Below are 57,671 nucleotides of genomic sequence, written 5' to 3' on the forward strand. Positions count from 1 at the left end.
AATGAGGGCAAGACGGACCTGCTGAACAGCATCACGGTTCAGTAAAGGCCGAAACTCGGAAAATAAATGCCGGAGTCCCAGACTCCGGCATTTTCTGTTGGGGCTTGTCGTTATAGGTTCCGGAACGGATAGGGGTATTCGGCCCCGAACGTCTTCTTGTATTCGAGGACGAAGGCTTGGTAACGGCTGCGGGCTTCCTCGTTGCGTTTCAGCCGGTTGAGCGACCGGACCAGGTAGGCTAAGGCCTGGTCGTTGAGCGGATCGATGCAGAATACGGCCTCGGCCAGTGCAAGCGTCGTTCCGTAGTCCTCCTCCGCAAAGCATTTCTCCATTTCGATTTGCAGGACGGGTTCCAACGTACGTTCCACCTCTTCCTTGAACGAGTCGAAAAGCGGCTGGTCGTCGTGTTTGAGGAATTTTCCGCGTGAAAGCAGTTGCACCAGTTCCCCGCGGTTCTCTCCGATCTGCTCTGCCGAGATAATCTCCATGCAGCGCGTATAGTCGCAGTAAAAAGCCGGTCCCTGTACGAGCCGGAAACAGCCCTTGCTGTAAACCAGTTCCACGTCGTCCAGTTCGCTGAGCGTCTTGCGCAGGTGGTTGATCGTCACGCCGCGCGAGTTTTTCACTTTGTCCTCCGGCTTGTCCGGCCACAGCAGCGTGCTGAGCCGTTGTGAAGAGATACCGTCTTCGAAGCTGTTTTGCAGCACGAGGCAGAAAATCTGTCGCTGCCGCGTGGTGAACAGGTAGGTTATATCGCGGTTATGGCGGTTGCGGACCATGAAATCGCCGAACAGGCAGATCGAATTGGGCCGGGCCGACATCTCTGCGGCTTCTGTTTCGTCCGGCGCTTCGCCCGGCGTTTTACCCGCGGACTTCCGGCGCCACACAATCCCCCCCCCGATTGCCGTCGCACCTAATACTATGATTAGCACCAGCATCCAGGATGTATCGCTCCTCCGGGGTTTGGCGTGGGCGGCCAGTTCTTCGGCCGAAATGGGCGGGAATGCCAGCCGATAGACTTTCATCCGCGACTGGATGTCGTCGTCAAACTCCTGTACGGTGGCGAACAGGTCGTCCTGTTGCGCGTCGTAGTAGAGGTTGGCGTTGGTCGTTATTTTGTCGGACCGGATCGGAATCGAGTCGCTCAGTATTTCGTAGCTGCCGTCCGCGATCGAGAAGCGGTAGAGGCGCAGGTAGGAATTCGAGACGCTTTCGGGGTAGCAGAGTGTGTAAAAACACGAATCGTTGAGGATCACCATGTTGCGTACGGGGACCGAATTGGTCTTCCGCCACGGTATTTCCCAGAGTTTCGAGATGCGGCCCGTCGTGAGGTCGAGGCGGTGCAGGTCGTAGAAATAGTAACGCCCGACGGACTGGTCGCCCGATTCGTTGCCCATGCCGCCGAAGATGTAAATCGAGTTGTTCTCCTTCAGGTAGCCCATCGAGGAGAAATAGCGCGGGAAGAGCGGGTCGCCGCTGAATTCGCCCAGCGGCTCCCAGTGTTTCGCCTGCAGGTCGTAGGTGTGGAACTCGCGGCTGTAACTCATGTTGCCGAACCCTCCGAAAATCGTGTAACGGCCCTGTTCGGGGTCGAAATAACACCCGTGGTGATGCAGCTGCGTCGGCATGTGTTCCCGGCACTCGGTGCTCCAGCGATAGGTGTCCAGGTCGAGGCAGGCCATGGCGGGACAGTCCGCGGGCGAGGTCTCGTCGTAAACCTCGTAGGCGTAGAGCTTGTTGTGTGCCGGGTCGATGAAGTTCATGCCGAGAACCAGTTTCAGCGGACAACGTTCGGCGAAACGGTGCATTTCGGTCTGCTCGGTGCGGACGTTGTATATGAATAGCGTGTCCCGATTGAAATAGTAAACCTCCTTGCGTAAGGGGTTGTAATTTGTCCCGGCGACGCTCTGCGATGCGAATGCTGCCCGGTAGCGCCAGTGATAGGCGTCGTTGATCAGCCATTCGGGATTCTGGACCCGGCCCTGCGGGCGCCCTTTGGTGTCGTAGACCGTATTTCCCTCGTTCTGGCTGAGTTCGAACGTGTAATTCTTGCTGTTGCCGACCGTGAGGTTCTGGATGGCGAACGAGGGAACGTCGATGATGTGGTCGCTCTTGCCGAAAATGATGATCGGGCTGTAAGTGTCCGGCAGGTTTGCCTGCGTCGCCGTAAAGGTGCGGTTGTGGATGGTCAGCGTGATCGAGTCGCCTTTGAGGTCGAAGGCGAGTTTCATGCGGAACCAATGGGCGTCGAGCAACTCCTCCCGGTCGATTTTCGCCGTTATCAGGTTGCATTTCCCCTCTTCGTTGAGTTTGAAGAAGTCGTCGCCCTGCCCGTCGTAGAACAGGTTGTAGATTTTGTCGCTCTTCTGGTTCTTGATGCGCAGGATGTAACCGATTTCGGTGACCGGATAGAGCCGGATGTCGAATTCGATGTCGAACCGGTCCGCGAACGACGGAACGCGTTCGTCGAAGACATTGTACGAGGTCCGCTTGTCGATCGGCAATTCGGCGCTGTTGAATTTCAGGCCCTGCGCGGACGCGGCATGAACCGCAGCCAGTGCAATGAGGAGGAGTGTATGGTAGTATCTGCCCATGATCCGTTTGGAGGTTCGGTCTTACAAAGATAATAATTTATTGGAAATATGAAATTTTTTTACCGGCCGGACGCTCCTTGATTCGGATTCGATTGCTAATTTCGCGCCTCGTTCGGCTCCCGGAAAAGCCTTTCCGGAGGGTTAAAAAATCGGGGATTAATGATTTTTTCTGCCGATTAACCGGATTTTAACCCTGTAATTAACCTATCGCACCTCAAATTTATCAAAAAAATACAGGCGGCGGGAGATTGAGGCCAAAGTCGAGCGAACGCCTTTCGATTTCTTAAAATTTTTATTAAAACTTACTAACAACTTAAAACTATGAGATTAAACAGACTATTGCGAACATTCGCGTTTACGGCGCTCCTCGGAGGGCTGGCTGTTTCGGTGAGCTCGTGTAAGGATGACGACACGAAGGGTGAGACGGAAAAGACGATCGGAGAGGTCTCGGGCGTTGTGACGGACGACGAGGGCAATGTGCTCGGCGGGGTCGAGGTGTCGATCGCCGATATCGTAGATTTGACGGAGACGAGTGTGACGGCTACGACTACTACCGAGGCCGACGGCCGCTATACCCTGACCGACGTGCTCGTGGGTTCGCACATGATTACCTGCAAGAAGGCGACTTACCAGACTACGAGCGTGACGCTCAAACCGCAGAAGTTCAACGCCGAGGCGATGGCTACGGTCAACATCGAGATGCGTTACGCCGCGGCGAAGATCACGGGTACGGTTCTCGACGCCCGCAACGACGGCGCTCCGCTGGCCGGGGTCAAGGTGACCATCAGCGAGACCCAGACGGGCATGACCGATGCGAACGGCAAGTACGAGATCGCCAACCTGCCGCTCGACGCCTACGAGCTGACCTTCTCGCTGAAGGATTACGCGACCGTTACCAAGAAGATGGGCCGCGACGCTTTCGAGAATAACACCGCCGTCCTCGACGTAGTCATGGGCAGCCCCGAGGTGCTCCGCGGCAAGACGGCATTCGACCTGCGTGATGCCGACAAGTGGTATTACAGCGAATACCGCGGCGGCGGAAACGATACGAGCTACCCGCACTGGGATTGGTCGACCGACTATATGGCCGCACTCGATTTCGTGGGTGCATGGCAGGAACAGAACGAAGGTACGACGCTCCAGATTCGCAACGACGGGGCCAACCAGAAGAATCCTGTTGACCTCGATGTCTTCGACTCCTATGTATATGGCAGCAAACTGATCACCGAGGACAACAAGGTGATGACCCTGCAGGTGCGCACGCACAATGCCGACTCCGAGAATCCCGCGGTCTTCGGCGTCCAGGTAATCGACCTTTCCGCCGCTGAGCCCGCAGCCGTGAAGATCGGCGGCAACGAAAGCTATGGTTCGGATTCGTACAAGTCCTTCGGCTTCGACCTGAGCGACTACGTCGGCAAGGAGGTCGTGATCGCCGTGGGTATCTACCGCGCCAAGACGGGCGACTACTGGAAGCAGCTGGTGCTGCGCCGTATCGCTTTCTCGACCGCGAAAATCGACGGCTGGAACTATATCACGGGTACGGCTGTCAACGACGACCTCAAGGATTGGAAGCTGACCATGGAGATGGTTCGTTCGACGATGCCGCACACCAAGAAGAAGTTCAGCGGCGTTACCGTCTGCGAAGGCGATAAGAACAAGGACAACCGCCAGGTTGCTTACCACTCGTGGCGCGACAACGCCCATATTGCCGCCGAATGGTCGTTCGTTCCCCGCGTCAAGGACCCGGAACCGTTTGCCGGCGAGGGTTATATCATCAAGACGCGCGGCGGCGGCACGGCGGTCAACACGATCGAGCCGGAAGCCTACCTCTATGCGAAGTTCTCGATTGCCGAGGGCAGCAACAACCTGACGCTGCGGATCCGCAACTTCGCCGGAGAAGCTACGTTCTTCAAGATCACCGCCATCAAAAACGACGGCACGGTAGAACACATCGTTCCGGCATCGAATACGGCCGCATCTTCCTCGGCAGCCCCCAACGGATGCTGGAAATTTGTCCACCAGAACGGCGGTCCCGGCAACCCGGATGCTTATGCCAAGTTCGTCTACGACCTTTCGAAGTTCAACGGCGAAGACGTGGTGCTGGTCCTCGGCGTCTACAAGGGCGAGGACAACGGCACTGAGAGCAAGGTCTGCATTTACGACGTTGAGATGAACTAATCTGAAAAAATCCTGCGCTTCTGCGGGTATCCTTCCTCCGGACAGGCCTTTGGGCCGCCATGGACGGGAGGATGCCCCGGGGAGCCGGGACCGATAACCCTGACTTATGAAAAAAATCATTTCTTTTGCGCTCAGTTCGCTGATGCTGACCACCGTTGCATGCAGCAAGACGAACGAGCCCGACAATACGGTCCGTATTCCGGAGACACCGTCCGAACAGTCCGTGCAGAACATGACACGGGCCATGGCGCTGGTCGACCGGGCGATAGAATGTTATTTCGAAGGCTCCGGCATGACCATGTCGCGCTACTACAATCCTTTCACGGGGACCAGTCCCGATGAAAAAGCCAGTGTCTGGATGTACGGTTCGTCGATCGAGGCCGTCAACGCCATCCTCCGCGGCCTGAAGACCCAGCAGCGCGAGGGTATTCCGGAACTCTACGACCAGCATTTCCAGCGTTACGTTGACCTGCTGGCCCAGCTCTACGAAAATGCCGATTACTACCTGGGAACCTATACCCTGACTTCGTTCACGCAGACCCGGAAATGGACCGTCTACGGCGTGAACCGCGGCAGCGACAAGGGTTCGGCGCAGGTCGACGGCATCCTGAACGTTTACGACGACCAGCAGTGGCTGATCCGCGAGTTCATCGAGGCGTATAAACTGACCGGCGACAAAACCTACCTCGAAAAGGCCGAGTACCTGACCGAGTATGTGCTCGACGGCTGGGACTGCACGCTCAACGTCGACGGCGACGAAAACGGCGGCATTCCCTGGGGCCCCGGTTACACGACCAAGCACTCGTGCAGCAACGGTCCGATGGTCAGCCCGCTGGTGTGGCTCTACGAGATTTACAAAGGCAAGGACGACCAGACCACACACCGCTTCATCGACATCGACAAGAAGCGCAAGAGCGAGACGGTCAAGAAGAGCCGCTACTACCTCGACTTCGCCAAGAAGGTCTATGACTGGCAGAAATCGACGCTGCTCCGCAGCGACGGCGTTTACCACGACATGCGCGGCGGATGCGTTCCCAACTGCGACGTGGCTTACGAATGGGTCGGCGGCGTGCGCTACCGTGCCAACACCCAGTTGACGCGCAGCGAAGGCGAAGCACTCTCCTACAACTGCGGTACGATGCTTTCGGGCGCTGCCGACCTCTACCGCGTAACCCGCCTGGGCGAGTACCTGGAGGATTTCCAGCAGCTTTCCGATGCCAGCTTCAACTACTTCGGCAAACTCAACCAGAACGTTCCGGGCTACTATACGTACAGCGTCCTGGGCTTCAACGACTGGTTCAACGGCGTGATGATGCGCGGCTGGGTCGACGGACACAAGTTCTACCCGTCGGTTTCGGCGCCCCTGGCGAGCTTCCAGGCCAATCTCGACTACGCCTGGTCGCACTTCCTGCGCAACGGCCTGCTGCCTACCAACCTGCTTGTAGGCTGGAACCAGGACCGCGGCAAGAACAATGTCGACGGACAGTTCATCTTTGCCTTTGCCGCAGAGTATGCCGGACTGGCCCGCTACGAATTAGAAAAGTAACCCAACTTAAAACCGAATGATTATGGAGAATATTTCACATCCGCGGCGGGGCTTCTTCGGCCTGCTGATGAGTCTCCTCCTTGTTTTTGCAACCTCCTCGGCGTGGGCGCAGAACGCAACGGTGACCGGAGTCGTGACCGACAGCAGCAATGAACCGGTCGTCGGCGCCACCGTCGTCGCCAAAAATACGAATATCGGTGCTGTGACCGACGGCGAAGGCCGCTATACGATCACCGTTCCGGCCAATGCGACGCTTTCGTTCTCGTTCGTGGGCCTCACGGGCAAGGAAGAGAAGGTCAACGGCCGTACGACGATCAACGTCGTGCTGAGCAGCGACCAAACGCTGATCAACGACGTTGTGGTCGTGGGTTACGGTGTCCAGAAACGCGGTTCGATTACGGGAGCCGTGGCTGCGGTCCGGGGTTCGGAGATGATCCACACCAAGAGCGAGAACCCGCAGAACATGCTCACGGGCCGCGTGGCCGGTGTTCGTGTCTGGCAGAAGAGCTCCGAGCCGGGAACTTATAACGCCAATTTCGACATCCGCGGCCTGGGAAGCCCGCTGGTGATCATCGACGGCATTCCCCGTTCGGTGGAGGATTTCCAGCGCATGAATCCCAGCGACATCGACGATGTTTCGGTGCTGAAGGATGCCGCAGCGGCCATCTACGGCCTGCGCGCCGCCAACGGCGTTGTGCTCGTCACCACCAAGAAAGGTCAGCAGGGCAAGGCGAAAGTGAGCTACAACGGCTCCTATACGTTCCAGGTCCCCTCGAAGATGCCCAAGCTGGCCGACGCTTTCGGGACCATGACGCTCTACAACGAAATGGCGATGAACAAGGTCAGCGGCGGCGCTCCCGTCTACTTGGAGAAGGATTTCGAGGACTACCGTACCGGCGCACGCCGCACGACCGACTGGAACAGCCTGATTTTTGCCGATTTCGCCCCGCAGACGCAGCACGATGTCAGCATTTCGGGCGGCAGCGAGAAGACGCAATATTTCGTCAGCCTGGGCTATTTCTACCAGGAAGGCTTCTTCCGCTCGGGCGACCTCAATTACGATAAATTCAACCTGCGCTCGAACCTGACGACCGAGATTTTCAAGGGACTGACTTTCGACCTGAAGATCAACGGCATGGCCGACGAGCGTAACAATCCCTATTCGACTTCGACGGACATCATCCGCAACTACTGGCGTCAGGGCGTGCTCTTCCCCGCCTATGCCGACCCCGAGAATACGATGCTCAACTACGAAGGTCTCGACCTCGACGAGAATACCGTTGCCAAGATGACCTCCGACGTTTCGGGCTACCGCAAATACAAGCAGAAATCCTTCCAGTCGTCGGCGTCGCTGACCTATGACCTCGGAACGCTGACGCACGCTTTGCAGGGTCTTTCGGTCAAGGGAATGCTCAGCTACGACTACCGCATGGACAACAACGAAATCTTCCAGCGGGAGTATTCGCTCTACGCCCCCGATCCCACTACGGGAAGCTACCTGCAAAAACTTTACAACAACAGTTCGCCCAACCGGCTCAAGCGCGAGTTCTACGACCGCCAGCAGACCCTGGGCCAGATCACGATCAACTACGACCGCACGTTCAACAGTGTTCACAAGGTTGGCGCGCTGGTCGGCTGGGAGGTCCAGAAGATCAAGGGCGACAACTTCTACGCCCAGCGCGAACTGGCCTTTGCGACGCCCTACCTGTTCAACGGTACGGATTCGAACAAGGACAGCGGCGCCAATTCCGGCAGCATCTACGAAAAGGCCTACGGCGCACTGATCGGCCGTCTCAACTATGCCTACGACGACCGCTACCTGCTCGAAGCGCAGTTCCGCTACGACGGTTCGTCGCAGTTCGCCAAGGGTCACCGCTGGGGCTTCTTCCCTTCGATTTCTGCCGGATGGCGCATCTCGGAGGAGCCGTTCTTCAAATCCTGTTCGGCCCTCTCGTTCATCAACCAGTTCAAACTGCGCGCGAGCTACGGCGAAATGGGTGACGATACGGGCGCCGAATACGACTGGGTGATGGGTTATACCTATCCGTCGACGAACAGCAACGGCGAAAACGGTTATTATAACCAGTACGCCCCGGGATATATCTTCGGCGGCAATGTGATCATGGGCGTCGACCCGAAAGCCATTCCGAACATCGGCATTTCGTGGTTTACGGCCCGTACGTTCAACGTCGGCGTCGACTTCGAGGCCTGGAACGGCCTGCTGGGCATTTCGTTCGATTACTTCGACCGCCACATGTCGGGCCTGTACGCTCGTCCCGAGGGCGATTTCCAGACGGTTATCGGCGCCACGGCCCCGCGTCTGAATGCCAACAGCAGCCGCAACATGGGTCTCGAACTCCAGATCACCCACCGCAACAAGGTCGGCGAATTTTCCTACGACCTCCGGGGTATCGCCACCATCACGCGTAACAAGTACCTCAAAGCGGTCCAGAACGGCGGCTACGGCAACTCCTACGACCGCTGGCGCCACGACAACCTGAACAACCGTTTCCAGGGCGTGCAGTTCGGCTACGAGTCGGCCGGGCGTTACCAGGACTGGAACGACATCTGGAACTATCCGATCTACAAGGATAACAACCTCCTGCCGGGCGATTATAAATACGTCGACTGGAACGGCGACGGCGAGATCAACTCGCTCGACGAGCATCCTTTCGCCTTCGACCAGACGCCGTGGCTCAACTTCAGCCTCAACTTCTCCTGCTCGTGGAAAGGCCTCGACCTGAGCATGCTTTTCCAGGGCTCGGCACTGGGCTCGATGCAATATCAGGAGCCGCTTTACGCCATCTGGGGCAAAGACGGCGGCGGTGCGCTGGAGCAGTTCCTCGACCGCTGGCATCCCGTCGACCCGACGGCCGACCCCTATGCGCCCTCTACGAAGTGGACCGGCGGCCACTACGCCTACACGGGCCATTCGCCGATCGCAAACTCGGAGTTCAACCGCGTGAGCACCGCTTACCTGCGCCTGAAGAGCCTCGAACTGGGTTACACCATCCCGCGGATCAGCAAATTCTCGTCGGTGAGCCTGCGTGTGTACGCCAACGCCTATAACCTCTTCACGATCACCGGGGTGAAATTCGTCGATCCCGAGCATCCCGACGACGAGCAGGGCCGCCTTTACCCGCTGAACAAGACCTACACGCTGGGACTCGCACTCTCGTTCTAACAGATCAAAACGTTGCGAATTACAAATCTGACACTTATGAAAAAGACACTGATAGCTTCTTTGTGCACACTGTTGCTGGCCGTCTCCTGCGTGGACCTGGACCTTGCGCCGAAGAATATTGTGACTGCCGACGACCTGCTGTCGAACGAGGCCGGTATGGAGATTTACCTGGCCCGCATGTACAGTCACATGCCTTTCGAGGATTTTAAGTACATGGCCCAGTGGGGTTATGAGTACAACGGCTGGCTGTCCGCCATGGGTATCGAAGGCACGGGCGAGGCCGTCAACCGCGACGGCATCTGTGCGGCGTTCACCGGCGAGCGCACGGCCTACTGGGGCGATGCGTTCAAACTGCTGCGCGACGCCAACTACCTGCTCGAAACGCTGCCTAAATACCGGGGATCGTTCGGCGAGGTGACCTACAACCACTACCTCGGCGAAGCCTACTACGTGCGCGCTACGGTATTCTACGCCATGGCCCGCCGTTTCGGCGGCGTGCCCCTGGTGACGCATGTGATCGACTACCCGGCTTCGGCCAGCGAACTCGAAGTTCCCCGTGCCTCCGAGGAGGAGACGTGGAACCAGGTGCTTTCGGACTACGACAATGCCATTGCACTGCTGATGCCCAAACTCGAAGCCTCTAAGACGGGTTATGCGAACCGCTATATCGCCTTGGCGTTCAAGTCGGAAGCGATGCTCTATGCCGGCAGCGTGGCCAAGTACAACGAGACCGTGACGGGCCGCCTGACGGGCCTGGGCCGCAAGACGGGCGTTCGTGTCATGGGCTTCGACTCGAAGACCTGGGAGGCCGCCTCGAAAAAGTACTTCACCGAAGCCTACAAGGCTGCCCGCGAGGTGATGGCCAACGGCGGTTATTCGCTCTACAAGAAGAAATGGTCGGCAACCAACCGCGAGGCGCAGTACCAGAACATGGTCGACATGTTCAGCGACCTTTCGAGCCCCGAGAACATCTATGTCAAGGAGTATGTCTATCCGACGCTGACCCACGGCTACGACGCTTACAGCTCGACGTTCTATTTCCGCGGTCCGCTGTCAGCCGGAACCTGCCCGACGCTCGATTTCATCGAACTCTTCGACGGCTTCGACCGCTACCGCGACGGTACGCTCAAAGTTACTGACGGTGTTTCGAATACCTCGGGCAACTACCTGATGTTCGACAAACCGATGGACCTGTTCGCCAATGCGGAACCGCGTCTGCGCGCCTACGTCATTTTCCCGGGCGACATGTTCAAGAACCGCGAGAACGAAACCCGCGCCGGCATCTATACGGGTTCGACGCCTGTTAAGCCGTTCTTCAGCGACTATTCGTACAGCGCCGCCGAAACGACTTACCAGAAACTGGACATCTATACCAGCGCCAAGACGCTCCGCATGAGTGCGAAGAGTACCGGCCAGGACTCGCTCGTCGTCAAGGGTGTCAAAATGTCGGTCGCCGGGGAGAACGGTCCGTTCTACGAGGACGGCGAGGCTAACCTGACGGGCTTCTATGGCCGCAAGTGGCTCAACCCCGATCCTTCGTTCGTCGCCAAGGAGGGCAACTCGGCCCAGCCGTTCATCCTGATGCGTTATGCCGAGGTGCTGCTCAACGCCGCCGAAGCCGCCGTCGAACTGGCGATGGCCGGCGTGGCTTCGCCCGACGGCGCCGACCTGACGAAGGTGGCTACCGATGCGGTGAACGACATCCGCGAGCGCGCCGGGGCCGAACTGCTCAAGACCAATATCGCACCGACCAGCACGGGCCGCGACATCGTCCGCAAGGAGCGCCGCAAGGAACTCGCGCTGGAGCACAAGATCAAATGGGACCTGCGCCGCTGGCGCGTATGGCACTACGAGGGCCGCGACGGATTCTGGGGCGAAACCCGCAACAAGGATCTTTACAGCAACAACTCGAACTACCGTTTCCGCGGTCTCTATCCGTTCTATTCGACCCAGGCCGACAAGTACTTCTTCGACGCCCATTTCCAGTGGGTCAGCCTGAAGACCTTCAACTATTCGGTTCTCGACTACTATTTTGCCATCCCGGGCGGCGAGGTTTCGAAGAGTCCCGTGATCGACCAGCAGCCGAACCGTTAACCTTAAGATACGCAGATTATGAAAAAGATAGCATTATACAGTTTATTGTGCGCTTCGCTCGCTTTCACTTCGTGCGAGATTTTCAAGGTCGACAACTACGACGAGCCCGCCGAAACGCTGCGCGGCGAAGTGGTCGACGTGGCCACGGGCAAACCCGTGCTGACCGACCAGGGCAGCGAGGGCATCCGCGTGCGCCTGCTGGAACTGAGCTGGGGTGAAAACGTCCAGCCCAATCCCGACTTTTTCTGCATGCCCGACGGAACGTTCCAGAACACGAAGGTCTTCAAGGGGGAATACAACGTCCGCGTCGACGGTCCGTTCATTCCGCTGGTCCGCGAGGACGAGCGCGGCGTGCCTCTGGCCGACGAGACGCAGACGCTGCAAATCAGCGGCGTGAAGAACGTCCGCTTCGAGGTCGAGCCTTTCCTCAACGTCGAGTTCGTGGACTATCCGATGGTCAGCGACGGTAAGATTTCGGCCAAGGTCCGCGTGACGCGCGGCGTTTCCGACGCGATCTTCCGCGAGAAGATCGAGCCGATGGGCGGCTGGAAGGACGAGTTCCTCAACGTGACCGACATCCAGTTGTTCGTCAGCTATTCGTCGAGCGTGGGTTACCGCGCCCGCGACGAACGCTGGTCGAGCAAACTCGAATACACGGGTTCCGCTTTCAACGAGTTCCTGGGCCAGCCCGTGGTCATCCGCTCGCAGGGTTATGTTCCCTCGGGCCGCAAGGTCTTCGTCCGTGCCGCCGCGCGCATCAACTACGACACGCCGGCCGGCAGCGGTACGCGCCGCTGGAATTACAGCGAACCGATGGAAGTGATTATTCCGTAAAACCTGTTGCATACGAGTTTAAGGTTTAAAGTTATCTTCGCTAAGAACCTGACTTTAAACCTTAAACTTTTTTTCACACCGACTGTTATAACGATCAGCCATGAAGAAATTTTGGATTTTTTGCCTGCTGGCCGCCGGCTTCGCTTATCCGGCCGGAGCGCGGCAGCCCGACGATGTAAAGACGACTTTCCAGTCCTCCCGCGAGTGGAGACCCACGATCGACAACCGTGCCGACGCCGTGATGGTCTACGGCGTGGGCGGCAACCCTTCGGACCGCTCGAAACGCATCTCGTTCGAAGACCGCGTCGCCTCGTGGCGCGAACGGGGTTATACGACCCATTTCATGACCGGAATCGCCTGGGGCGAATACCAGGACTATTTCACCGGCAAGTGGGACGGTGAGTGGCATCTCGACGAAGGTCAGGTGCAGCGCAGCGGCGATACGATCTGGCACGGACACCTCGTGCCCTATATCGTTCCGTCGGAGAACTACCTCCGTTACCTCAAGGAGCGGCATGTGAAACGTGTGATCGACGCGGGCATCGACGCCATCTTCATGGAGGAACCCGAGTTTTGGGCCCGGGCCGGTTACAGCGAGGCGTTCAAACGCGAATGGAAAGCCTTCTACGGTTTCGACTGGCGCCCGCAGCACGAGTCGCCTGAGAACACCTACCTGGCGAACAAACTCAAGTACCACCTCTACTACCGTGCTCTGAACGAGGTCTTCACCTACGCCAAGGAGTATGGCCGGAGCAAGGGCATGGACGTGAAATGCTATGTCCCGACCCACTCGCTGGTGAACTATTCGCAGTGGCAGATCGTCAGCCCCGAAGCGAGCCTCGCCTCGCTGCCCTCGGTCGACGGCTATATCGCACAGGTCTGGACCGGCACGTCGCGCGAACCGAACTACTTCGACGGCACGCTTCGTGAGCGCGTCTTCGAAACCGCCTACCTCGAATACGGCTCGATGGAGTCGATGACCGCCCCCACGGGCCGCAAGATGTTCTTCCTGACCGACCCGATCGAAGACCGGGCGCGCGACTGGGCCGACTATAAAAAGAATTACGAAGCTACCTTCACCGCGCAGTTGCTCTATCCCCAGATTGCCGATTACGAGGTGATGCCGTGGCCCGAACGCATCTACGAAGGGCTCTACAAAACCAGCCGCGACAGCGAAGTAAAAGCGCGTATACCGCGCCACTATTCGACGCAGATGCAGGTGATGATCAACGCTTTGAACTCGATGCCCGCCACCGATAACCGCCTGACCGGTTCCGCCGGAATCAGCGTCCTGATGGCCAATTCGCTGATGTTCCAGCGTTTTCCAACTCATGCCGGTTACGAAGATCCCCAGTTGGCCAACTTCTACGGTCTGACGCTTCCGCTGCTCAAGCGCGGCGTACCCGTGAAGACCGTGCATATCGAAAACCTGGGTTATCGGGAAGCGCTGGCCGCAACGAAGGTGCTGCTGATGACCTATTCGAACCTCAAACCCCTGTCGCCCGAGGCACACACCCAACTGGCCGAGTGGGTAAAGAAGGGCGGCGTGCTGGTCTATTGCGGCCGTGACGACGATCCGTTCCAGACGGTGAGCGAGTGGTGGAACAGCGGCGGCAACGCCTATGCCGCGCCCGCCGACCACCTCTTCGCGCAGATGGACATTCCCGCCGCCGCACCCCAGGGCGAGTATGCCTGCGGCAAAGGCACGGTCTGCATCCTGCGCGCCGATCCCAAGGAGTTCGTGCTCGCGAAGGGCGGCGACGAGCCGCTGATCAGGGCCGTCAAATCGCTCTACGAAGGACGAGCGAAGGGCGGGGAACTGACATTCAAAAATAATTTCTACCTCCAGCGCGGCGTCTACGACCTGGTGGCCGTGCTCGACGAGAGCGTCGGCGACGCGCCTTACACGCTGCGCGGTACGCTCGTCGACCTCTACGATCCGGAACTTCCCGTCTGCACGGAACGCACGATCCGTCCGGGCGAACAGGGTCTTTTCGTCAACGTCGGCCGTGTCGCGCAGAAGCGGCGTCCGCAGGTGTTGGCCGCAGCCTGCCGGGCCTACGACGAGAAAGTCACCGGGCACAGCTACGCCTTTGTGGCCAAAAGTCCTGCCGAGACCACCTGTGTGGCCCGCGTTCTGCTTCCGAAGCAGCCCCGGAGCGTGAAGGTCGGCGGCAGGGAGGTTTTTGCCCCCGCCGAATGGGACGCCGTGAGCCGGACCTACCGGCTGCGCTTCGAGAACGATCCGGACGGCGTGGCCGTCGAGATCGGCTGGTAAACCGAGAACTACTAATTTCTAACTTTCATACATGAAAAATCCCTTTTTATTCCTGATTCCCCTCGCTGCCGCCGCCTGTGCCGGGCAGGGAGCGACGACGGGCGAAGTTATCAAGAGCGAACTGCGGGCCCCGGCCTATCCGCTCGTTACGATCGACCCCTACACCAGCGCCTGGTCGATGACCGACAACCTCTACGACGGTTCGGTCAAACACTGGACCGGCAAGGACTTCCCGCTGATCGGTGCCTTGAAGGTCGACGGCGTAGCCTATCGTTTCATGGGCACTGAGGACCTCGAACTGCTGCCTGTCGTTCCGACCTCGGAGCAGGGCGAATGGGTTGGCCGCTGGACGACCGTGAAGCCCGCCGGCGACTGGAAGGCGCCCTCCTACGACGACGCTTCGTGGAAGAGCGACCGCGGGGCCTTCGGCACGAAGATCAACGAACCTACGGCCAAGACCGACTGGACGACCGAAAACATCTGGGTGCGCCGCACGGTGACGCTCGACGAGGATATGGCCGGGAAGCAAATCTTCCTGGAATTTTCCAACGACGACGATGCCGTCTTCTACGTGAACGGCGTCGAAGTACATAATACCGGTTCGACCTGCAACAAGAACGCGATGGTGAAACTCCCCGAAGCCGTCGTTGCGACGCTCCGCAAGGGCGAAAACCTGATCGCCGCCGAGTGCCGCAATCCGGTGGGCAACGGTTTGCTGGACTTCGGCCTGCTGACCCCGAAAGAGACGCAGACGGCGCTCGAAAAGACCGCCGTGCAGACCTCCGTCGACGTGCAGGCCACGCAGACGCACTATGCCTTCACGTGCGGGGATGTCAACCTGGAACTGACCTTCTCGGCGCCGTTGTTCCTCGACGACCTTGCGCTGATCAGCCGCCCGGTCAACTACCTGACCTACCGCGTCACCTCCGCCGACGGCAAGCCCCACGAACTGGAACTCTACGTCGAGGCGTCGCCCCGCTGGGCGCTCGACCAGCCTTACCAGGAGTCGCAGAGCGAATGCTTCGAGAAGGACGGACTCGTCTGCCTCAAGTCGGGCCGCAAGGAGCAGAACATCCTGGCCAAGCGCGGCGACCACGTGCGCATCGACTGGGGCTATTTCTACCTCGCGGCCGAAAAGGAGAACACCCGGGGCATGGTCGGCAACAGCGACCGCCTGCGTTCGGCCTTTATCGCCGGGACCACCGATCCTTCTGCCGTTTCGGGCGAGAACAGTTCGGCCCGCATGGCACTCGTGCGCGACCTGGGCGATGCCAGGGACGCTGCGGGTAAAATCATGATCGCCTACGACGATATCTGGTCGATTCAGTATTTCGGCGAAAACCTGCGGCCCTACTGGAACGCTGACGGCACGCGCACGATCTTCGACGAGCTGAACGCCGCCGACAAGGAATACGCTTCGCTGCTCAAACGGTGCTACGCATTCGACAAAGAACTGATGGAGGAGGCTGCTGCGGTCGGAGGCCGCCGTTACGCCGAACTCTGCGCGCTGGCTTACCGCCAGTCGATCGCCGCGCACAAGTTGGTCAAGGCCCCCAACGGCGACCTGCTCTGGCTCTCGAAGGAGAACGACAGCAACGGTTCGATCGGTACGGTCGACATCACCTATCCCTCTTCGCCGCTCTTCCTGTATTACAATACCGAGTTGGCCAAAGGATTGATGAACCATATTTACTATTACAGCGAGAGCGGCCGCTGGACCAAACCCTTCCCTTCACACGACGTGGGAACCTATCCGCAGGCAAACGGCCAGACCTATGGCGGCGATATGCCCGTCGAGGAGGCCGGCAACATGCTGGCACTGACTGCTGCCGTCTGCACGATGGAGGGCTCCGCTGCCTATGCCGAAAAGCATTGGGACGTGCTGACCACGTGGACCGACTATCTTGTCGAGAAGGGACTCGATCCCGAGAACCAGCTTTGCACCGACGATTTCGCGGGCCACTTCGCCCACAACGCCAATCTTTCGATTAAGGCGATCGTCGGCATCGCCTGCTACGGCCGCATGGCCGAGATGCTGGGCAGGCACGACGTTGCCGGGAAGTACACCGCCAAAGCGCGCGAACTGGCGAAGGAGTGGGTGAAAATGGCCGACGACGGCGACCACTACCGCCTGACGTTCGACAAGCCCGGTACGTGGAGCCAGAAATACAATCTCGTATGGGACAAGCTGCTGAAACTTAACGTTTTTCCCAAGGAGGTCGCTCCGAAGGAACTGGCCTACTACCTGACAAAGCAGAACCGCTACGGCCTGCCGCTGGACAATCGTGAGACCTATACCAAGGCCGACTGGATCGTCTGGACCGCGACGATGGCCGACGACAGGGCCACGTTCGAGCGTTTCATCGACCCGATGTACGACTTCATGAACCAGACCGTCGACCGCGTGCCGATGTCCGACTGGTTCTTCACCGACAAACCCAACCGCCGCGGTTTCATGGCGCGAGCCGTCGTCGGAGGTTACTGGATCAAGATGCTGGAACCGAAAATCAAAAAATAGATGAAACGCACCCTTGCATTCCTTTTGGGAATCGTCCTGTCGGCCGGCTGCTGCCCGAAGCCTGCCGCACCCGCCGCCGATCCGGTGGATTATGTTTCGACGCTGGTCGGTACGCAGTCGAAATACGAACTTTCGACCGGTAACACCTACCCGGCCATCGCGCGCCCGTGGGGTATGAACTTCTGGACGCCCCAGACCGGCCGGATGGGCAACGGCTGGACCTATACCTACACCGACGACAAAATCCGCGGGTTCAAGCAGACCCACCAGCCCTCGCCGTGGATCAACGACTACGGCCAGTTTGCCCTGATGCCCGTCACCTCGGGCCCGGTGTTCGACGAGGACGCCCGCGCCAGTTGGTTCTCGCATAAGGCCGAGGTGGCGAAGCCCTATTATTACAGCGCCTACCTCGCCGATCACGACGTGACGGTGGAGATCACGCCCACCGAGCGTGCCGCGATGTTCCGCCTGACCTATCCCGAGGCCGAACGCTCCTATCTGGTCGTCGACGCCTTCGATTCCGGTTCCGAGGTCCGTGTGCTGCCCGATATGCGGCATATCGTGGGCTATACGACCAAGAACTCGGGCGGTGTGCCTGCGAATTTCCGCAACTGGTTCGTCATCGAATCCGACACGCCGTTCCAGTATGTGGCCGCCGTTGCCGACGGCCTCCTTGCGGAAGGGACGGCCGAGGCTTCGGCCGACCACGCCGGGGCTGTCGTCGGGTTCCGCACCAGGCAGGGGCAGCAGGTGCAGTTGCGCGTCGCTTCGTCGTTCATCAGCGCGGAGCAGGCCGAACTGAACCTCCGCGAATTGGGCGGCGACTCGTTCGATGCCGTCGTTGCCGCAGGCCGCGACCGCTGGAACGAGGTTCTGGGCCGTATCGAGATCGAGGACGACAATGTCGACAACCTCCGCACGTTCTATTCGTGCCTTTACCGCTCGGTGCTCTTCCCGCGCGACCTCTCGGAGATCGACGCAGCGGGCAACCGCATGCATTACAGCCCCTTCGACGGTACGGTCCGCCCGGGCTACCTATTCACCGACACGGGTTTCTGGGATACGTTCCGTTCGTTGTTTCCGCTGCTGAACCTGGTTTATCCCGAGATGAACGCCCGGATGCAGGAGGGCCTCGTGAACACCTACCTCGAAAGCGGCTTCCTGCCCGAATGGGCCTCGCCGGGCCACCGCGGCTGCATGGTCGGCAACAATTCGGCTTCGGTCGTGGCCGACGCATGGATCAAGGGTGCGAACAAGTACGGCGATTACGATGTCGAAACGCTCTGGGAGGCTGTCAAGCACGGCGCCGAAAGCGTGCATCCGACGGTTTCGTCGACCGGGCGCCTCGGCTGGGAGTACTACAACAAGCTGGGTTACGTGCCTTACGATGTCGGCATCCGCGAGAATGCCGCCCGTACGCTCGAATACGCCTACGACGACTGGTGTATCTACACACTGGGCCGTGCGCTGGGCAAGCCCGAGTGTGAAATCGCCCCTTACAAGGAGCGCGCGATGAACTACCGCAATCTCTACGACGCCGGTTCGTCGCTCATGCGGGGCCGCAACGAGGACGGTACGTTCCAGTCGCCGTTCAGCCCCCTGAAGTGGGGTGACGCCTTCACCGAGGGCAACAGCCTCCACTACACGTGGTCGGTGTTCCACGACCCGGCGGGCCTCGTCGAACTGATGGGCGGTCCCGGGCGCTTCACCGCGAACCTGAACGAGGTCTTCACCATTCCGCCGCATTTCGACGACAGCTACTACGGCCGTCCGATCCACGAAATCCGCGAGATGCAGGTGATGAACATGGGCAACTACGCCCACGGCAACCAGCCCATCCAGCACATGATCTACCTCTACAACTGGGCCGACGAACCGTGGCGGGCGCAGTACTGGGTCCGCGAGGTGATGGATAAGCTCTATACGGCGGCTCCCGACGGCTATTGCGGCGACGAGGACAACGGCCAGACTTCGGCGTGGTATGTCTTCTCCTCGCTGGGATTCTATCCCGTGTGCCCCGGCTCGGACGAGTACATCCTGGGTTCGCCGCTCTTCAAAAAGGCGACCGTGCATCTTGCCAACGGTAAGACGCTGGAGATTACCGCCGGGAACAACTCCCGGACCGCGCGTTACGTCGAAGAGTTGAAAGTCGACGGTAAGACCAGTACGAAGAACTACCTGACGCACGAGACGCTCAGCAACGGTGCGAAGATCGACTTCCGCATGTCTGCGGAGCCCAACCGGAAGCGGGGTGTCGGTCCGCAGGACCGTCCCTATTCCTTCTCTGCGGAGCAGTAACGGGGAATTCCGAACAAAACAGGCGCACGATCTGCATCGTGCGCCTGTTTTGTCGTTGCCCGCTCCGGTGTCAACCTTCCTGGTACTGGCGTGCTTTCAGCGGATGGGCGATCTCCTGCCGTTCCCCGTTGCGCACGACCTGCGCCCTTCCGCCGCGAAACGGTTTGACGGCGGTGCAGTCCGGACAACTCAGACGTGTGCGGCCCGCCGTGTCGATGTAGTGCCACGTGCTGCCGAGCTGGACCGCTGCGAGTCCTTCGGTGAAGTCGAAGCCGCTGTCGTAAAGCGGTGCTATAACGACGCATTCCGGAGTCCGGTAACCCCAGCGCCCGCTCTCGACGAAGAGTTCGGGCTCCTCGTCCGATGCTGCCGCTGCGGGTTTTTCGCGGATTGCCTCGGCGAGCAGTCCCGCGAGACCGAAGAGCCGCAGGGAGGGGGCGCGCAGCAGTTGTGCGATGCGGTATTGAACGGCCATGCCGCGCTGTTCGAACAGCGCGAGCGTCTCCCGGTAGGCGGCGTCGGCGGCAATCCGCTGGGGACAGTACAGCAGTCCGTCGGTGCTTCCGTAGCGGTCCCAGAGCGTCGGGTCGGCAGCCAGTGCGTGCAATGCCGTCGAGATCAGCGCCGCGGGGTAGTCATCGATCCGTTCGTCGAAGTCCGCAGCAGTCCGTGCCGGGTGCTGGTAGGCAGCCGTGCCCAGTTCGGGGCTCGTCTCCCCGGCGAAGGCAGGCAGGTATGAGGCATCGAAGTCGATCGGATGAAGCGTTCCGTCGTCGCTGACGATGATGTTTTCGGGCTTCAGGTCGCCGTGGGCGCAGTCGTCGGTAACCAGTGCGAAGGCCAGCCTGTCGAACAGCCGGGCGAGGATTTGCAGGCATTCCCTGTCGCGGAGCGCAGCGGCCTGTGCAGCCGCCTCGTGCAGGGTGAGGCCCTCGATCCAGTCGCCGAGGACGACATCGACCCAGACCCCGGTTTGGGCCGAGGTGTGCAGGTAGAGCTCTTTTTCGAGCAGCCGATCGCCGTAAATCTCCTTCAGGTGGCGCATCGGGCGCAGGTAACAGCGCAGCGACCGGATGCGCCCGCCGAGGCGGATGCGGAAAACCGCCGCCGAATTACCGGCGCTGAAACCAGGACGGCCCCGTTCGTCGTGGCACACGTCGACTTCTCCCAGCGTGCGCGTCAGGCCGCGGGAGTCGAACAGGGTCAGGAGGTATTGGCGAAGGGTATACACCGTCTTGAACTGGGGAGTAAGCACCCTAATTTACGGATTATTTTTGGATTCGCCGCATTTTCCGGTTTCGGGAAGGCGGGCCCGGTCTAAAGAACAGGGCAAAAAAAAAGCCTCCGAAGAGGCCTTCTCGGTTAATGGCAGTTGCAGTGGCCGTCGTGGTCCTCGCAGCCGCAGTCTTCGTTGCAGCCGTCGCCGCAGTCGCCGCACGAGCATCCGCCCTGCAGGTCCTCGGGCGTCACGTCGCGCACCGAAACCACCTCCACCTCGAAGTTGAGCGTTTTGCCCGCCATCGGGTGGTTGAAGTCCATTTTCACGGTTGCGTCGCCTACCTCCTTGACGATACCCATCATGCGGTTGCCCTGGGCGTCGCTCATCGGAACCTGGCTGCCCTCGAAGAGGATGTCCTCGGCGAGTTTGCCGTCTACCATGAATATATCTTTCGGCAGGTCGACGATGGCGTCTGCAATCACTTCGCCGTAGCCGTCTTTGGCCTCAAGCGTAAACGCGACCGATTCGCCGATCTCCTTGCCCAGGATCGCCTCCTCGAATTTCGGAAGCAGCATGCCCGTTCCGAAGATGAATTCGAGCGGCTGGCCCGGACGCGACTGGTCTGCGATCTGTCCGTCGACGGTGAGCTTGTAGTCTACGCCGACCATTTTGTTCTGTTCTACTTTCATTGTATTTGATAATTAGGTGAATCTTGCTTTTACTGTGAGTTGACAAAGGTAGAAATTAAGTTTATATTTTGCAACGAGTTGCGTAAATGTCGTTTTTTTTCTATATTTGATAGAGCTAATCCATTGCTAAAATCATGCAGAAAAAAATATTCCTGACGGTTATTGCATTGTTTGCAGTGACGGCCGTTTTCTCTCAGGTCCGCTATCAGGGGCATTTGGCCGCCGGATACGGCATTCAGATCGGATGGGCGGACGCAAACCCGGTCAATGTGGAAACGACGCACGGCGTGCGGATAAATCCGCATCTGTTTACCGGAGCCGGCATCGGACTTGACTATCGGAGCTCGCTCGGAACATTGGATTACCATGTTTACGGCAATGTGCGGGGCTATTTGCTCGCCGAAGGGGCGACGCCTTTTCTCTCGGTCGATGCAGGCTACGGGTTTCTGGAAAATGACGAAGGGTTCTATGCTTCCCCGGCGTTGGGTATGAGCTGGCCCCTCGGGAATCGTTGTGCGCTGGCTTTTAATATCGGTTTCCAGATGCAGGATGTTGCAGAGCGGTTAGGGGGCCGAAGGTATGAGAAAAACGTGATTTTCAGGGCTGAATTTATGTTTTAACCCGGTGAAAAATAAAAAACGGATGAGTTTTCGCTCATCCGTTTTTTTGTCGGTCGGAAATCCGGGTCTACTCGCAGTTGCGGCAGCAGAGGTTGCGATCGCCGTAGCCCGCGTCGATTTTCGAAACGTAGGGGAAGAACTTCGCCTCGCCGACCCACGGGAGCGGGAAGGCCGCCTGTTCGCGCGAATAGGGGTGTTCCCAGTTCCCGGCCAGTTCCCGGGCGGTGTGGGGCGCATTCGCCACGACGTTGTCTTGCTGTCCGGCGGCCGCCTCGCATTCGCGCTTGATGCTTATCAATGCCTCGATGAAACGGTCCATCTCCTCCTTGGGCTCCGATTCCGTCGGCTCGACCATCAGCGTCTCGTGTACGGGGAACGAGAGCGTCGGGGCGTGGAATCCGTAGTCCATCAGCCGGTGGGCGATGTCGCCGCAGTCGATGTTGTAATCCTTTTTGAAAGAGGTCAGGTCGAGGATCATCTCGTGGCCTACGCGGCCCGTTTCGCCCGAATAGTAGGTGCGGTATTCCGGGGCCAGCGCCGCCGACATGTAGTTGGCGTTGACGATGGCCATCTCGGTCGCTTTACGCAGCCCTTCGGCTCCCAGCATCTTGATATAGCCGTAGGTGATCGGGAAGAGCAGCGCCGAACCCCACGGGGCCGAAGCGACGGCTGTGATTCCCTCGTCGCCGCCTGTGGCTACGACCGGATGCGACGGCAGGAACGCCCTCAGGTGCTCTGCGACGCAGATCGGGCCTACGCCCGGGCCGCCGCCGCCGTGGGGCATGGCGAAGGTCTTGTGGAGGTTCAGGTGGCAGACATCGGCCCCGATATAGCCGGGGTTCGTGAGGCCCACCTGTGCGTTCATGTTGGCGCCGTCCATGTAGACCTGTCCGCCCGCGTCGTGAACGGCGTCCACGATCTCGCGGATGCGGCTCTCGAATACGCCGTGCGTCGAGGGGTAGGTGACCATCAGGCCGCACAACTCCGAGGAGTACTCTTTGGCCTTGGCTTCGAGGTCCTCCACGTCGATGTTGCCGTTGGTGTCGCACGCTACGGTGACGATCTTCATGCCCGCCATGGCTGCCGATGCGGGGTTCGTGCCGTGGGCCGACGCCGGGATCAGCACTACGTTGCGGTAGCCCTGTCCGCGGCTCTGGTGGTAGGCGCGGATCACCATCAATCCGGCATATTCGCCCGCCGCGCCCGAATTGGGCTGGAGCGAGCAGGCCGCGAAGCCGGTGATCGTCGCCAAGTCCTGTTCCAGCCCGGCGATCAGGTCCATATAGCCCTTGGCCTGGTCGGCCGGGGCGAAGGGATGTATGTTCTGGAAGCCGGCCAGCGACAACGGCTGCATGAGCGCCGCGGCGTTGAGCTTCATGGTGCACGAACCTAAAGAGATCATTGAGTTGGCCAGCGATATGTCCCTCAGTTCGAGTTTCTTGATGTAGCGCATCAGGGCGCTTTCGGAGCGGTAGGCGCTGAAAACAGGCTCCTGCAGGTAGGGTGACTTACGGCGCAGGGCAGTTGGAACGTTGCTTTCGGTGACGGCCTTTACCGCCTTGGCTTTCTTGCCTTTGGCTGCGGCGAAAATGCCAGCTACGGCTTCGATCTCCGCAGGAGTGGTCACCTCGTCGAACGACATGCGCACGCGGCCTTCGGAGGGATAGTAGAAGTTGATGCCGTTTTCGAGCGCCAGCGATTGTACGACGGCGGCTTCGGCTTCGACTTCGAGCGTGTCGAAGAACTCCTTCGATGTTAATTTATAATCCATCGCCTCCAACGCACGGGCAACGGTGGCGGCGGCCAGGTGGGCGGTTTCGGCGGCGCGCTTCAGCCCTTCGGGGCCGTTGTAGACACAGTAGAAGCCCGTCATGGAGGCCATCAGGGCCGAGGCGGTACAGATGTTCGAGGTGGCTTTTTCGCGTTTGATGTGCTGTTCGCGCATCTGGAGCGCCATGCGCAGGGCCCGGTTGCCCAGCCGGTCGACCGAGACGCCGATGATGCGGCCCGGCATGTTGCGTTTGAACGCCTCGCGCGTGGTCAGGTAACCGGCGGCGGGACCTCCGAAGCCCATTGGATTTCCGAGGCGCTGTGCCGAACCGACGGCGATGTCGGCGCCCCATTCGCCGGGGGCTTTCATGAGGGCCAGCGACAGCAGGTCGGCGGCGACGGTCACCAGGGCGTCCTTGGCATGCGCCGCGGCCGTGAAATCCGAGTAGTCGCGCACGGAGCCGTCGGCGGCGGGGTATTGCACGATCGCGCCGAACTCCCTGCCTGTAAATTCGTACTGGTCGTATTCATCGATGATGAGTTCGATACCGAACGGTTCGCTGCGCGTGAGCAGCAGGTCGAGCGTCTGCGGGAAGATGTTGCGGTCGACGAAGAGCTGGTTGCGGCCCTCCTTGACGGCCTCGCGCGAGCGCAGCGAGAACATCATCGCCATCGCCTCGGCGGCGGCGGTTCCCTCGTCGAGCAGCGAGCAGTTGCCGATCTCCATGCCCGTGAGCGAGATCACGGCGGTCTGGAAGTTCAGCAGCGCTTCGAGGCGGCCCTGTGAAATTTCGGCCTGGTAAGGCGTATAGGAGGTGTACCATGCGGGATTCTCGAAGACGTTGCGCACGACGACGGCCGGGACGGCCGAAGGGTAGTAGCCCATGCCGATGAACGAGCGGTAGGGCTGGTTGCGGTCGGCCAGGTCGCGGATGTGCGCCGCGAATTCGTATTCGCTCATCCCCTCGGGCAGTGCGAGCGGCTTTTTGAGCCGGATGGACTGGGGAATGACCTGCGCGATGAGTTCGTCGGTCGATTTTACGCCGATCACATCGAGCATGGCTTTGAGGTCTTTTTCGTTGCAGACGCCGATGTGGCGTTCGGAAAACTTGTCGAACATATGATGAATTTAATAGTAGCAGTCTCTCGGAAACACGAGCATACAAAGGTAAATAATTGGCGCGGACGCGCAAAATATTCCGGGCTTAATATTGAAAACTGCTGCCGCCGATGAACTCGCGCAGGATCGAAGTGGGCGGGATTTCGTCGGGCGGGATGGGTGTGAAGTTGTCGAGGAACTTGAGCATGCGCCGCGCTTCATCGTATTCGGGAACCGTGTCGGGGACTTCGCGGAGGATTTTTTCGGCGAAGGGACGCAGCACCGAAATCTCGTACAGCAGCGACGAGTTGAGCATCACGTCGGCATTCTCCTGGTAGGGAAAGATGTGCTTCTCCTCGCCGCGGCGCACCGAGGCCCAGCGCGAGAGCGTGGAGAGGGCGTCGGCTCCGCGCTGGCGGTAGTCGCGCGTGAGGCGGCGGAGCAGGCGGTTGTCGGTGGTGGCGATGCGCGAGAGGTTGTCCATCGCCACGGACGTGAAGCACGAGATGTAGATGCGGAACTTCTGCGCGTCGGGGATCGAGGGCGTGAGGCGCGGATTCAGTCCGTGGATGCCTTCGATGATGAGGATCGAGCGTTCGTCGAGCGTCAGCGGCGTGTTGTGCCAGGTGCGGCGGCCCGTGATAAAGTCGTAGCGCGGGATGTCGACGCTCTCGCCCCGGATCAGGCGGCCGAGGTGGTCGTTGAACAGGGCGAGGTCGATGGCTTCGAGCGCTTCGTAGTCGTAGTCGCCGTTGGCGTCCTTCGGGGTCTTTTCGCGGTCGACGAAGTAGTCGTCGAGCGAGATCAGCACGGGATTCAGCCCCAGCACGCCCAACTGGATGCCCAGCCGTTTGGCCGAGGTGGTCTTGCCGCTCGACGAGGGGCCCGAGATCAGCACCATGCGTGTGCCGCGCGTGAGGTTGGCTTCGTAGATGGTGTCGGCCACCCAGGCGAACTTGCGTTCGTGGAATGCCTCGGCGAGCTTGATCAAAGCGCCGCCGTCGCCCGCGAGCACCTTCGAATTGACATCGCCGATGGTGGGGACGCCCATGATCCGGACCCATGACTGGTACTCCTGGAAAATGCCGAACATCTTCTCCTGGTGGACGTTCTTGTGGAGAGCGTCGGGGTCTGTGCGCAGGGGCAGGGCCAGGTAGAAGCCGTTGTAGTAGGGCTCGATGTCGAACAGCGTGACGTAGCCCGTCGAGGGGGCCAGCGAGCCATAGAAATAACCCACCGTGTCGTCGAGCGTATAGAGTTGGCTGTAAAGCCGCGGGCGGGAGTCCAGCAGGGCGATTTTGTCGGTGAGGCCCTCCTCGGCGTAGCGGGCGCGGACCTCGGTGGTGAGCATGCGCGTCCGCGTGATGGGCAGGTCGCGTACGGCGAGTTCCCGCATGCGGCTGTGGAGTTTCGCGGCGTCGTCGGGGGTGAATTCGTCGATGCCGTCGATCTCGCAGTAGAAGCCGCTCTGGCCCATCGAATGGCGGATGTGGAGCGTCTGCCCGGGGTAGAGGTCCTTGACGGCCTTTTGCAGCAGGAACCATGCGGTGCGCTGGTAGACGCGGATGCCGGCGAACGAGGTGATGTCGACGAACCGGATCGTCACGGGGGCATATATTTTGTAACTCAACTCTTTGATGCGGTTGTTGACGAAGGCCGCGAGGAAAGGATGCAGGCCGGGCGTCAGGCGTTCGGCAACCTCCAGCAGCGGGGTTCCCATCGGGACTTCGAGCTCTCCGCAGAGGTTCTCGCAGACGACTTTTATCAGATCGTTCATCGGGAAATTTTTACAATGTTTGATTCGTAAAGATAGGAATTATTTGTACTTTTGACAAATTATAATCCAAGTTGAAAAATAATGCCGACTAATATGAAAAGAATGTTTCGTGGGCTCCTGATCCTCTTCGCGGCGGTCGCCGTGGCTTGTGCTCCCCGGGAGCGGACGCTCGTGGTGCTGTCGACGAACGACATGCACGCGAAGATTCAGAACTTCCCCCGCCTGGCTGCCGCTGTCGAGGCGTGCCGCGATACGGCGCAGCTGGTGGTGCTGGTCGACGCCGGGGACCGCTGGACCGGAAATGCCTATGTGGATATGGCGCCGACGCCCGGGATGCCGGTGATCGCACTGATGAACCGGCTGGGCTTCGATGTGGCGACGCTCGGGAACCACGAGTTTGACCACGGGCAGGCTTTCCTGGGGCGCATGATCGACAGCATGGATTTCGAGGTGGTGTGTGCCAACGTGGTGAGCGACACCTGCACGTTCCCGCAGTTGCCGCCTTATACGGTGCTGGACGAGGACGGCATCCGCATCGGATTCGTCGGCGTGGTGACTAACTACGAAGGTCCGGGGCATCCCGCGGGCAACGCTTCGAGTTTCGCGGGGCTGGAGTTTCCCGATCCGCAGGCGATGGCGATGAAATATGCAGCCGAACTGCGGCCCGAGGTCGACGTGCTGGTGCTCGTGTCGCACATGGGCGACGACCGTGACGAGGAACTGCTCGGCAAGGAGACGCAGTTCGACCTGGTGATCGGCGGACATACCCACGAGCAGATCAACAAACGGGTGAACGGCACGCTGCTGACGCAGACCGGGAAGAATTTGCAGAACGTGGGTGTGACGGTGGTCAGGCTCCGCGGCAAAAAGATAGAGAGCGTCGATTACCGCCTCGTGCCGCTGGCCGATTATGCGCCCGACGCGTCGTATCAGGCCGAAGTGGACCGCTACTATGCCGAACCGGAACTGAACAAGCCCGTGGGGGCATTCTCCGAGACGATCGACAAGTGGGGCCTCGCCAATTGGATGGCCGGGTCGGTGGCTGACGAGACCGACGCCGATGTCGGGTTTTACCATATCGGCGGGGTGCGCCTCGATTCGATTCCGGCGGGCGGCGTGAGTACGGCGAAGGTTTACGACCTGGAGCCGTTCGGGACGGAGATCGCCCTGATGCGGATGACTCCGGCCGACATGCGGCGGATGATCGTTTCGAAGTACAACGACACGGAGAACCGCAAGGAGGCGCACCGCATCGACCTGATCTCGACGACGCCCTATGTCATCGTGACCGACGCTGAGGACAACGCCCTCGACGTGCGGTTCCCGAAGCTGCGCGAAGGCAAAGTCTACGAGGTGGCCGTGAGCGACTATGTCTACAAGAATTACAAGGACCTGAATTACTCCGACGGGAAGTTCACCGGCATAACGGTGGCCGGCGTGCTGCTCGAAGAGTTGCACGACGACAGCCCGCTGACCCCGGACAACAGGCCGAGGCAGGAGGTGCGCAGGAAATAGCCGCGATTCCGGCTATTTCCGGAGTCTGCGGCATCGTGCCGCGATCGTCGATCCGATTCATTCCAAGGCCCCTGCTTCGGCAGGGGCTTTTGCTGTTGGAACAGGACGCCGCAAATAAAACGCTGATATTTTGTATTTTCGCTGAAAAGCGTTACCTTTGTAGCCCTCGCGTACGCGCACGACGTGCCGGTCGTGGGGTATGATATTCAATATTAACCAATTAACGAGCGATTGAATCGCACAAAATTTCCACAATGGAAGAAGTAAAGAATGTAGTCGCAAACGAAAATTTCGACTGGAATGCTTTTGAGAACGACCTGAGTGTTTACGACCAGGACAAAGGCCAGATCACCGAGGCTTACGACAAGACGCTTTCGAACGTCAACGTCGGCGAAGTGGTCGAGGGAACCGTAACGGGTATCAACAAGCGCGAAATTATCGTCAATGTAGGCTATAAGAGCGAGGGTATCATCACCATCTCGGAGTTCCGCTACAATCCCGACCTGAAGGTAGGCGACAAGATCGAAGTCTACGTGGAGTCGGTCGAGGACAAGAACGGCCAGCTGGCCCTCTCGCACAAGAAAGCCCGTCAGCTCAAGAGCTGGGATCGTGTCAACGAGGCGCTGGAGAAAGACGAAATTATCAAGGGTTACATCAAGTGCCGCACGAAGGGCGGTATGATCGTCGACGTATTCGGCATCGAGGCGTTCCTGCCCGGTTCGCAGATCGACGTGAAACCCATCCGCGACTACGACGTATACGTAGACAAGACCATGGAGTTCAAGGTTGTCAAGATCAACCAGGAGTTCCGCAACGTGGTCGTTTCGCACAAAGCACTCATCGAGGCTGAACTCGAAGCCCAGAAGCAGGTCATCATGTCCAAGCTGGAGAAGGGTCAGATCCTCGAAGGAACCGTCAAGAACATCACCTCGTACGGCGTATTCGTCGACCTGGGCGGCGTAGACGGCCTGATTCATATCACGGACCTTTCGTGGGGCCGTGTAAACCACCCCGAGGAGATCGTGGCGCTCGATCAGAAGATCAACGTCGTGATCCTCGACTTTGACGAGGCCAAGAAGCGCATCGCGCTGGGTCTGAAGCAGCTTACGGCTCATCCGTGGGAGGCGCTTGACCAGAACCTCAAGGTTGGAGACAAAGTCAAGGGCCGTGTGGTCGTTATGGCCGATTACGGTGCATTCGTAGAGATCGCTCCCGGTGTGGAAGGTCTGATCCACGTGTCGGAGATGTCGTGGAGCCAGCACCTGCGTTCGGCTCAGGAGTTCATGAAGGTCGGCGACGAAGTCGAGGCCGTTATCCTGACCCTCGACCGCGAAGAGCGCAAGATGTCGCTCGGCATCAAACAGCTTACCCCCGATCCCTGGGAGAATATCGAAACCAAGTATCCCGTAGGCACGAAGACCACGGCGAAGGTGCGTAACTTCACGAACTTCGGCGTATTCGTCGAGATCGAGGAGGGCATCGACGGCCTGATCCACATTTCGGACCTGAGCTGGACCAAGAAGGTGAAGCATCCCGGCGAATTCACGTCGGTAGGCGCTGATATCGAGGTCGTGGTTCTGGAGATCGACAAGGAGAACCGCCGCCTGAGCCTGGGTCACAAGCAGCTGGAGGAGAACCCCTGGAACGAGTTCGAGAACCAGTATGCAGTGGACAGCATCCACGAGGGTACGATTACCGAGATGACCGACAAGGGCGCCGTGGTTGCCCTGGGCGAGAACATCGAAGGCTTCTGCCCCGCACGCCAGCTCGCAAAAGAGGACGGCACGACCCCGAAGGTGGGCGACAAGCTCGACTTCAAGGTGCTTGAGTTCTCGAAGGCTACCAAGCGTATCACCCTTTCGCACCTGCGTACGTACGAGGAGGCCAAGCGTGCCGAAGTCGCTGCCGAAAAGGCTGAGAAGCGCGCTGCTGCCGATGCTACGAAGTCAACCGTGAAGAAGATCAACGCTTCGGTCGAGAAGACGACGCTCGGCGACATCGCCGGCCTGGCTGCCCTGAAGAGCGCCATGGAGGCTGCCGAGGCTAAGTCGGCCAAGAAGGCTGCCAAGAAAGAGGATGAGGAGTAATTTCCGTATCCGATAACCGGACGCCCGCGCAGAGACCTGCGCGGGCGTTTTTTTTGTGCGGAGCGGGAGGGGCGGCGGCTGTCGGTTCCGGGCGGCGGGACGGTCCGAAGCGGAGGTGTTCGGGCCGTGCGGTCGGTCGGGCCGTCTGACGGAGCGCAGGGGGCGGACTGTGAAGTGTGGGGCCGTTGAGGCTGTTTGCGTTCCGGGCCGGCCAAGAGCGGAACCCTGTTTGGGCGCGGGCCGAAATGGCGGAGATTTGCACCCGGGAAGAGTCCGTGCACTTGATTTATGGGGCGGAGCGGCGTTATTTTGCGGTTTCGTCGTAAAATTTACCGGGGATTCCTTGCTCCGCGGACAATAACCCGGTATATTTGAGGTTAGATAATAAAGCAAACCGAAATCGCATGAAAAAACCGATTTTATACCTGTTAGCCGTGTTGGTCGTCCTTTCGGGCGGTCTGTTGTGGAACGGACGCGCATGTGCTGCCGAGACCCGGGCTGTGCAGCCCCGGCACGAAGAACGGCGCGGCGGATATTCGAAAGACAGTTGGACGGTCTTTTACCGGGGCCGGAAGGTGGAAGGGGCCGCGGCCTCCTCATTCACCGATCTGGGCGGCGGTTACGGCAAAGACAGTTGGAAGGTGTTTTACGAGGGGCGGGAGATGAAAGACGCCTCGGCTTCGTCGTTCGAATACGTCGGCCGGGGCTATGCCAAAGATGCGTGGAACTCCTTTTTCCAGGGCCGGAAACAGTCGGGACTGAACAGTCCTTCGCTGGAAGCTCTCGGCGACGGATACTCCAGGGACAGCTGGGCGGTCTATTACCGGGGACGCAAGATCGAAGGGGCTGCGGCCTCCTCGTTTCAGAGTCTCGGCGGCGGTTACGGCAAGGATAGTTGGAAGGTGTTCTACGAAGGCTGCGAGGTGAAAGGAGCTTCGGCAATGTCGTTCGAGAGCCTCGGCAGGGGGTATGGCAAAGATGCCTGGCATATCTACTTGTGCGGGGAGGAACAGCGTGACCGCACGGTGTCGGAGGAGGCCCTGGGCGGCGGATACAGCAAGGACAGTTGGACGGTCTGGTATCGGGACCGGAAGGTGGAGGGCGTTTCCGCTTCGTCGTTCGAAAACCTCGGGGGCGGCTACGGCAAGGACCCGTGGAAAGTGGTTTTCGAGGGGCGTGAGGTGACGGGCGCCGCTTCGTCCTCGTTCGAAAACCTCGGATGGGGATATGGAAAAGACGCATGGACGGTCTTTTACCGGGGCAAGGCGGTTCCGGGGGCTTCTCCGTCCACGTTCCGGATACCGGAGCGGCGATAGCAGACGGGTTTTGTTATACATCGGGCTTTCCCTGCGGGGAAGGCCTTTTTTTCTGCGGCGGAACGGGTTGGGATTCGGGCATTGTTTTTGTTTTTCTGCGGGGTAAACGACGAAACGGATGAACAAACTGAAACCCCACCTGGCCCTGTTGGTGTGCAATATCCTTTGGGCGATGGATTACCCTTTTTACAACATCGTCCTGCCCCGCTACCTGCACCCGATGGCGCTGGTTTCGGCGTCGCTGATCGTTACGGCGCTCTTTTCGCTCGTGCCGCTGCTGTGGCAGAAAGCCGAGAAGGTCGAGCGCGGAGATATTCGCAAACTGATCGGCGCTGCGCTGCTGATCGGCGTGCTGCGCAAGGTTTTCATCATGTTCGGATTGTCGATGACCTCGCCGATCGACGGTTCGATTATCGACACCATCGTGCCGTTGCTGGTGCTGGTGCTCTCGGTGCTGCTGGGGATGGACCGCTTCACGAAACTCAAAATCACAGGCCTTGTGCTCGGCATGGCGGGGGCTGTGGCGGTGGTGCTCGCAGGGGCTTCGTCGAGCCACGCCCATTCGCACCTCTGGGGCAATGTGATGATTTTCCTGTGTGCCTGCGCTACTTCCGTCTATATGGTGTGGTTCAAGCGGCTGATTGCCAAATACCGCATTACGACGGTCCTGCGATGGGTTTACTGTGCGGCGGCCGTCATGGCGCTGCCGTTCGGTATCGGACCGATCGTACACACCGATTTCACGGCCATTGCCCATCACGCCCTGTTCCCGGCGCTTTTCGTGCTGATGGTTCCGACCTATGTTCCGAACCTGATGCTCAATTATGCACTCAAGACCGTGCAGCCCACCGTGTCGAGTATTTACACCTATTTGCAGCCCGTGCTGGCGATCGCTATTTCCGTCGCGATGGGACTGGATAAGCTGCATGCCGATACGGTGATTTTTGCGTTGGTGATCTTCGCGGGGGTGGGGTTGGTGCTCCGGTCTTATCTGGTGAAGCCCCGGCAGGTCGATCCGCCTGCGGCGAGTCCGCATTAATTGCGGTCGGCGACTACCGGTCCAGTCCTCGGTCGGGGTGGACATACAGGGCTTCGGAGCGTATCGCCATCAACTGAAAAGAGCCTCCCTTTTGGGGAAGCTCTTTTCGTAATAGGTGTATCTTCGCGTTACTCGGCAGCGGAAACCGAGAACTTGATCGTAGCCTTCACGTCCTTGTGCAGGCGGGCCGTAGCTTCGAACTCGCCGACGGTCTTGATAGCTTCGACGCTGATCTGCTTGCGGTCTACGGTGATGCCCTTGGCGGCGAGCGCCTCGGCAAGGTCCGTAGCGGTAACCGTACCGAAGAGTTTACCCTCTTCGGCCTTCACGGCCAGCGACAGCGGCAGGTTGGCGATGGTCTCGGCCAGTGCCTGAGCGTCGGCCAGGATCTTGGCGTCCTTGTGAGCACGCTGCTTCAGGTTCTCGGCGAGAATCTTCTTGGCAGAGGCGGTAGCCGACTTGGCGTAGCCCTGGGGGATCAGGTAGTTGTTGGCGTAGCCGGGCTTCACGTTGACGATGTCGTTGGCGTAGCCCAGGTTTTCGATATCTTTGATCAGAATTACTTCCATGGTCTTGTCCTCCTTTTAATTATTTCATGCAATCGGTTACGAAGGGCAGGATGGCCAGGTGGCGCGCACGCTTCACGGCCTGAGCGACCTTCTTCTGGAACTTCTGCGAAGTACCCGTCAGGCGGCGGGGAAGGATCTTGCCCTGCTCGTTGAGGAACTTCTTGAGGAACTCTCCGTCCTTATAGTCTACGTACTTGATGCCGAGTTTCTTGAAACGGCAGTACTTTTTCTTCTTAACGTCTACCGATACGGGATTCAGGTAACGGATTTCCGACTGTGCTTTGTTGTCCTGTGCCATGGTTTACTCCTCCTGCTTGTTAGAAAGTTTAGCACGACGCTTCTCCGAGTATTCTACGGCGTATTTGTCCTGCTTGAAAGTTAAGAAACGAATCACGCGCTCGTCGCGGCGGTACTGCGTCTCGAGCGTGTTGATGATCGGGCCTTCGCCCGTGAACTCTACCAGGAAGTAGAAACCGGTGGTCTTCTTCTGAATAGGATAAGCGAGCTTGCGAAGGCCCCACGACTCCTTGTTCACGATCTGACCGCCGTTCTCGGTGATAACACCCTGGAATTTGTCAGCAACCTCCTGTACCTGTGCATCGGACAGAACCGGCGTGACAATGAAAACGGTTTCGTAATTGTTCATAATGCTTTTAATTAGTTAATTAAATCCCCAAAGGGACCGCAAAGATACGCATTAAAATTAAAAATGAAAAATTAGGGATCAAAAATTTCTCATTTTCGGCGATTTATCGAGAATGACTACCCGGGAGGCATAACGGCCGGGCGCATGAATCCCGCTTTTTAAACGGACTCCGGGAATCCCTGGGCCTTGAGTTTTATCTCTGCGCCGTCGGGCGTGATGAGGTAGGCGCCGGTGGACTGGGGGGTGATGTGGCCGATAACGTCCACCAGTCCCAGCCGCATGATCTGTTCCTGCATGGCGAGCGGCACGGTGAACAGCAGTTCGTAGTCCTCGCCTCCGTTCAGCGCCGCGACGACCGGGTCGGCGTGCATCTCTTCGGCCAGCGCCGAGGTCTGTTTGGCGATCGGTATGCGTTCGAGGTAGATGCGCGCGCCGCAGGCGGACGATTTGCAGATTTGCATCAGGTCGCTCGCGAGTCCGTCCGTAAGGTCGATCATCGACGTGGGGCGGATTTTTTCCTCGGCCAGCGCCCGGACGATGTCGGTGCGGGGGCGCGGTTTGAGGTATTTTTCAAGCAGGTATTCGTAGCCTTTGAACTGCGGTTCGGGGTTTTTCAGGCCTGCCAGCACGCGTTTCTCGCGTTCCAGCAGGTGCAGGCCCATGTAGGCTGCGCCGAGGTTGCCCGTGATGCAGATGAGGTCGTTCTGCTGCGCGCCGCTGCGGTAGGCGACCGCGTCTTTTTTGGCGTGGCCCAGCGTCGTGACGGTGATGACCAGACCGGTCAGCGAAGCGCGCGTGTCGCCGCCTACGAGGTCGATCTGCTGCTCCTTGCAGGCGAAGGCGATCCCTTCGTAGAGGTCGCGGAGGGCTTCGACGGGCAGTTTCGAGGAGACGCCGAGCGATACGGTGATCTGTGCCGGGAGGGCGTTCATGGCCAGGATGTCGCTTACGCCGGCGGTCACAACCTTGTAGCCCAGGTGTTTGAGCGGGAAATAGGTGAGGTCGAAGTCGACGCCTTCGTAGAACGAATCGGTCGTGCAGAGCACCGCTTCGCCGCGCGCCGGGGCGATCACGGCGGCGTCGTCCCCGACGCCTTTGAGCGTCGAAGCGTTTTTCGGGGAGAACTCGCTGGTCAGCAGGTCAATGAGTCCGAATTGTCCGAGCGAAGCGATCTCGGTGCGTTTTTTCTGATCCATGAATCTAAAATTTTTTACAAAATTAAGGAAATACTCTTGTTTCCCCAAAAAATAACGTAATTTTGCCCGGTCCAATTACAAAAAGGGTTAGTTATGGTAAATATCGTCTTATTCGGCGCTCCGGGTTGCGGCAAAGGCACGCAGGCTCAGCGCTTAAAGGAACACTACGGAATCGATCACGTTTCCACGGGCGAGGTGATCCGCGACGAGATTCGCCGGGGTACGGAACTGGGACAGAGCATGGAGGCCTACATCAAGTCGGGCCGGCTGGCTCCCGACGAGATCGTAATCGGCATGATCGAGCATTATGTCACCGAGCACATGAATGCCGCCGGCTGTATTTTCGACGGTTTCCCCCGCACCACGGTACAGGCGGAGGAGTTCGACAAAATCCTGGCCAAACATGGCCTGCAGGTCGATGTAATGGTCGACATTCACGTTCCCGAGGAGGAACTGATTCGCCGCATCCTGCTGCGCGGCAAGGATTCGGGCCGTGCCGACGACGCTTCGGAAGAGGTGATTCGCGGGCGTCTGGACGTGTATCGTGCGCAGACGGCCATCGTGTCGGATTACTACGCTGCGCAGGGGAAATACGCCTCGGTCAACGGCACAGGGACGATGGACGAGGTTTTCGATCGCATCGCTACGGTGATCGACGGATTGAAATAGGCGGTCGCGGCAGGGGAGAGCCGATTCTCCTTCGGCGGGGCGGACGATCCTGAGGGTCGTTGCCGGTCCGGTTGGCTGTCGTATCTTGCAAGGGCGGAACGTTTGCACCCGATTCCTGCGGCCGGTAAAAAAAGTAAGCGCCGAACCTTCAAGAGGTTCGGCGCTTACTTTTTTTCGGTCAGCGGCTAAAGCGCGTTCACGTGCAGTTGCAGCGAGCTCTTCAGGTTGCCGGCCTTGTTCTTGTGCACGATGTTGTGCTTGGCCAGTTTGTCGAGCATAGCGGTTACCTTCGGAAGAAGTGCTTCGGCGGCGCTCTTCTCGGTAGTCGTGCGCAGAGCCTTCACGGCGTTGCGGGCCGTCTTGTGGAACAGACGGTTGTGAGCACGCTTCGTCAGGGTCTGACGAATTCTCTTTTTCGATGACTTATGGTTTGCCATAATTCGTTAATTTTTATTTTTACTTTTTTCAGTTGCTTGGCTTGAAACGGCCTTGGCCGCCTTCGGATAGACCCGCAGGTCCGCTCCTCGAAAAGTTTTTCACCCGTAGGGGTCGTTGCCGGCGATTTCCGATGTTTCGGGGGCTATGTGTGCCTTCCCGTTGCCGCTGCCTTTCCGGCCCCTTCGTTTGTAGCCCATAGGAGAGTCGAACTCCTCTTTCAAGAATGAAAATCTTGCGTCCTAACCGATAGACGAATGGGCCCTTACCACTATCGCATACCCCGAATGGGGTTACTTTAGCGGTGCAAAGGTAAGCAAAAAAGTGACTTGTGCAAAAAAAAATGAGAAAAAAGAGTCCGAACGAAAAAAATCCTGTCTGCGCCTGCCGGAATTCATTGCTGTATTTCGTTGCGGCCATGCAGATCGGCTGGGCATAAACGGCTGTTTGCCAGCCGTTCGGTAAGGAGTGCGGGATACGGGCGGCCTGTATCGGCTCAGTCATGCGAGATGCGGATGTGCCGGGTTGCGGCGTCGAACGTGACGTTCGATTCGGAGAAGAGCCGTTCGATCAATCCGCTGCGGGCCATTTCGTCGGCCGGGAGGTGGTGCAACGCCGGGGTGTCGATCAGTGCCACCGAGTCGCAGAGCGAGAGCGCCACGTCGAGGTCGTGCGTCGAAAAGAGGATGCACTTCTGCTCGTCGTGGGCCAACTGCCGGAGCAGCATCGCCAGGGAGTAGCGGTTGGGGAGGTCGAGAAAGGCGGTGGGTTCGTCGAGCAGGATGACGGGGGTGTCCTGCGCCAGCACGCGGGCGATCATCACCCGCTGGCACTCGCCGTCGGACATGCGGTCCATCGTCTTGCGGGCGAAGTCGGACATCCCTACCAGGCGCAGCGACCGTTCGACGACGGCGCGGTCGGTCTCCTGCATGCGTCCGATCCAGTTGGTATAGGGGGCGCGTCCCAGCGCCACGACATCCTCGCACGCCAGGTTGGCGATGCGGACCTTGTCGGTGGTGACGAATCCCACGGTCGTGGCCCGCTGCAACGGCGCAAGCGCGGCTAACGGGCGGCCGCAGAGTTCCACCTCGCCGGCGGCGGTTTCGCCCAGTCCGGCGACGGCCCGCAGCAGGGTGCTTTTACCTGTGCCGTTACGGCCGATCAGTGCGGTCAGCGAGCCCTGTTCGAAGGAGGCCGTGACGTTTTCGAGCAGCGTGCGGCTGCCGTAGGAGAGTGTGATATGGCGCAGGGTGATGCTCATGCTCAGAAAATATTGCGGTTGCGGACGACGACGAAGATGACGACCGGAATGCCCATCAGGGCCGTGATGGTGTTGATCGGCAGGGCGAGGCTCTTGGCGACGAGGTCGCAGACCAGCAGCAGGGCGGCGCCCGCGAGCATCGATCCCGGCATCAGGATGCGGTGGTCGGCCGAGGCGAAAAGCATGCGTGCGAGGTGCGGCACGGCCAGTCCGATAAAGCCTACCGGACCGCAGAAGGCAGTGACCGTACCGGCGAGCAGGACGGTCGAAAGAAAAATCAGCGTGCGTGTGCGTTGGACGTTGAGGCCCATCGTGCGGGCGTAGTTCTCGCCCAGCAATAAAAGGTTGAGGGGCTTGATGACGGCGACGGCCAGTACGAGGCCTGCCGTGACGACGGGAAGCAGCAGTGCAAGCTGGCTGCCCGTAACGTCGCCGAGCGACCCCATGGTCCAGATGACGAACGATTTGAGCGCGGCTTCGCTCGACAGGTATTGGAGAATTTCGACCACTGAACTGATGCCCGAGCCGAACATCATGCCGAGGATCAGGATGACCATGATGTCCTTGATGCGGCGGCTGACGGCCATGACGACGGCCAGCACGAGGGCCGAGCCCAGCCATGCCGCTCCGGCGACGCCCAGCGACTGGATGAACGAGTGTCCTGCGACGCCCAGCAGGGGTGCACCCAGCAGGAACAGCGCGACGCCGAGTCCGGCGCCCGAACTGACGCCCAATACGTAGGGCCCGGCCAGCGGGTTGCGGAAAAGGGTTTGCATTTCCAGACCGCTGGCGGCAAGAGCCGCGCCGGCGAAGAGTGCGGTGACGGCTTTCAGCAGGCGGATTTTAAGGATGATGTCGCTGGTGGTAGGATCGCAGGCGCCGCCCGTGAGAGCCGCCCAGACATCGCCCGGCGGTACGGCGACGGACCCTACGGCGAGGTCGGCGATGAAGAGCGCCGCAGTGAGCAGGCTGAGTGCGGTGAAGAGGATGGCGGTCCTGCGGGTTTTCATTTAGCGGAATCTGAAATTGAACGTCAGTTCATAGCGGACGGCTACGGGTTGGCCGTCGACGGTTCCCGGTATCCACCGGGGCGATTTCTTGAGCAATTCTACGGTTTTCTTCCGGCAGACCTCGTTGTGGAAGCTGAGGATTTCGATGTCGCGCACCGAGCCCTTCGTGTCGACGGTGAATGCGGCCCGGACACGGCCCGATGCGGCGCGCTGGTATTCGTTTGAGTTCCGGAACCGGAGGTTGCCGAAAAACCAGCCGTAGAAATTGTAGGCGTAGCCGTTCCGGAAGAGCGGGTAAACGAGGTTGCCGCCCATATACCGGCCCTCGGCGTCGATCGGACGGCATTTCAGCGGACGGAAATGGCCGAATTCGATCGGCAGCAGGTAACGGATTTCAACCGGCTTGCCGTCCACCTCCCCCGGCGTCCATGCGGGTGAATCCATGACGATTTCATGAACTTTCCAGAAAATGGATTCCGGACTGTCGTCGGCCTTTTCGCAGTCTGTGATGCGGCCGTCCTTGCCGATGGTGATGACGACGTTGGCCGTTTGGTTGCGCAATTGCGCGTATTCGTCGCTCGATGTGAACGGGAAGCGGCGCCAGACCCAATAGACGAAGCCCTCGAACTCCTGGCCCCGGAATTTGGGGATTCGGACCTTCCGGTCGAGGCGGTTGCCCAGGGTGTCGATGGCGAAGACCTCGAAATTGTGGCGGACCATGGCGATGCCGTCGTTGAAGTTGTAGGCTTTCTGGTACTGGCACGGTATGACTTCCACGCCATTGCGGTCGATGAATCCGTAAAGCGAGTCGCGCTTGGCGACAGCCCGCCCGTCGGAATAATAGTGGAACCACGTGTCGGATTCCTTGGGCTGAGCCGCGGCCTGAAGGGCGAAAAGCGAAAGGAGGATTGCGATGACGGCTTTCATGTTATTCGAGGCGTTTGTAATAGTAGGTCGCATCGCTACCGCCGGAGAGGATTGTCCGCAGGTCGCGCAGCACGAGGTCGGGGCGCACGACGCCCGATTCCCAGAAGTCGGAGCCTCCGGAAGGCGTTTGGCGGCGGTTGTTGTTGTAGACCTTACGGTCGCGTACAACCGGGATATTGGCGAATTTCGGGTTTTGGGCCGTCAGTTCCGCCAGTGTGTTGCAGGGACCGACGTTGAGCCAGAAATCCGCTGCGTTGGCCAGCAGGTAGGCTTCCTCCAGGTCGACCGCCACCGACGCATTCGAATCGTTCTTTGTATAGACGTATTCCCCGCCGGCATCCTCGACGAGGCGGATCATGTAGCTGTGGGTCGGGGGCAGGAACCAGGTATCGCGGTAGGGGGTGTTCAGCATTACCTTCGGACGGGGCGCTTCGGGTGCAGGCTGCGCCTTCAGGGCATGGTAGTCGCGGGCGATGCGTTGCAGGGTGTCGGCGCCGGCGGCACGCAGGTCGCAGAGCTCGGCGGCAAGGACCAGCCATTCGGCCTTGCCCAGCGGGGATTCCTCCACATAGTCGCCGATATATATATAAGGAATATTCAGTTCGCGGAGTTTGCCTGTGACGACCGTATTTTCACCCGTTACGCCGTAGAGCAGCAGGATGTCGGGGCGCATGGCGGCAAGCAGTTCGAAATTGAGGTTCGTATCGTAGCCCACGTCGCGGACTTCGCCGCAGAGACGGTGTTCCTGAACGTAGGGATTCGAGATGTAGTCGATGCCCGAAACACCGGAGATGCGTTTCACCTGTCCGATGGCGTCGAACATCGCCACATGGCTCGACGACATGCAGACCACGTGGCGAACGGGGGCTTTTACGGCCTGTCCGTCGAAGTTCGCGGGGACTTTTGCGCCGTCGCGCAGGATCAGCAGGTGTTGCTCTACATTGCTGCCTCCCTGCCATGGATTGTGGACCGTGACGAGCGTCGAGGCGTCCTTGTCGGTTCCGCGGATGTCGAATCCCGATGCATAGAACGGGGTATAGACTTCGGTCGTAAAGTCGCTCAGGGCGTGTCCCGAGGGGCCTCCGCAGGCTATTGCGAGGCACGCGGCAGCGGAGAGTAAAAAATGTGAAAATCGTTTCATTTCCGCAAAAATAGAAAAAAATCCTGCGGAAATGTGTTTGTTTTTGAAAAATATACTATATTTGCAGTCCCAAAGCGAAGGGAAATCCTCCGCGGCAGGAATCGGGGCGTAGCTCAGTCCGGTTAGAGTACACGTCTGGGGGGCGTGTGGTCGCTGGTTCGAATCCAGTCACCCCGACTGATGGAAAATCCTTGATATTTAATCGAATATCAAGGATTTTTCTTTTGTGATGTATAGCCAGAAAAGTGGCGGTGGTACACAAGTGGTACATAAATGATCGCCATCCGAAAATTTTAGTCTCAGTCGTTAAGTATTTGGTTGTTGGGTAGTTGCTGTGTTTGGGCCTATACAGTCGCTCCGAACAGGCGGATAATGAATTTTATCGGGGGCATGGCTATATGGACTGTAACCGCGTTGCAGTATCTTCTATCGGAATTTAACAAAGCGACCTGCCAAAACATATTGGCAGGTTTTGCAAATTTACTCTGCCGATGTCCCGATCAGCAACAGTATTGAATAGTCGGTTTCCGCCAGTTTTGCATCCGTGCCGCAGCCCCAGACGATATTAACCTGCGGGGCAAATTCGTGGATGACGGTTAAAAGGCTGCATAGGTCGTCGAAACTAATCTCCGATGCGGGATGATAGCTTACTTTTACAACCACGTCGAGGTCGGCTTCGATGTGCAGGGCTTCCAATTCGGTGCGGAGTTGTTCTGCCAAGACGGGCATTGCACCCTCGACCGTAATTAGGGCACAAGATGCCGCGCTATTCAAAATACGGTCGAAATCGTTCCGGACGATTTGCACCATATCGTCTTCCGATGGGCTGAATTGGATGTTAAGATAGTGTCTGATTTCTTCTTTGTTTTTCATGTGATTTTGTTTTTGGGTAATACATTCCGGCTGTGAATACGCAGGTCGTTTCTGCCGATATGTACTGGTAGATCGCCGTTGCGGCTTGCTTATTTAAGCCCTATACACAGGCTTGAAACAGGCGGTTAATGAATTTTATCGAGTTTCCGGCTACATGAGCCGTAATCGCATCGCAGTATCTTCTGTCGGGATTTAACAAAGCGACCTGCCGGGTTGCGGCAGGTCGGGACAACTAAGAACGGTCGGGATAAAGACTCAGAAAGGATGTGGATAACAACTTATAACTATGTGCTTTATCCTCGACCGGAATTATATACGAGAAATTAATTTTATTCCCAATTACCAATATCATTATCGGCTTCATCTGTCGAGCCGAATTTGATGCCGGGATAACGGTCGAAAACATTTACTTCTTCATCAATTAGATTGATTATTTCCTGCCGGTATTTAATCGTATCGAGGAAGAGTTTGTAGGGGGCACGAACTTCTATGAAAGGGCCGGTACGATTAGAGGATGTCTTGGTAAATCCGGTTTCCAAGATAAACTCGTTGTCGGAATTGGGAATGTAACGGAGTTGCTCGATGTCGCATCTTAATTCGGTTGGATTTGCATGAAGAAATCTCTCCAATTCGTCGAAATCTTCGGCATAACGCTGATATTCGGCTCTGAACGCACGCTGAGCGGTGCGGACATCCTTGATGCGTTCGATGACCTGTGCTTTGCGTTCTTTTAATTCGTTTTCAAAATGGATAGGTGTTGATATTTGGGGACTCATAGTACTTATTGCAGCAAATAGAATCGGCAATAGAGAGATGATTAATCCTGCTATTGCTCTGCCCTTGGGGTTAATGCGGAGGCCTATAATAGAAAATATTAGTCCCAATAACCATAAATTCCCTATTAAGACTGGTAAAATAAGTGTGAAAAACAGACTCTTATCGTTTAATGAATTTATGATGTACCCTTCGAAAGAAAATAATATGAACGACATAAGGACTAATACAAGTCCGGCTGTTCCAATGCGATTATTTTGTATTTGAGTCTGTTCATTATTGTCTGAGCTAATAGTTGTATTCATGGGAAAAGATTATAAGTTGAACGTAAGAACGCTGCGGCATACACTAAAGGTGCTATTAATATTCTTCATGAGAGAGGTAATAATAGACAAAACAAGAGCCGATTAAGAATAGTAACAACATGACTGATGAAATAATTATTCCTGCCGTTGTTAGTTTCGTTTGACGATAAGTTGCTCCAATGCAGGAAATAATAAGGGATGCTGGCGATATGACACCACTTCCAAGAATTGAAAAAAGAGATAGTATAAATCCTAATTTACCCATGTTATACATTGCTTTTTCTGTCGCTTGGGTTGATGTTAAATTTGCTGAAATATTGTTTGTGATTCTTTGCATATAGTTAATTTTTTTATATATTACAATAAAATTGAGGCTATACCGGCAAGGGTTCCGACCAGTGCAACTAAAATAATCAGGTCGATTATTGAAATGATAAAGCCCGTAATCGCTAAGCCTCGCGGGCTTTTGAATATGCCGATGAAAGACAGTATGAATCCCAGAAACCAAACCACCCAGCCTACTCCCGGGAACCATGATAGAATCAGGGCGATAAGAGATAAAACGAATCCGGCGGTTCCTGTCCCGTTAGATTGACGAACGGGCTGCTGAATGATGATCGTCTGGTTATGATCTGTCGGTGATGTGGTTCTCGGATTCGTGGTCGGGCAGATTGGATGCCCGCATTTTAGGCACGACGGGGCGTAACGGGATATTTCCGTCCCGCAGGCCGGGCAATGAATCAATAGCGGTTCTGGTTGTGAGGTTTCGACTGTCGGCAATTCATCCGGTGCCTGCGGAACTTGGGACGGAGCAGTGGGCGAAATAGGCTTTTTACGCAAGTATCGAAACGTGAAAACGAATAAAAGAATGATGATGATTGTAAATACAATGCCGCTCACTCCACCGAGGTATTCCTGCCATACAGGTGAGTAAAATTCTTCCATAGTTTTATTATTAGATAGTAAAGGTAGTGTTACATGGTTGTTTTTCTCCAAAGCGAAGTCGGGGTTTCTTCTCCGTTCATGTTTGTAGACGTAACTTCTCCGATCTTTTCAATCTGCAAATCCCTGCTGTTGTGACCGAGATAGATGCCTATACGGTTTGCGATGATTACATTACGATTCCGGATGTCGCCTTCGTCCGCATGTGCGATCAACATACGTTCGTAATAGTCTTTGAAATCTTGCGGAAAAGGATTGGTGACCCGGTGCGAGTCAAAGGTGGGTTCGGCGATGTTCTCGTAAATGTACTTGTACAACGCATCGTTACCTAATTCTTTGAGAATCGAGTAGGCTGTAATTTTCTCCATGACGGTAAGTGTTTGCGCCACCCAGCCCCGACTTGGCATGATTACAAAAAGAAAGTGTGGAGCTGCCCGTTTTATTCGAATAGAGGTTCTGGAATACCTTTGCTGAAATAAACTGACACAAGACCCCACACCTGTATAGTATGGGGATTAATCTCGCATACCAATACAAGTGATGAGTGCCGTCGTTTACCCTCAGCAAATTGAATTTTCCAGATTCCTATTCGAGGTTAAATCGAAACACTTTCACCAATATACGCCGCTTGCGCGACAAGACAAAGGTAAAAAATATTTCGTAATTGACGACACCCATCGGGGCCTTGTTGTGCAAATTTCGCCAAACATGCTTTCGGGTATTATCTACGCAGGGATGCAGATATAATAAAAAAGCTGGAGCCTTGAAGGGCTCCGGCTTCACTCGCGGCACGATGGGGTTATTTGAAAGTTATATTATACCTTTGACAATGATAAAAGAAAGTAGCTATATCCACATCATCGTGATTTTTGATACACCAGTCAAACATTTCATCGCATTCAGTATGATCGTAATCGGGATGCCATTTACTTACCAAGTGGAAAAGTCGTAACCCTTCTTCGGGCCCAAATTCACTGGCGAGAGCTTGTCCGATGGATTTCCAAACGGCACGTCCAACAGTGATATCAATCTGTTTTTTCTGAATTATTTTTATCAGTGAATATGCCCGTTGTTTTGTGACTACATCCATTTCGGCGTTTCGAGCCTTCTTCACCCTGCGCGGCGCACTGTATTTGTTCGGCTTGTAATACAAGTACGGAGGAGCATCAGGGTTGAAATAGGGGTGAGGGTCATAGCTGGCCACACGCAGCCTTACGACATCGCTGCCACTTTCATCGACGATTAGTGGCGTCCGTTCTTGTATTTCGTCCACGAGAGCATAAAAGTGAGCTTTATGGCGTTCAGGATAAGCTATTCGAAAGATGCAGCATAATCCATCGCCTCCAACAGATAGCCCAGCATAGCATAAACTGCTGATTCTTTCTTTCAACATATTTTTGACCAAGTTCCATCGCCCTTTTACACGGGGGTTTTGTTTCCCATCAATATCGATGCAGATATAGCCGCTATGAAGATGTTGAAGCCTCTTTTTGGCGCGTGTGTCGAATACACCGGCAACGGTTACGCACGGTATCTCGAATTTCTTGATTTTGGCGCGTATGTCCGGATCTTTAGTGCCTCGATATTCGTCTACTATATTTTGGTAGGAGGTCGTTAATAAAAATGTCCATAAATCGACCGTTGCGACAGGGGTTGTGCTAACTACGTTTGCAAAGAGCGAAACTTGAGGCCCAACAATGTCTTCTGGAATCCTAACAACGGTGTTTGTCCTTGAGAGTGTGAGTTTATTGTTTTGGTTCATTGCGTTTGAAATTATCATTTTATCCGATGGTTGTGGATATGATTTTGTTATTCAGTGTTTTGCGTATTGACTTGTTGCCTGTTTCTTGTATGTTTCTAGTCCGGTTATTGCTCTGAGAAATAAGACGGGATGTTTTAAGTCCCGTCATTATCCGCTTTCTCGTCATCATCTTTCCCGCCCCAATTACTCTCGACTTTTCTATCATATTTTTGCGAGTTCACATCCACCTGCTTCCGCCAACTGACGAAAGATTGCATAATACGTGTTGGTGTCTTTGTAGGCGGTTCCTTCTGATAGAATGCATAATCCATCAATACTCTGAATGCTCTTAAATGGAGCCGTTCCGGCATTAATTTAATAGATTCGTAAAATGAGATGAAACACACAAAGGATTCTCGGGGTTTTTGTCTCCGGCGCTTCTTGGGAGCTTCCTCCTGTAGTTCGATAAATTCATTCAGTTCGTCTTCAGAAATGTCGGCCAGTGCTTCCAAAGGGTTAAATTCTGTTTTCATAAATTTTTTAATTATTAAGTTTTTTTAATTGTTCTTTACAGTATTGCCCGACGGTGGGGATTGAATTCTCTTTCATCCAGTCTTCGATTTCCTGTCGGATGAACACCAAGCGCCGTCCCCCGTGGGCGGGTCTATGAAATGGGATGAGTCGTTGATGTGTGAACTTGTAGATCGTGGCCTTTGAATAGCCTGTAAGTTTAATCACATCATTGATGCCCATAATTTCTGGTGGAGGTGATTCCGGCTTATTAGGATAAGAGTTGGGGCGATTGCCGAAGCCGAGGCTCACGCAGAGTTCGATAAATTGCTTTACCGAGAGTCCCGCGATGGGGAAATCATCCCCGAATTTTGAGAAAGAATTAGTATGCATAATCTTAAAAAATTAAGTTATGCACTCCTAATACGAATGGATATTTTGACAGTATTTTGATTTTATTATAAATATTCCTTATAAATATTGATTGTCAATATTTTGTGTATTTTTATTTTGAAGATTTTATATCGTTTTTTTATGGATTAGACAAAAAATATGACTGGTGTTCCCAGTCATATTGTATTGATTATAAGATGTAATGTAGGAAAAGATACTATTGGCTGAAGTTTTTTTGCTTTTTTTATGCGGTTTTTGTGTCGTTTATATAATTTATCCTGTTATATGAATTTTATATCCTGTTATATAAATCTATGCCGACGAAATATTTTTTCTAATTCTCTGAAAATACATTTGTCTTTTGGGCTATGGTTGGCAACAGTTTTAACTTTGTTTGCCATATGCCAGACTGTGTTATAGGAGTTGATTTTCAATTCGGTCATGAGCCATTTAACAGATACTTTTCGGGGGTAAAACGATATTGCATAGATGACATAGCTCCATTTAACTAAATCGATGCGTGTCTTGAAAAATATTGTCTCTTGCAGGATAGACCATTGTATACTGCAATGATGACAAAGAATATTTTTTGAAGCGTATTTGCTTCTGCTGTGGGTGTTGAATCTTTCGCATTTAGGGCAATATGTTCTCTTCCAAATTTCATTGTAAATTAGGTCAAGGATGTCGTTTTCAGAACCTACTCTTTCTGAAAAGTCATCGTAATCTACTATGTCTTCGTACATTAGAATCCAAAATAATTTTGCAACTTGATTATGCCGTCCTCATGCTTTTGTGGATTTTTCCTTTTCAGCTTTCTAATATTGAGTAGCTTCCATTGAACCGACGGATAATGCTGGAAATCTTGGTATTCCGATGCGTCCCAATCCGGCGTCCCGTCCTCGAATCCGAGTAAAAATGCTTTGTCGGTCGGTGTCAGATGGTCGTTGATATACTCGACCAGTCGGCGGCGGGTCGCTTCGTACTGCTCGTAGGTGAACGGCGTTGAGGACATGCCCTCAAATTGGTTGGTCAGGGCGTCGCGCTGGTCGTTGAAATTAGGATTAAGGGACTCCAAGATCGGGCGGTCGCTTCCCAGCAGGCAGAAGATGAAACCGCGCTTGATCTGGTCAAAGTCTTTGATATAATCGAGCATCAGACTTACATCGAACAGGTCGCGCGGGTGCTGGCGGTCGAGTGCCGCCGTGATCTTGCCACCGTAGAGTTGTGACAGCGGAACGATGCGGGCTCTGCAGAATACGCCGAAATCTTCTTGGGCGAGGTCGCATAAGGGCAATTCGATGGGCGGTGCGATAATGCCGCGCTTCACGTCGTTTACCTCTACTTTGACGAAATGCCCGTTATGGGTGCAGATCAATTTGTTGGGAACTTCGCGTATTGCAATGCCCGGTATTGCAGCCTCGATCTTTGCCTTTATCGCTTTCAGCCGTTCTTTGATCTGGGCGAGGCTTGCTTCCCGCGGCTCGACGGGAATATAGGTCAGGTCGATGTCTACCGAATATCGCGGCAGATTTTGCACGAACAGATTGATTGCCGTGCCGCCGTGAACGGCAAAACATTCTTCCGTCGAAATAATCGGGATAATGCGGAGCAACAGCCGCACGCGCTCTTTGTACTCTTGGTTAATCATTTTTTCAGTTCTGCCGGAATAGTGATTTGGTACTTCTTATCGTAAACACCTCCTTTGGCGATTACCCGCTTGCCGCTGCCGAGGTCTATCTTGTCGAGGTCGAGGGTCTCGAACCACGTATGACGGGCCTTTTCGGCCATAAAGAGGAACAGCCGTTTCACTTTGACGGAACGGCACTCCTCCAACAGGCGTTGTACATTCTTCGGCGGGAGTATCGACAGCATTTCCATCACATAATAGAGGTCGGTAATGTCGTAATATTGCGGAGTGAGATGCAGACACTCCATGAACGCCCGTTCCGGGGTAGAGATCGGCAACTCGAAAACCCCTTGTCGGGTGGTGGTGATTCCGGTATCGGAATTGAATATTTCGGTGGTAAATAGCCGGAGCGTCACACCCCAGTCGTATTTTCTGAACCAAAGCGGTAAATACTCCTTTTGTGGCGCAGACAGCGAAACGGTTGGCCTGCCCATCGGGAGGTAGTGCGAATATCCGTGTATTTCCAGTGCCGACATGGCTCCGATTGTCAGATGTTTGTCAGCCTGTGTATTGAGGCTGTATATGGCTCCGTATAATGTCGGCGTATCGCCCGTGCGGATCATTGCACCTGTACCTATGGGGGTCAGCCAAGCGGATTTTATGTAACGGTGCTGTAAGTCGTTGGAGATGTTTTTGAGTTTCATCCATGACGACAAATAGACTGCTCCGGGTGGGAGGGACTGTAATAGTTGGTTTATTTTTGTTTGCGGTGTCGTACTCATAGTACAAATATACAAAAAATAATAAACCTAATTAGCTCTCATTAAATTGAGTTGCTTTAAACTATTAATTACATTATCCCAAAATTGGCGATATGATTTTAAGTCCATTAGCTGGTCTATATTAATTAATTGTCCTAATGGAGCATATAATTCTCCAATTCCAAGATTGCGTCTACGTCGCTTTACGATATTTTGTCTTGCAATTCTAATTGCATTTTCGATAGCTTGTTTGGGATTACTAATACTCTCTGGGTCCTTATTTAGATTTAATTCTGTATCTGAAAGCGTTGTTCCAATTTGTTGTTTAAGAAGTCGTTTGTCTGCCAATATCCATGCTTCCGTCATGTGAACAGGGATGAGATTTACTAAAATTTTTGAGCAAGAGTCATTCTCCTGTTCCAATAAGCATCTCTGCGCAGGAACAAATTTAGTATTTAAGGTGTTGTCAATACTTGAACTATCTGCGTCTGAGTGTACGCAGATTATTGTAGCACCATATTCTTGTTTGGCTTTTTGAGCAGCTTTTAATACTTGCTGTGTGAAATTCAGGCCTGTTTTATCGATGGTTATAACATGAAGCTCTATATCAATTTCGCCATATGCTTGTATTGCAGCTCTTTCATATGTTTGTTGAACAATATTTTCTAAAAATCGAATATCTGTTGTCCCTTCAGTATATAGACATATATTAAGAAAAACGTAGTTCCCCATATTATTCTTCTTCTATAGTAGTATTCGACATATTTAGTAATGATTCAACAGTTGAGAGAGTGGCCTTTAGTTCTTCATTACTGTAAATATTGTATTTCCACTCTAATTGTCCGGTAGTGTCGGATTTGATATTATCAAGTTCCTTTACAACTGGAATCATGCGAGTAATATTGATTCTAACTCTGGATTGATCAATATTGGTTGTTCGTGATCGCATTTGGGAATAGTATATTGAAACATGATCGTTGTGTTCCCAAGCGAAAATGTCTTTAACAACAACAGGAGAGTGGGTGTTAATAATTACTTGGCGTAGAGGTGCATGCTGGTCTGAAAAATCAGTGGAAATATTATATAGCAAGTGAGCCATAGCATTGATCCTAAAAGGATGAATCCCATTTTCTGGCTCTTCATAGCATATTATTCCTTTTACTTTATTATCATATTCAATTATACATAAAGCAAGTAAACGTAAAGTTCCCTCCGATAAAACTCTGGATGAAAATATTTTACCATCCCTTTGTTGCAGGTAAATTACATATTGATTATGTTCTACATCATCGATAACATCAACACCTGTAAATTCGGGAATGAATCGGTTTAGCTCTCTTGAGATTTCTATCAATGAATATTCATCTTCCTGTTTTATTCGATAAAGTACGGCAGCCAAATTAAGTCCAGATGGGGTGAGTTTATCAGCACCGGTATATTTACTGGTAGGTTGTCTTAAATGTTCCGGGTTGAAGCGTAAAAACCGCCAATTTTCCATTTCATTCTTTGCTGCTAATATATGGCGGAAATCAATAGTTCCTATGCTACTTAAAACTGTTTGTGTCGCATTTATTAATGGATAAGTCCGTTTTTTCCCTCCTGCTACGCCATCTTGGGGGACATAAGCCGTAAGTTGACCTTTATTATTTTCTGTATAAATATAGGGGGTTCCTCGTTTCCCTGTAGTCACTTTAGGCCGCCAATTTCCTCTATCTTGTGCTGAAATAAGCTTAACCCATTGGTCGTCATCATGCTTGATCGTTTCAAGCCGTTCGTTAGTAACAATTAGATCGTCAATGCCATATTCCCCCGTTACACGTTGTATTGTCAATGAATATTGCAGACGTGTATATTTTAATTTGGCAGATGCTCCCCAAGCGTCTGTAATATTTTTGTCCACCAACATATCGACCTCAAAGGTCATTTGGCTAACATAATGTTGTTCGTCGTATTTGGTGAATAGTTCAATAAAATCCCCTCGTTGGTCTCTAAATATTTCTTTTAAAGTCTTTTTTCCACTTGCAATTGCTGATAGTAGTTCTAATGCATCGAATAAATTACTTTTTCCCGAGGCATTAATTCCAGCAATAACTGTAAATGGAGTAAACATCATTTCAAAATTATGAAATGACTTAAAACCATTGATTTTTATATGAGTAATCATATTGCATGAATTTTTGTCAAATATACTAAAATTACAGAACTTTTGCCGCCTCGTTGATTACCTTGTTGTCGAAGCTGTCGAGGTAGGTGTTGGTCGTTTCGAGGTCGGCATGGCCGAGCATCTGCGAAATGATTTCGCGCGGAATTTTATTGTATTGCAAAGTCATTGCCATTGTATGACGGCTCACATAGCTTGTCAAATGATAGTCGATGCCGAGTTCTTCGGCCAACGATTTCAAATATTTTTGATATTTGGCGTAACGGCTTCGGATATGGTTGTATAGTTTCTCGCCCGTATAGCCGGAACAGGTAATGATCGGTAACAAATAGTTATCGACGGTTGGCGAGGCCGATTTCAGCCGTTCGATCAATCCTTGAATCTCCGGCGTGATATGGATTCGGATGGCGGTTACGTTCTTTTGGTGCTTAATCTTGTTGCGTTTGTAGACGATGTAATTCCCGTCGGCCAGTCGTTGAACATGATCGGTCGTAAGGTAGGCCATATCGACGAACGACATTCCGTAGCAGTAATAGGAGAACAGAAAGAGTTGTCGTGCGTATTCGTTCTGCGGATTCTGTGCGGGTGTATCTTTGAGTTTTTGCAAGTCTTGAGGCGGAAGATAACGCTTCTCTGTCGCTTCTTCCAGCTTGGCGATCTCGAAGCCGCCTTTCCCGAAAGGATAGGCTGCTTCCGAACCGACGCCTTCTCGGTTCGCTTGATTCAAGATTGCCCGCAATGCTTTGAAATAATATTTGCGGGTATTGCCTTTGCAACCCCGTTTTTGGAGGAATGTATCGAAATTGCGTACATAACGCAGGTCGATGTCGGAAAACAGCCGTTGATTCAACTTGCTGTCATAGTATTTAAGCAATCGAAGCGTCTCGAAATAGCATTTGGCATTGCCCGTATGTCCGGTATCCCGAAGCGTTTGGACATGATTTTCAAGATATGCGCAGAATTTGCCCTGCTTGGAGGGATTCAAAAATGCGTCCTCAAATTGATTCAGCGTCCAGTCAATGCCGTCTATCTCGAATTTCTCGATAATCTCGCGGGCGCGGGCTTTGACTTTGTCCAAAAAGGCATTGTCCTGAATCCGTTTCTTATTGGCCTCCCGCTGCTTTTCGCCTTTCAGATTCCGTTCGATGATAAGTCGTTCGGCCGAATTGTCCCAATAGGCCGGATTGACGTATAATTTCAGACTGATGCGCTTGCGACTGCTATTTTTAGTGACGCATAATTGGAGAATGTGATACCCCATTGAGTTGGGTTTGTATTTCCGTAAAACGATGCGAACAGAGTAGGCCATTTTCCGATGCAAAATAATTGGTGGTACAAAAGTGGTACAAGAAAAATCGCAATAGATGACAATAAGTCAAAATCGCAATTCTCTGTACATGATGTAAATATACTAAAATAAAGTTAATTACTTTTATCGGAAAAAATAAATTTCACCTCTGGGGGGCGTGTGGTCGCTGGTTCGAATCCAGTCACCCCGACTGATGAAAAGGCTTGGTAATCTGATGATTATCGAGCCTTTTTCTTTTGCGTGTTCCGAGCGGAAATAGGGCGATTGACGCGCTGGTTGACGAGAAAAGTCAACCGAGAAGTCAACCACAATCCAATGAAAACAACTGTTTCGGTTGTATGTTACCATCACAAAATTCTGACAAACGGAGAATCACCCATCATGCTCCGTATCTGTAAGGGCGGCAAACGGACGATGAAAAGTTTGGGTATCTCCGTACACGCCCGCTATTGGGACTTTGCCGCAAACCAGCCCAAGAGAAACTGCCCCAATCGGAATTACATTCAGCAGGTCATTCTGCGTGCCGTCGGCGAGTGCAATGCGCTTGTGCTGTCGAAAGAGGCTATGCAGGAGGAGTTCACGCCCCGTACGCTCGTCCATGAATCCAAAGAGGAGATACGGGCGCAGAGTGTCGAGGAGTTCTATGTAAAGTTGATTGCAGACCTCAAAGCACAAGGGGCGGTAGGAACGGCCTATGCCTATCAAAATTCCTATGGCGTGTTGCGCAGTTTCAACAAGGGGCGTGCATTGACTTATACGTTCGGTACGATTGACGCCGTGTTTTTGGAAAAGTTCGAGGCTTGGATGCGGGCGAGAGGAAATAAAGACACCACATTGAGTTTTCAGATGCGGACATTGCGGGCCGTGTTCAACCGAGCAATTAAGGCAAAAGCGGTTGCCAAAGAGAAAAACCCGTTCGGGGAGGAGTACAAAGTGAGCAAGTTCGACACGCGAACCCCCAAACGGGCATTGAGCAAGGAGGAGGTGATGAAGATTGTCGATGCGGATTGCTCTGCTGAAAGCGATTTGTACCGTTTGGCACACGATGTATTTGTATTCTCCTATTTGTGCGGCGGTATTGCCTTTGTGGACGTGGCTAATCTTACGCCTGCCAATATTGTGGACGGGCGATTGTCCTATAAACGTCAGAAAACGCACGGGGCAATCAATGTACCGTTGTCAGAGTATGCCATGCAGATTATTGGACGGTATAGCGATTATTGCGAACATGCAGGGTATCTGTTCCCTATACTCGATGGGCGGTTGCATATAACACCCATTCAGAAAAGGAATAGGGTGCATAAGGTCTGCCACCAAGTAAATGTGGAATTGCGAAAATTGGCTCAAAATCTGAAAATATCAGCCGAGGTTACAACCTATGTGGCGAGGCATTCATTTGCTACCGTATTGAAGAAATCGGGTGTGAATATCGGTATCATATCCGAGGCGTTGGGCCACCATAGTCTGAAAACCACACAGATTTATTTGGGAGCGTTCGAAAACAGCCAAATTGACGCGGCTATGCAACACCTGCTATGAACGAATAAAGGGGCTACGGTGCAATCCGTAACCCCTTTTTTTCCTACTATGGCAAGTAGATTTATGCGGCCTCTTCGTCTTTTGCAGGTTTTGCGGCGACCTGCGGCTCTACTGCACCCTCTCGGTAATTGTCAGCTTCGACAGGCGAGAAGCGTTCCTTGTAGAACTGAATCAACGCGCCTAACGTGTTTTGCACACCCTCTCGTAACACCTTTCGCATCGGTGCGCTTCCGAGGAACACCACGTGTTCTGCCACGTTCTCTGGTTGGTAGCCGAGTGTCATACACTCGCGGCAGAATCGTCGGCTGTCCAAAAGGATGTTCACCTGCTCCATGAACTCAATCCAGAATTGCGACGGGTCTGGGTAGAGGGCAGGCATAAATCGTTGAATACAGCTTGCCTTTACCTCGTTAGTCTTGCTGATCTGCACCGTGAACACGGGCCGAGCCTTGCCCAGCACTTTCCACAGGGCGGGAATCTCGTGCCGCTTGTTGGCGTTGTACTCGCGGCGGCGTTCCGTCTTGGGTGCGTTTACCTTAACGGCGTTGTTCTTGTTCTCGACGTTTGCAGCGACCTCGGCTGCGGGAATGATAGCATTTGCCATATCTTTTAAGTACTCCTGTTACGGAGGGGCATCTATTATTCTGCTCGCCTTGCCCGTGGGCTTGCAGGTCGTTAGGCTTATCCCTTTCGACACTGCAAAGATGTGGGCAAAATTTTCAGATTTTAGGGAGTAAAACACAGGCCGATTTACTCACCCTCATCTTTGGGGAGATTCAAATCACCCGTATAGCTTTTGGGTCGCCGCTGGTTGAAATCGAAATCCCCATATTGTTTCAGAATACCTTTCAGCGAGGAACTCTCGAACATGAAAGATTCGTTTGAGGTTAATCGACAGAAATAGATGATGCGGGAGATAAGAAGCATTTTACTGTACGATGCGGTTTCGCCTTTCTTGGCTCTTAAATCGGGCAGGCCGAGGACATCGAACAATACCTTGAATAGTTTGTACATTAACACCTGCTGTTGAGCCGCCCCTAACGATTCCGTATAGCTATCCTGCAAAATGCCATCCGTCCATACCTTTAATTGGGGAGTTTCTTCATATTTATCAAGTTCCCACTTTACGAAATGGCGTAGATTCTCCAATATCAAAGGGCTGTTGGTCTCGTAACGCTCGCTTTTGCGTAACTCCTTATCGTCCGACAGGTAAAGAACGGCTTGTGGATGATTCTGCAAATAATCGTTGATTTCAACCAATATATCATAATCCGATTTGCTGGCATCCGCTGCATTTATTCCAAAATCCTTCGTAATATCGTAAATGAACAGCAGGGCGAACCAGAATTTTTCTACATCCAATTCGTACCCCTCTATTGTGGCGATAATATCTTTGTTATCGAGGAATGCTTCATATTTGAATGGAGGTTTGATAGCATCAATTACCAATCGGCTGTGAAAAAGCATAAGCCAACCATTGTCTAAATATTCTCCATCGTACCAACAGAGTTTATCGTAGAGTTTGAGTGCATACTTCATTTCTTCGTCCATGCAATTTTGCGGTATCGTATAGCTCATAGTCGTACAAATTTTCGGTTTCTCAAAGATAATGAAAGCCTGCACGAATAACAAACAGAGGAATAACAGAACAAAATAGCATGTAAAATTGTTCTGTTTGACCTCTGAAACAATGTCTTACCTACCTATTAGAACAAAAAAAACATGTTTTATAGGGTTTTTAGAACAAAATGCAATACATCGACATGAACAAGTCATTTTGCACGGACAAGGGCAGGCTGATTCACTCGGTCTACACTATTGAATTTTCCCGTGAGAACAGTTGAAAATATTTATTAAATTACTTGACTTTTGATTAAATATTTAGTATATTTGCAAGGCAATTCAGCAAAGAATCCCACACTACAAATTGAGCAGTTCCTATAAGGGCAGATTCGTCTGCCTTTTCTTTGCGTCGTGTTACCACATTTTTTGAGTGTGAAATGAAGATTTCCTTTATAAGTATAGATTCAGAATCAGAAAATATGGAAGATTCCAATTAAAGAGATAGTAGGTTTTTGAATGACAGAATAGACAGTTGCTCAAAACTGTCCTATGCAAACTGCTCAAAAGTGTCCTATATATACATTACCTACTTATACACTACCTATTAAAGTCGTCCCGACCATGTACTACCACATTAAAGACCGCAGGTGATTCGATAACCGCAAACAGGTCAAAGACCATTACGGGGTGGCCTGCTTTCGAAAACTGCTACACTTAAAAGAAATCATATTTACGAACAATCAAAATTCCATTGCTAACGATGAATTATGCCGTAATTCCCAAATCAATCGTGAACTTTCAGACGGGCAACAGTAAGCCTATTGATATTTACGTGTGAGCGACCATTAAATATTGCTCCAATTACAAGACGAACATATCCCATATAGCAGAGGAAAAACTATCCTTACTGACGGGATTGGATGAACGAACTATACGACGGAGCATTAAACGCTTAAAAGACGCAGGTTATCTGACCGTGCAGACTACCATTAAAGAAGATGCAGATAGAGGATTTATAAGACGTAATTCTTACTTTATAAAGCCCGCTATTAAAGACTATTTCTTTTTGGATAACAGTTTCTTTAAGAGGAACTATCCCGCCAAGATTGCAGGGTTTCTGCTCTTATTAAAGGCAATATGCCTTAATAATACGGATACCATTCAATGAAGTATATCCCAAATTGCAAAGAGTATCGGTTTATCGAGGAACACAACCACAGTCCTCATTAAAAAGTGCCAGCAATTAGGGCTTATAAAGCAGATTGCAAAGGGCTATGAACTAACAGCAGGCTGTTTTATCAATTCCTCTGTTAAAAAGACCAATGCAGGGATTTATAAGGAGATATGTGATTTCTGCCAATTAAAGGGTGTCGATTCTCCTAAATGAGATAGACGGGCAATGTCTGTTTTGCTTACCAAGTACAATGCAATAGGCTTATCGAGTATAGAGCCAATAAGCATAACCTACCAACTCAATAAACGATGCAAGAACCTGCCTGATAAGGTATCGTTGCCCTACTTTATTAAGGCTCTGGATATGCAGGAGCAATATAATGCAGTTATAGAACAGGTAGAGCAAAACAAACTCGATAAGGAAGATTTCAAAGGTTTTGCATTTGAATAACAGCCAGCAAATAATAATCCATATACAGCCCCCATGCTTACGCATGCAGGGCTTTTCCCATTTAATAAGAGAATGACATATTTTGTGGATATTCGATTTATATAGACCTTTTAATTGTGTTATTCATCTTTATATGGCGTGCCGTAGGCACTCACTCAATAAGCCCAAGATTATAAAAATTGCATATATACTGCCCACGAACAGATACATGAACTAAAGCCCCCTCCCCTTATCTAATGTGAAAATTAAATCAAAACCATGAAAACATTGGACAGAAAGGCGTCAGAAATCCTGCGTGGATTATTGGCTCTGCAAAAATCAAAAATCGACAACTCGGACGGTACTTATATGCCTGTATACATTGAGCTGATAGACCGCACGGAAAAGTACAACCACATTTCGCTGGCTCATTATGGAGAGCAGAACGGCGATGCCATGCGCGACCCTGAAATGATTATTGCCCTGCACAAAGAAAGCCAGCAATTCGTTCCCTACTATTACCGTAATGATTATATGGGCATGGAGCAGTACAGCGTTAGATGGACGGAAGAGGGTGTTTTGCTGAACCGTCGTTTACAGGCAGACCACACGACATTCGCTAATCAATGGCTCCGTAATATAGCCACACAACAGCACCTATTATGACAGCACGGCGATTAGTGGAGAACTGCGTACTGATGAATCAAACCGCAGTCGTGGATGAAATGCTGAACAAGCACCTGCTTCCCGAAGAATATATCTATCCATTCTTGGGTGATGTCATGGAATGGTGGCTGATTGATTCATGGTTGGCAGAACGACTGAAACGAGAGGGAGAGGTTATTATCGACGAATACGGTTGCTATTGGTGGGGCAGGTTAGCGAGCGGACAAGCTATTTACATGGACGCCGCAATACAGAAGATTGCAGGTGAATGAAACTCGGCTTGCATATCGATATAGCAAAATCATAAATTACAGAGATTAGGGGCATTGCAATTTCGAGAAGATTTTGCAGGCCCTAATTTCTGTTTTCCTGCTGACGTAAGGTCGATAATTGGA

General features: G+C 54.4%; 47 protein-coding genes and 2 tRNA genes. 19 read left to right on the top strand and 30 right to left on the bottom strand.

Annotated features, from left to right (window positions below):
- Positions 1-110: 110 nt before the first annotated feature.
- Positions 111-2,594, bottom strand: coding sequence for a kelch repeat-containing protein (locus I2E69_RS14065; RefSeq protein ID WP_195461867.1), 2,484 nt, complete (start codon positions 2,592-2,594; stop codon positions 111-113).
- A 321-nt stretch (positions 2,595-2,915) separates the two neighbouring features.
- On the opposite strand from I2E69_RS14065, the gene I2E69_RS14070 reads away from it, so the two are divergent.
- The 8 genes from I2E69_RS14070 to I2E69_RS14105 all read left to right on the top strand — a co-directional run bounded on the left by I2E69_RS14070 (position 2,916) and on the right by I2E69_RS14105 (position 19,524).
- Positions 2,916-4,772 carry a carboxypeptidase-like regulatory domain-containing protein gene (locus I2E69_RS14070; protein ID WP_195461868.1) on the top strand — a complete coding sequence of 619 codons (1,857 nt, stop codon included), beginning with the start codon at positions 2,916-2,918 and terminating at the stop codon, positions 4,770-4,772.
- Between the two features lie 106 nt (positions 4,773-4,878).
- Positions 4,879-6,318: a glycoside hydrolase family 76 protein gene (locus I2E69_RS14075; protein WP_195461869.1), complete on the top strand. Its 1,440-nt coding sequence runs from the start codon at positions 4,879-4,881 to the stop codon at positions 6,316-6,318.
- Positions 6,319-6,340: 22 nt separating this feature from the next.
- Positions 6,341-9,502: a SusC/RagA family TonB-linked outer membrane protein gene (locus I2E69_RS14080; protein WP_195461870.1), complete on the top strand. Its 3,162-nt coding sequence runs from the start codon at positions 6,341-6,343 to the stop codon at positions 9,500-9,502.
- A 36-nt stretch (positions 9,503-9,538) separates the two neighbouring features.
- A complete protein-coding gene (locus I2E69_RS14085) occupies positions 9,539-11,596 on the top strand; it encodes a RagB/SusD family nutrient uptake outer membrane protein (RefSeq protein ID WP_195461871.1) in 2,058 nt (685 codons plus the stop codon).
- Positions 11,597-11,614: 18 nt separating this feature from the next.
- Positions 11,615-12,430 carry a DUF3823 domain-containing protein gene (locus tag I2E69_RS14090; protein WP_195461872.1) on the top strand — a complete coding sequence of 272 codons (816 nt, stop codon included), beginning with the start codon at positions 11,615-11,617 and terminating at the stop codon, positions 12,428-12,430.
- A 100-nt stretch (positions 12,431-12,530) separates the two neighbouring features.
- Positions 12,531-14,708: a hypothetical protein gene (locus tag I2E69_RS14095; protein WP_195461873.1), complete on the top strand. Its 2,178-nt coding sequence runs from the start codon at positions 12,531-12,533 to the stop codon at positions 14,706-14,708.
- Between the two features lie 31 nt (positions 14,709-14,739).
- A complete protein-coding gene (locus I2E69_RS14100; RefSeq protein ID WP_195461874.1) occupies positions 14,740-17,226 on the top strand; it encodes a glutaminase domain-containing protein in 2,487 nt (828 codons plus the stop codon).
- Complete coding sequence (locus I2E69_RS14105; protein WP_195461875.1) at positions 17,227-19,524, top strand: GH92 family glycosyl hydrolase; 2,298 nt, start codon at positions 17,227-17,229, stop codon at positions 19,522-19,524.
- Positions 19,525-19,594: 70 nt separating this feature from the next.
- Here the strand turns inward: I2E69_RS14105 and I2E69_RS14110 are convergent, their stop codons facing one another.
- Complete coding sequence (locus I2E69_RS14110; protein ID WP_288332346.1) at positions 19,595-20,779, bottom strand: WG repeat-containing protein; 1,185 nt, start codon at positions 20,777-20,779, stop codon at positions 19,595-19,597.
- A 107-nt stretch (positions 20,780-20,886) separates the two neighbouring features.
- Positions 20,887-21,432, bottom strand: coding sequence for a peptidylprolyl isomerase (locus tag I2E69_RS14115; protein WP_195461876.1), 546 nt, complete (start codon positions 21,430-21,432; stop codon positions 20,887-20,889).
- Between the two features lie 134 nt (positions 21,433-21,566).
- Here I2E69_RS14115 and I2E69_RS14120 point away from each other — a divergent pair, with 134 nt between their 5' ends.
- A complete protein-coding gene (locus I2E69_RS14120; RefSeq protein WP_195461877.1) occupies positions 21,567-22,052 on the top strand; it encodes a hypothetical protein in 486 nt (161 codons plus the stop codon).
- A gap of 67 nt (positions 22,053-22,119) precedes the next feature.
- Here the strand turns inward: I2E69_RS14120 and gcvP are convergent, their stop codons facing one another.
- Together gcvP and I2E69_RS14130 are read right to left on the bottom strand one after the other, a co-directional pair.
- Positions 22,120-24,942, bottom strand: coding sequence for an aminomethyl-transferring glycine dehydrogenase (gene gcvP / locus I2E69_RS14125; RefSeq protein WP_195461878.1), 2,823 nt, complete (start codon positions 24,940-24,942; stop codon positions 22,120-22,122).
- Between the two features lie 85 nt (positions 24,943-25,027).
- Positions 25,028-26,698: a nucleoside kinase gene (locus tag I2E69_RS14130; RefSeq protein ID WP_195461879.1), complete on the bottom strand. Its 1,671-nt coding sequence runs from the start codon at positions 26,696-26,698 to the stop codon at positions 25,028-25,030.
- Positions 26,699-26,791: 93 nt separating this feature from the next.
- Between I2E69_RS14130 and I2E69_RS14135 the strand changes: the two genes are divergently transcribed.
- The 4 genes from I2E69_RS14135 (at position 26,792) to I2E69_RS14150 (ending at position 32,655) form a co-directional block, all read left to right on the top strand.
- Complete coding sequence (locus tag I2E69_RS14135) at positions 26,792-28,213, top strand: bifunctional metallophosphatase/5'-nucleotidase (RefSeq protein ID WP_195461880.1); 1,422 nt, start codon at positions 26,792-26,794, stop codon at positions 28,211-28,213.
- A 254-nt stretch (positions 28,214-28,467) separates the two neighbouring features.
- Positions 28,468-30,300 (top strand): 30S ribosomal protein S1, encoded by a 1,833-nt coding sequence (rpsA, locus tag I2E69_RS14140; protein WP_195461881.1) that lies wholly within the window; start codon positions 28,468-28,470, stop codon positions 30,298-30,300.
- A 404-nt stretch (positions 30,301-30,704) separates the two neighbouring features.
- Positions 30,705-31,616: a DKNYY domain-containing protein gene (locus I2E69_RS14145; protein WP_229095547.1), complete on the top strand. Its 912-nt coding sequence runs from the start codon at positions 30,705-30,707 to the stop codon at positions 31,614-31,616.
- Between the two features lie 118 nt (positions 31,617-31,734).
- Entirely contained in the window at positions 31,735-32,655 is a 921-nt protein-coding gene (locus I2E69_RS14150) for a DMT family transporter (protein ID WP_195461882.1), read from the top strand.
- Between the two features lie 128 nt (positions 32,656-32,783).
- Here the strand turns inward: I2E69_RS14150 and rplI are convergent, their stop codons facing one another.
- The 4 genes from rplI to thiL form a co-directional block, all read right to left on the bottom strand.
- Positions 32,784-33,224 (bottom strand): 50S ribosomal protein L9, encoded by a 441-nt coding sequence (gene rplI / locus I2E69_RS14155; RefSeq protein ID WP_195461883.1) that lies wholly within the window; start codon positions 33,222-33,224, stop codon positions 32,784-32,786.
- 19 nt (positions 33,225-33,243) lie between these two features.
- Positions 33,244-33,522 carry a 30S ribosomal protein S18 gene (gene rpsR, locus I2E69_RS14160; protein WP_010265192.1) on the bottom strand — a complete coding sequence of 93 codons (279 nt, stop codon included), beginning with the start codon at positions 33,520-33,522 and terminating at the stop codon, positions 33,244-33,246.
- A gap of 3 nt (positions 33,523-33,525) precedes the next feature.
- Positions 33,526-33,870, bottom strand: a complete 345-nt coding sequence (gene rpsF, locus I2E69_RS14165) for a 30S ribosomal protein S6 (protein ID WP_195461884.1) — start codon at positions 33,868-33,870, stop codon at positions 33,526-33,528.
- A gap of 158 nt (positions 33,871-34,028) precedes the next feature.
- Positions 34,029-35,066 carry a thiamine-phosphate kinase gene (gene thiL, locus I2E69_RS14170; protein ID WP_195461885.1) on the bottom strand — a complete coding sequence of 346 codons (1,038 nt, stop codon included), beginning with the start codon at positions 35,064-35,066 and terminating at the stop codon, positions 34,029-34,031.
- A 93-nt stretch (positions 35,067-35,159) separates the two neighbouring features.
- Here thiL and I2E69_RS14175 point away from each other — a divergent pair, with 93 nt between their 5' ends.
- Positions 35,160-35,735 carry an adenylate kinase gene (locus I2E69_RS14175; protein ID WP_195461886.1) on the top strand — a complete coding sequence of 192 codons (576 nt, stop codon included), beginning with the start codon at positions 35,160-35,162 and terminating at the stop codon, positions 35,733-35,735.
- A gap of 185 nt (positions 35,736-35,920) precedes the next feature.
- Here I2E69_RS14175 and rpsT read toward each other — a convergent pair whose 3' ends face one another.
- From rpsT to I2E69_RS14205, 6 genes are all read right to left on the bottom strand, one after another.
- Positions 35,921-36,172 carry a 30S ribosomal protein S20 gene (rpsT, locus tag I2E69_RS14180; RefSeq protein ID WP_195461887.1) on the bottom strand — a complete coding sequence of 84 codons (252 nt, stop codon included), beginning with the start codon at positions 36,170-36,172 and terminating at the stop codon, positions 35,921-35,923.
- A gap of 190 nt (positions 36,173-36,362) precedes the next feature.
- Positions 36,363-36,434: transfer RNA gene (locus tag I2E69_RS14185), tRNA-Glu, on the bottom strand.
- Between the two features lie 232 nt (positions 36,435-36,666).
- Positions 36,667-37,431 carry an ABC transporter ATP-binding protein gene (locus I2E69_RS14190; protein ID WP_195461888.1) on the bottom strand — a complete coding sequence of 255 codons (765 nt, stop codon included), beginning with the start codon at positions 37,429-37,431 and terminating at the stop codon, positions 36,667-36,669.
- A gap of 2 nt (positions 37,432-37,433) precedes the next feature.
- A complete protein-coding gene (locus tag I2E69_RS14195) occupies positions 37,434-38,441 on the bottom strand; it encodes an iron ABC transporter permease (RefSeq protein WP_195461889.1) in 1,008 nt (335 codons plus the stop codon).
- A complete protein-coding gene (locus I2E69_RS14200; protein ID WP_195461890.1) occupies positions 38,442-39,368 on the bottom strand; it encodes an energy transducer TonB in 927 nt (308 codons plus the stop codon).
- Between the two features lies 1 nt (position 39,369).
- The gene (locus tag I2E69_RS14205; protein WP_195461891.1) at positions 39,370-40,509 is read right to left on the bottom strand and encodes an ABC transporter substrate-binding protein; all 1,140 of its coding nucleotides are present in this window, start codon (positions 40,507-40,509) and stop codon (positions 39,370-39,372) included.
- A gap of 102 nt (positions 40,510-40,611) precedes the next feature.
- Here I2E69_RS14205 and I2E69_RS14210 point away from each other — a divergent pair.
- Positions 40,612-40,686: transfer RNA gene (locus tag I2E69_RS14210), tRNA-Pro, on the top strand.
- A gap of 303 nt (positions 40,687-40,989) precedes the next feature.
- On the opposite strand, the gene I2E69_RS14215 is transcribed toward I2E69_RS14210, so the two are convergent.
- The 13 genes from I2E69_RS14215 to I2E69_RS14275 form a co-directional block, all read right to left on the bottom strand.
- Complete coding sequence (locus I2E69_RS14215) at positions 40,990-41,382, bottom strand: hypothetical protein (protein WP_018694595.1); 393 nt, start codon at positions 41,380-41,382, stop codon at positions 40,990-40,992.
- A gap of 329 nt (positions 41,383-41,711) precedes the next feature.
- On the bottom strand, positions 41,712-42,461 hold the full coding sequence (locus I2E69_RS14220; RefSeq protein ID WP_051087668.1) for a hypothetical protein: 750 nt from the start codon (positions 42,459-42,461) through the stop codon (positions 41,712-41,714).
- Positions 42,462-42,516: 55 nt separating this feature from the next.
- On the bottom strand, positions 42,517-42,798 hold the full coding sequence (locus tag I2E69_RS14225; protein WP_147619860.1) for a hypothetical protein: 282 nt from the start codon (positions 42,796-42,798) through the stop codon (positions 42,517-42,519).
- 20 nt (positions 42,799-42,818) lie between these two features.
- Entirely contained in the window at positions 42,819-43,406 is a 588-nt protein-coding gene (locus I2E69_RS15410; protein ID WP_309295492.1) for a hypothetical protein, read from the bottom strand.
- Positions 43,407-43,435: 29 nt separating this feature from the next.
- On the bottom strand, positions 43,436-43,771 hold the full coding sequence (locus I2E69_RS14235) for a hypothetical protein (RefSeq protein ID WP_026318145.1): 336 nt from the start codon (positions 43,769-43,771) through the stop codon (positions 43,436-43,438).
- 431 nt (positions 43,772-44,202) lie between these two features.
- On the bottom strand, positions 44,203-45,165 hold the full coding sequence (locus I2E69_RS14240) for a BT4734/BF3469 family protein (protein ID WP_022332318.1): 963 nt from the start codon (positions 45,163-45,165) through the stop codon (positions 44,203-44,205).
- A gap of 134 nt (positions 45,166-45,299) precedes the next feature.
- Entirely contained in the window at positions 45,300-45,677 is a 378-nt protein-coding gene (locus I2E69_RS14245) for a DUF6291 domain-containing protein (RefSeq protein ID WP_018694600.1), read from the bottom strand.
- A 7-nt stretch (positions 45,678-45,684) separates the two neighbouring features.
- Complete coding sequence (locus I2E69_RS14250; RefSeq protein ID WP_018694601.1) at positions 45,685-46,047, bottom strand: helix-turn-helix transcriptional regulator; 363 nt, start codon at positions 46,045-46,047, stop codon at positions 45,685-45,687.
- A 742-nt stretch (positions 46,048-46,789) separates the two neighbouring features.
- On the bottom strand, positions 46,790-47,695 hold the full coding sequence (locus tag I2E69_RS14255; RefSeq protein WP_195461892.1) for a nucleotidyl transferase AbiEii/AbiGii toxin family protein: 906 nt from the start codon (positions 47,693-47,695) through the stop codon (positions 46,790-46,792).
- Positions 47,692-48,456 carry a type IV toxin-antitoxin system AbiEi family antitoxin gene (locus tag I2E69_RS14260; RefSeq protein WP_229095548.1) on the bottom strand — a complete coding sequence of 255 codons (765 nt, stop codon included), beginning with the start codon at positions 48,454-48,456 and terminating at the stop codon, positions 47,692-47,694. Before I2E69_RS14260 ends, I2E69_RS14255 begins: the two co-directional genes overlap by 4 nt.
- 27 nt (positions 48,457-48,483) lie before the next feature.
- Positions 48,484-49,167 (bottom strand): DUF4276 family protein, encoded by a 684-nt coding sequence (locus I2E69_RS14265; protein WP_195461894.1) that lies wholly within the window; start codon positions 49,165-49,167, stop codon positions 48,484-48,486.
- A 1-nt stretch (position 49,168) separates the two neighbouring features.
- Positions 49,169-50,599 carry an AAA family ATPase gene (locus I2E69_RS14270; RefSeq protein WP_195461895.1) on the bottom strand — a complete coding sequence of 477 codons (1,431 nt, stop codon included), beginning with the start codon at positions 50,597-50,599 and terminating at the stop codon, positions 49,169-49,171.
- 31 nt (positions 50,600-50,630) lie between these two features.
- Positions 50,631-51,917, bottom strand: coding sequence for a site-specific integrase (locus tag I2E69_RS14275; protein WP_229095549.1), 1,287 nt, complete (start codon positions 51,915-51,917; stop codon positions 50,631-50,633).
- Positions 51,918-52,220: 303 nt separating this feature from the next.
- On the opposite strand from I2E69_RS14275, the gene I2E69_RS14280 reads away from it, so the two are divergent.
- Positions 52,221-53,444: a site-specific integrase gene (locus I2E69_RS14280; RefSeq protein ID WP_195461897.1), complete on the top strand. Its 1,224-nt coding sequence runs from the start codon at positions 52,221-52,223 to the stop codon at positions 53,442-53,444.
- Positions 53,445-53,505: 61 nt separating this feature from the next.
- Here I2E69_RS14280 and I2E69_RS14285 read toward each other — a convergent pair whose 3' ends face one another.
- Together I2E69_RS14285 and I2E69_RS14290 are read right to left on the bottom strand one after the other, a co-directional pair.
- On the bottom strand, positions 53,506-54,048 hold the full coding sequence (locus I2E69_RS14285; RefSeq protein ID WP_195461898.1) for a hypothetical protein: 543 nt from the start codon (positions 54,046-54,048) through the stop codon (positions 53,506-53,508).
- 146 nt (positions 54,049-54,194) lie between these two features.
- Complete coding sequence (locus I2E69_RS14290; protein WP_195461899.1) at positions 54,195-55,022, bottom strand: hypothetical protein; 828 nt, start codon at positions 55,020-55,022, stop codon at positions 54,195-54,197.
- 1,165 nt (positions 55,023-56,187) lie between these two features.
- Here I2E69_RS14290 and I2E69_RS15470 point away from each other — a divergent pair.
- The 3 genes from I2E69_RS15470 (at position 56,188) to I2E69_RS14300 (ending at position 57,548) form a co-directional block, all read left to right on the top strand.
- The gene (locus tag I2E69_RS15470; RefSeq protein WP_410489120.1) at positions 56,188-56,394 is read left to right on the top strand and encodes a hypothetical protein; all 207 of its coding nucleotides are present in this window, start codon (positions 56,188-56,190) and stop codon (positions 56,392-56,394) included.
- 495 nt (positions 56,395-56,889) lie between these two features.
- Positions 56,890-57,276 (top strand): DUF6908 domain-containing protein, encoded by a 387-nt coding sequence (locus I2E69_RS14295; protein WP_195461900.1) that lies wholly within the window; start codon positions 56,890-56,892, stop codon positions 57,274-57,276.
- A complete protein-coding gene (locus I2E69_RS14300) occupies positions 57,273-57,548 on the top strand; it encodes a hypothetical protein (protein WP_195461901.1) in 276 nt (91 codons plus the stop codon). The genes I2E69_RS14295 and I2E69_RS14300 overlap by 4 nt, the downstream gene beginning before the upstream one ends.
- Positions 57,549-57,671: the final 123 nt, after the last annotated feature.

It is taken from the genome of Alistipes sp. D31t1_170403_E11, assembly GCF_015553985.1.
Classification (GTDB): domain Bacteria; phylum Bacteroidota; class Bacteroidia; order Bacteroidales; family Rikenellaceae; genus Alistipes; species Alistipes montrealensis.

Bases quoted from the DNA above. Each gene is read 5' to 3' on its own strand.
- I2E69_RS14065 (WP_195461867.1), bottom strand. From the start codon at position 2,594: ATGGGCAGATACTACCATACACTCCTCCTCATTGCACTGGCTGCGGTT.
- I2E69_RS14070 (WP_195461868.1), top strand. From the start codon at position 2,916: ATGAGATTAAACAGACTATTGCGAACATTCGCGTTTACGGCGCTCCTC.
- I2E69_RS14075 (WP_195461869.1), top strand. From the start codon at position 4,879: ATGAAAAAAATCATTTCTTTTGCGCTCAGTTCGCTGATGCTGACCACC.
- I2E69_RS14080 (WP_195461870.1), top strand. From the start codon at position 6,341: ATGGAGAATATTTCACATCCGCGGCGGGGCTTCTTCGGCCTGCTGATG.
- I2E69_RS14085 (WP_195461871.1), top strand. From the start codon at position 9,539: ATGAAAAAGACACTGATAGCTTCTTTGTGCACACTGTTGCTGGCCGTC.
- I2E69_RS14090 (WP_195461872.1), top strand. From the start codon at position 11,615: ATGAAAAAGATAGCATTATACAGTTTATTGTGCGCTTCGCTCGCTTTC.
- I2E69_RS14095 (WP_195461873.1), top strand. From the start codon at position 12,531: ATGAAGAAATTTTGGATTTTTTGCCTGCTGGCCGCCGGCTTCGCTTAT.
- I2E69_RS14100 (WP_195461874.1), top strand. From the start codon at position 14,740: ATGAAAAATCCCTTTTTATTCCTGATTCCCCTCGCTGCCGCCGCCTGT.
- I2E69_RS14105 (WP_195461875.1), top strand. From the start codon at position 17,227: ATGAAACGCACCCTTGCATTCCTTTTGGGAATCGTCCTGTCGGCCGGC.
- I2E69_RS14115 (WP_195461876.1), bottom strand. From the start codon at position 21,432: ATGAAAGTAGAACAGAACAAAATGGTCGGCGTAGACTACAAGCTCACC.
- I2E69_RS14120 (WP_195461877.1), top strand. From the start codon at position 21,567: ATGCAGAAAAAAATATTCCTGACGGTTATTGCATTGTTTGCAGTGACG.
- gcvP (WP_195461878.1), bottom strand. From the start codon at position 24,942: ATGTTCGACAAGTTTTCCGAACGCCACATCGGCGTCTGCAACGAAAAA.
- I2E69_RS14130 (WP_195461879.1), bottom strand. From the start codon at position 26,698: ATGAACGATCTGATAAAAGTCGTCTGCGAGAACCTCTGCGGAGAGCTC.
- I2E69_RS14135 (WP_195461880.1), top strand. From the start codon at position 26,792: ATGAAAAGAATGTTTCGTGGGCTCCTGATCCTCTTCGCGGCGGTCGCC.
- rpsA (WP_195461881.1), top strand. From the start codon at position 28,468: ATGGAAGAAGTAAAGAATGTAGTCGCAAACGAAAATTTCGACTGGAAT.
- I2E69_RS14145 (WP_229095547.1), top strand. From the start codon at position 30,705: ATGAAAAAACCGATTTTATACCTGTTAGCCGTGTTGGTCGTCCTTTCG.
- I2E69_RS14150 (WP_195461882.1), top strand. From the start codon at position 31,735: ATGAACAAACTGAAACCCCACCTGGCCCTGTTGGTGTGCAATATCCTT.
- rplI (WP_195461883.1), bottom strand. From the start codon at position 33,224: ATGGAAGTAATTCTGATCAAAGATATCGAAAACCTGGGCTACGCCAAC.
- rpsR (WP_010265192.1), bottom strand. From the start codon at position 33,522: ATGGCACAGGACAACAAAGCACAGTCGGAAATCCGTTACCTGAATCCC.
- rpsF (WP_195461884.1), bottom strand. From the start codon at position 33,870: ATGAACAATTACGAAACCGTTTTCATTGTCACGCCGGTTCTGTCCGAT.
- thiL (WP_195461885.1), bottom strand. From the start codon at position 35,066: ATGGATCAGAAAAAACGCACCGAGATCGCTTCGCTCGGACAATTCGGA.
- I2E69_RS14175 (WP_195461886.1), top strand. From the start codon at position 35,160: ATGGTAAATATCGTCTTATTCGGCGCTCCGGGTTGCGGCAAAGGCACG.
- rpsT (WP_195461887.1), bottom strand. From the start codon at position 36,172: ATGGCAAACCATAAGTCATCGAAAAAGAGAATTCGTCAGACCCTGACG.
- I2E69_RS14190 (WP_195461888.1), bottom strand. From the start codon at position 37,431: ATGAGCATCACCCTGCGCCATATCACACTCTCCTACGGCAGCCGCACG.
- I2E69_RS14195 (WP_195461889.1), bottom strand. From the start codon at position 38,441: ATGAAAACCCGCAGGACCGCCATCCTCTTCACCGCACTCAGCCTGCTC.
- I2E69_RS14200 (WP_195461890.1), bottom strand. From the start codon at position 39,368: ATGAAAGCCGTCATCGCAATCCTCCTTTCGCTTTTCGCCCTTCAGGCC.
- I2E69_RS14205 (WP_195461891.1), bottom strand. From the start codon at position 40,509: ATGAAACGATTTTCACATTTTTTACTCTCCGCTGCCGCGTGCCTCGCA.
- I2E69_RS14215 (WP_018694595.1), bottom strand. From the start codon at position 41,382: ATGAAAAACAAAGAAGAAATCAGACACTATCTTAACATCCAATTCAGC.
- I2E69_RS14220 (WP_051087668.1), bottom strand. From the start codon at position 42,461: ATGAATACAACTATTAGCTCAGACAATAATGAACAGACTCAAATACAA.
- I2E69_RS14225 (WP_147619860.1), bottom strand. From the start codon at position 42,798: ATGCAAAGAATCACAAACAATATTTCAGCAAATTTAACATCAACCCAA.
- I2E69_RS15410 (WP_309295492.1), bottom strand. From the start codon at position 43,406: ATGGAAGAATTTTACTCACCTGTATGGCAGGAATACCTCGGTGGAGTG.
- I2E69_RS14235 (WP_026318145.1), bottom strand. From the start codon at position 43,771: ATGGAGAAAATTACAGCCTACTCGATTCTCAAAGAATTAGGTAACGAT.
- I2E69_RS14240 (WP_022332318.1), bottom strand. From the start codon at position 45,165: ATGAACCAAAACAATAAACTCACACTCTCAAGGACAAACACCGTTGTT.
- I2E69_RS14245 (WP_018694600.1), bottom strand. From the start codon at position 45,677: ATGAAAACAGAATTTAACCCTTTGGAAGCACTGGCCGACATTTCTGAA.
- I2E69_RS14250 (WP_018694601.1), bottom strand. From the start codon at position 46,047: ATGCATACTAATTCTTTCTCAAAATTCGGGGATGATTTCCCCATCGCG.
- I2E69_RS14255 (WP_195461892.1), bottom strand. From the start codon at position 47,695: ATGATTAACCAAGAGTACAAAGAGCGCGTGCGGCTGTTGCTCCGCATT.
- I2E69_RS14260 (WP_229095548.1), bottom strand. From the start codon at position 48,456: ATGAGTACGACACCGCAAACAAAAATAAACCAACTATTACAGTCCCTC.
- I2E69_RS14265 (WP_195461894.1), bottom strand. From the start codon at position 49,167: ATGGGGAACTACGTTTTTCTTAATATATGTCTATATACTGAAGGGACA.
- I2E69_RS14270 (WP_195461895.1), bottom strand. From the start codon at position 50,599: ATGATTACTCATATAAAAATCAATGGTTTTAAGTCATTTCATAATTTT.
- I2E69_RS14280 (WP_195461897.1), top strand. From the start codon at position 52,221: ATGAAAACAACTGTTTCGGTTGTATGTTACCATCACAAAATTCTGACA.
- I2E69_RS14285 (WP_195461898.1), bottom strand. From the start codon at position 54,048: ATGGCAAATGCTATCATTCCCGCAGCCGAGGTCGCTGCAAACGTCGAG.
- I2E69_RS14290 (WP_195461899.1), bottom strand. From the start codon at position 55,022: ATGAGCTATACGATACCGCAAAATTGCATGGACGAAGAAATGAAGTAT.
- I2E69_RS14295 (WP_195461900.1), top strand. From the start codon at position 56,890: ATGAAAACATTGGACAGAAAGGCGTCAGAAATCCTGCGTGGATTATTG.
- I2E69_RS14300 (WP_195461901.1), top strand. From the start codon at position 57,273: ATGACAGCACGGCGATTAGTGGAGAACTGCGTACTGATGAATCAAACC.